The organism is Helicobacter mehlei (assembly GCF_007280785.1).
In the GTDB taxonomy this organism is placed as follows: Bacteria; Campylobacterota; Campylobacteria; order Campylobacterales; family Helicobacteraceae; genus Helicobacter; species Helicobacter mehlei.
Window position 1 is genome coordinate 1 of record NZ_VKGC01000001.1, and the last position, 57,671, is coordinate 57,671.

At 45.6% G+C, this 57,671-nt stretch carries 59 protein-coding genes, 1 tRNA gene and 1 pseudogene (1 of these 61 running past the window's edge); 27 read left to right on the plus strand and 34 right to left on the minus strand.

Annotation, left to right across the window (positions count from 1 at the left end; translation table 11 throughout):
• The 10 genes and pseudogenes from FNE76_RS08455 to mraY all read right to left on the minus strand — a co-directional run.
• Nucleotides 1-322 (minus strand): annotated as a pseudogene (locus FNE76_RS08455) (lecithin retinol acyltransferase family protein); the annotation flags it as partial.
• A gap of 13 nt (nt 323-335) precedes the next feature.
• Nucleotides 336-1,166, minus strand: a complete 831-nt coding sequence (locus FNE76_RS00010) for a hypothetical protein (protein ID WP_120948146.1) — start codon at nt 1,164-1,166, stop codon at nt 336-338.
• The gene (locus tag FNE76_RS00015; protein ID WP_120948147.1) at nt 1,163-1,573 is read right to left on the minus strand and encodes a hypothetical protein; all 411 of its coding nucleotides are present in this window, start codon (nt 1,571-1,573) and stop codon (nt 1,163-1,165) included. Before FNE76_RS00015 ends, FNE76_RS00010 begins: the two co-directional genes overlap by 4 nt.
• The gene (locus FNE76_RS00020) at nt 1,570-2,190 is read right to left on the minus strand and encodes a hypothetical protein (RefSeq protein WP_120948148.1); all 621 of its coding nucleotides are present in this window, start codon (nt 2,188-2,190) and stop codon (nt 1,570-1,572) included. Before FNE76_RS00020 ends, FNE76_RS00015 begins: the two co-directional genes overlap by 4 nt.
• A 145-nt stretch (nt 2,191-2,335) precedes the next feature.
• The gene (locus tag FNE76_RS00025; protein ID WP_120948149.1) at nt 2,336-3,337 is read right to left on the minus strand and encodes a DNA adenine methylase; all 1,002 of its coding nucleotides are present in this window, start codon (nt 3,335-3,337) and stop codon (nt 2,336-2,338) included.
• Entirely contained in the window at nt 3,334-3,972 is a 639-nt protein-coding gene (locus tag FNE76_RS00030; protein WP_120948150.1) for a restriction endonuclease, read from the minus strand. Before FNE76_RS00030 ends, FNE76_RS00025 begins: the two co-directional genes overlap by 4 nt.
• Nucleotides 3,973-3,998: 26 nt before the next feature.
• Entirely contained in the window at nt 3,999-4,409 is a 411-nt protein-coding gene (locus tag FNE76_RS08760; RefSeq protein WP_407925300.1) for a methyl-accepting chemotaxis protein, read from the minus strand.
• A 1,669-nt stretch (nt 4,410-6,078) separates the two neighbouring features.
• Nucleotides 6,079-7,953, minus strand: a complete 1,875-nt coding sequence (locus FNE76_RS00040; protein ID WP_185962937.1) for a mechanosensitive ion channel family protein — start codon at nt 7,951-7,953, stop codon at nt 6,079-6,081.
• Entirely contained in the window at nt 7,953-9,227 is a 1,275-nt protein-coding gene (gene murD, locus FNE76_RS00045) for a UDP-N-acetylmuramoyl-L-alanine--D-glutamate ligase (protein WP_120948152.1), read from the minus strand. The genes FNE76_RS00040 and murD overlap by 1 nt, the downstream gene beginning before the upstream one ends.
• A 59-nt stretch (nt 9,228-9,286) precedes the next feature.
• Nucleotides 9,287-10,348 carry a phospho-N-acetylmuramoyl-pentapeptide-transferase gene (gene mraY / locus FNE76_RS00050; RefSeq protein WP_120948153.1) on the minus strand — a complete coding sequence of 354 codons (1,062 nt, stop codon included), beginning with the start codon at nt 10,346-10,348 and terminating at the stop codon, nt 9,287-9,289.
• Between the two features lie 141 nt (nt 10,349-10,489).
• Here mraY and FNE76_RS00055 point away from each other — a divergent pair, with 141 nt between their 5' ends.
• Genes FNE76_RS00055 through tmk form a run of 12 tightly spaced genes read left to right on the plus strand, consistent with a single transcriptional unit; the run spans nt 10,490 to nt 21,787 of the window.
• Nucleotides 10,490-11,134 carry an META domain-containing protein gene (locus FNE76_RS00055; protein WP_235852238.1) on the plus strand — a complete coding sequence of 215 codons (645 nt, stop codon included), beginning with the start codon at nt 10,490-10,492 and terminating at the stop codon, nt 11,132-11,134.
• Between the two features lie 8 nt (nt 11,135-11,142).
• Nucleotides 11,143-11,688: a YigZ family protein gene (locus FNE76_RS00060; RefSeq protein WP_143928315.1), complete on the plus strand. Its 546-nt coding sequence runs from the start codon at nt 11,143-11,145 to the stop codon at nt 11,686-11,688.
• Complete coding sequence (gene hemJ / locus FNE76_RS00065; protein ID WP_120955765.1) at nt 11,689-12,129, plus strand: protoporphyrinogen oxidase HemJ; 441 nt, start codon at nt 11,689-11,691, stop codon at nt 12,127-12,129.
• The gene (locus tag FNE76_RS00070; RefSeq protein ID WP_185962938.1) at nt 12,129-12,887 is read left to right on the plus strand and encodes a ubiquinone/menaquinone biosynthesis methyltransferase; all 759 of its coding nucleotides are present in this window, start codon (nt 12,129-12,131) and stop codon (nt 12,885-12,887) included. Before hemJ ends, FNE76_RS00070 begins: the two co-directional genes overlap by 1 nt.
• Nucleotides 12,887-13,702: a carbon-nitrogen hydrolase family protein gene (locus FNE76_RS00075; protein ID WP_120948156.1), complete on the plus strand. Its 816-nt coding sequence runs from the start codon at nt 12,887-12,889 to the stop codon at nt 13,700-13,702. The genes FNE76_RS00070 and FNE76_RS00075 overlap by 1 nt, the downstream gene beginning before the upstream one ends.
• Nucleotides 13,695-14,945: a serine--tRNA ligase gene (serS, locus tag FNE76_RS00080; RefSeq protein WP_120948157.1), complete on the plus strand. Its 1,251-nt coding sequence runs from the start codon at nt 13,695-13,697 to the stop codon at nt 14,943-14,945. The genes FNE76_RS00075 and serS overlap by 8 nt, the downstream gene beginning before the upstream one ends.
• 9 nt (nt 14,946-14,954) lie before the next feature.
• On the plus strand, nt 14,955-17,450 hold the full coding sequence (locus FNE76_RS00085) for a tetratricopeptide repeat protein (RefSeq protein ID WP_120948158.1): 2,496 nt from the start codon (nt 14,955-14,957) through the stop codon (nt 17,448-17,450).
• Nucleotides 17,447-19,504, plus strand: coding sequence for an ATP-dependent helicase (locus FNE76_RS00090; protein WP_143928316.1), 2,058 nt, complete (start codon nt 17,447-17,449; stop codon nt 19,502-19,504). Before FNE76_RS00085 ends, FNE76_RS00090 begins: the two co-directional genes overlap by 4 nt.
• Complete coding sequence (gene flgA, locus FNE76_RS00095) at nt 19,497-20,165, plus strand: flagellar basal body P-ring formation chaperone FlgA (RefSeq protein ID WP_143928317.1); 669 nt, start codon at nt 19,497-19,499, stop codon at nt 20,163-20,165. Before FNE76_RS00090 ends, flgA begins: the two co-directional genes overlap by 8 nt.
• On the plus strand, nt 20,162-20,722 hold the full coding sequence (locus FNE76_RS00100) for a UbiX family flavin prenyltransferase (protein WP_120948161.1): 561 nt from the start codon (nt 20,162-20,164) through the stop codon (nt 20,720-20,722). The genes flgA and FNE76_RS00100 overlap by 4 nt, the downstream gene beginning before the upstream one ends.
• Entirely contained in the window at nt 20,719-21,207 is a 489-nt protein-coding gene (gene coaD / locus FNE76_RS00105) for a pantetheine-phosphate adenylyltransferase (protein WP_120948162.1), read from the plus strand. Before FNE76_RS00100 ends, coaD begins: the two co-directional genes overlap by 4 nt.
• Complete coding sequence (gene tmk, locus FNE76_RS00110) at nt 21,191-21,787, plus strand: dTMP kinase (protein WP_120948163.1); 597 nt, start codon at nt 21,191-21,193, stop codon at nt 21,785-21,787. The genes coaD and tmk overlap by 17 nt, the downstream gene beginning before the upstream one ends.
• Here the strand turns inward: tmk and FNE76_RS00115 are convergent.
• The 8 genes from FNE76_RS00115 to FNE76_RS00150 form a co-directional block, all read right to left on the minus strand.
• Nucleotides 21,746-23,134 (minus strand): L-serine ammonia-lyase, encoded by a 1,389-nt coding sequence (locus tag FNE76_RS00115; RefSeq protein WP_185962946.1) that lies wholly within the window; start codon nt 23,132-23,134, stop codon nt 21,746-21,748. The genes tmk and FNE76_RS00115 overlap by 42 nt on opposite strands.
• A 58-nt stretch (nt 23,135-23,192) precedes the next feature.
• Entirely contained in the window at nt 23,193-24,431 is a 1,239-nt protein-coding gene (locus tag FNE76_RS00120; protein ID WP_120948165.1) for an aromatic amino acid transport family protein, read from the minus strand.
• A 123-nt stretch (nt 24,432-24,554) separates the two neighbouring features.
• Nucleotides 24,555-25,694, minus strand: coding sequence for a dihydropteroate synthase (gene folP / locus FNE76_RS00125; protein ID WP_120948166.1), 1,140 nt, complete (start codon nt 25,692-25,694; stop codon nt 24,555-24,557).
• Nucleotides 25,685-26,323 carry a DNA polymerase III subunit delta' gene (locus FNE76_RS00130; RefSeq protein ID WP_120948167.1) on the minus strand — a complete coding sequence of 213 codons (639 nt, stop codon included), beginning with the start codon at nt 26,321-26,323 and terminating at the stop codon, nt 25,685-25,687. The genes folP and FNE76_RS00130 overlap by 10 nt, the downstream gene beginning before the upstream one ends.
• Nucleotides 26,320-26,847 (minus strand): HobA family DNA replication regulator, encoded by a 528-nt coding sequence (locus FNE76_RS00135; protein ID WP_120948168.1) that lies wholly within the window; start codon nt 26,845-26,847, stop codon nt 26,320-26,322. The genes FNE76_RS00130 and FNE76_RS00135 overlap by 4 nt, the downstream gene beginning before the upstream one ends.
• On the minus strand, nt 26,844-28,046 hold the full coding sequence (locus tag FNE76_RS00140; RefSeq protein WP_120948169.1) for an aspartate kinase: 1,203 nt from the start codon (nt 28,044-28,046) through the stop codon (nt 26,844-26,846). The genes FNE76_RS00135 and FNE76_RS00140 overlap by 4 nt, the downstream gene beginning before the upstream one ends.
• Entirely contained in the window at nt 28,047-28,517 is a 471-nt protein-coding gene (locus FNE76_RS00145; RefSeq protein WP_120948170.1) for an RNA pyrophosphohydrolase, read from the minus strand.
• Nucleotides 28,518-28,603: 86 nt separating this feature from the next.
• On the minus strand, nt 28,604-28,906 hold the full coding sequence (locus FNE76_RS00150) for a c-type cytochrome (RefSeq protein ID WP_120948171.1): 303 nt from the start codon (nt 28,904-28,906) through the stop codon (nt 28,604-28,606).
• Nucleotides 28,907-28,970: 64 nt separating this feature from the next.
• On the opposite strand from FNE76_RS00150, the gene hemW reads away from it, so the two are divergent.
• Entirely contained in the window at nt 28,971-30,041 is a 1,071-nt protein-coding gene (gene hemW, locus FNE76_RS00155) for a radical SAM family heme chaperone HemW (RefSeq protein ID WP_143928318.1), read from the plus strand.
• Here the strand turns inward: hemW and FNE76_RS00160 are convergent.
• The 6 genes from FNE76_RS00160 to rpsU form a co-directional block, all read right to left on the minus strand.
• Complete coding sequence (locus FNE76_RS00160) at nt 30,033-31,574, minus strand: flagellin A (RefSeq protein ID WP_120948173.1); 1,542 nt, start codon at nt 31,572-31,574, stop codon at nt 30,033-30,035. The two genes, hemW and FNE76_RS00160, sit on opposite strands and share 9 nt — an antisense overlap.
• Nucleotides 31,575-31,664: 90 nt before the next feature.
• A complete protein-coding gene (accA, locus tag FNE76_RS00165; protein ID WP_120948174.1) occupies nt 31,665-32,588 on the minus strand; it encodes an acetyl-CoA carboxylase carboxyl transferase subunit alpha in 924 nt (307 codons plus the stop codon).
• 10 nt (nt 32,589-32,598) lie between these two features.
• The gene (locus FNE76_RS00170; protein ID WP_120948175.1) at nt 32,599-33,846 is read right to left on the minus strand and encodes a beta-ketoacyl-ACP synthase II; all 1,248 of its coding nucleotides are present in this window, start codon (nt 33,844-33,846) and stop codon (nt 32,599-32,601) included.
• Between the two features lie 50 nt (nt 33,847-33,896).
• Nucleotides 33,897-34,133, minus strand: coding sequence for an acyl carrier protein (gene acpP / locus FNE76_RS00175; protein WP_006018652.1), 237 nt, complete (start codon nt 34,131-34,133; stop codon nt 33,897-33,899).
• A 184-nt stretch (nt 34,134-34,317) separates the two neighbouring features.
• The gene (gene fabG, locus FNE76_RS00180; RefSeq protein WP_143928319.1) at nt 34,318-35,076 is read right to left on the minus strand and encodes a 3-oxoacyl-ACP reductase FabG; all 759 of its coding nucleotides are present in this window, start codon (nt 35,074-35,076) and stop codon (nt 34,318-34,320) included.
• 9 nt (nt 35,077-35,085) lie between these two features.
• The gene (rpsU, locus tag FNE76_RS00185) at nt 35,086-35,298 is read right to left on the minus strand and encodes a 30S ribosomal protein S21 (RefSeq protein ID WP_006018650.1); all 213 of its coding nucleotides are present in this window, start codon (nt 35,296-35,298) and stop codon (nt 35,086-35,088) included.
• A gap of 103 nt (nt 35,299-35,401) precedes the next feature.
• On the opposite strand from rpsU, the gene FNE76_RS00190 reads away from it, so the two are divergent.
• A tRNA-Arg gene (locus tag FNE76_RS00190) sits at nt 35,402-35,478 on the plus strand.
• Here FNE76_RS00190 and gdhA read toward each other — a convergent pair.
• Complete coding sequence (gdhA, locus tag FNE76_RS00195) at nt 35,479-36,825, minus strand: NADP-specific glutamate dehydrogenase (RefSeq protein ID WP_120948177.1); 1,347 nt, start codon at nt 36,823-36,825, stop codon at nt 35,479-35,481.
• Between the two features lie 77 nt (nt 36,826-36,902).
• Here gdhA and prfB point away from each other — a divergent pair, with 77 nt between their 5' ends.
• The 5 genes from prfB to FNE76_RS08460 all read left to right on the plus strand — a co-directional run bounded on the left by prfB (nt 36,903) and on the right by FNE76_RS08460 (nt 43,375).
• Nucleotides 36,903-37,991, plus strand: coding sequence for a peptide chain release factor 2 (gene prfB, locus FNE76_RS00200; RefSeq protein WP_143928320.1), 1,089 nt, complete (start codon nt 36,903-36,905; stop codon nt 37,989-37,991).
• Nucleotides 37,992-38,048: 57 nt separating this feature from the next.
• On the plus strand, nt 38,049-38,783 hold the full coding sequence (cheZ, locus tag FNE76_RS00205) for a protein phosphatase CheZ (RefSeq protein WP_120948179.1): 735 nt from the start codon (nt 38,049-38,051) through the stop codon (nt 38,781-38,783).
• Between the two features lie 12 nt (nt 38,784-38,795).
• A complete protein-coding gene (locus FNE76_RS00210; RefSeq protein ID WP_120955769.1) occupies nt 38,796-40,076 on the plus strand; it encodes a peptidase U32 family protein in 1,281 nt (426 codons plus the stop codon).
• A gap of 94 nt (nt 40,077-40,170) precedes the next feature.
• A complete protein-coding gene (locus FNE76_RS00215; protein ID WP_120948181.1) occupies nt 40,171-40,869 on the plus strand; it encodes a hypothetical protein in 699 nt (232 codons plus the stop codon).
• 19 nt (nt 40,870-40,888) lie between these two features.
• Complete coding sequence (locus tag FNE76_RS08460) at nt 40,889-43,375, plus strand: outer membrane beta-barrel protein (protein ID WP_235895347.1); 2,487 nt, start codon at nt 40,889-40,891, stop codon at nt 43,373-43,375.
• On the opposite strand, the gene FNE76_RS00230 is transcribed toward FNE76_RS08460, so the two are convergent.
• Together FNE76_RS00230 and FNE76_RS00235 are read right to left on the minus strand one after the other, a co-directional pair.
• Nucleotides 43,376-43,573 carry a hypothetical protein gene (locus tag FNE76_RS00230; RefSeq protein ID WP_120948182.1) on the minus strand — a complete coding sequence of 66 codons (198 nt, stop codon included), beginning with the start codon at nt 43,571-43,573 and terminating at the stop codon, nt 43,376-43,378.
• A gap of 54 nt (nt 43,574-43,627) precedes the next feature.
• Nucleotides 43,628-44,203, minus strand: coding sequence for a DedA family protein (locus FNE76_RS00235; RefSeq protein WP_120948183.1), 576 nt, complete (start codon nt 44,201-44,203; stop codon nt 43,628-43,630).
• A gap of 53 nt (nt 44,204-44,256) precedes the next feature.
• Here FNE76_RS00235 and FNE76_RS00240 point away from each other — a divergent pair, with 53 nt between their 5' ends.
• From FNE76_RS00240 to FNE76_RS00250, 3 genes are read left to right on the plus strand one after another with little or no spacing between them, the layout of a single operon-like run.
• Nucleotides 44,257-45,072 (plus strand): flagellar hook-basal body protein, encoded by an 816-nt coding sequence (locus tag FNE76_RS00240; protein ID WP_120948184.1) that lies wholly within the window; start codon nt 44,257-44,259, stop codon nt 45,070-45,072.
• 13 nt (nt 45,073-45,085) lie between these two features.
• Complete coding sequence (locus FNE76_RS00245; RefSeq protein WP_235852368.1) at nt 45,086-45,769, plus strand: outer membrane protein; 684 nt, start codon at nt 45,086-45,088, stop codon at nt 45,767-45,769.
• A 2-nt stretch (nt 45,770-45,771) separates the two neighbouring features.
• Nucleotides 45,772-46,278 (plus strand): DUF4149 domain-containing protein, encoded by a 507-nt coding sequence (locus FNE76_RS00250; protein ID WP_143928321.1) that lies wholly within the window; start codon nt 45,772-45,774, stop codon nt 46,276-46,278.
• Here FNE76_RS00250 and fliP read toward each other — a convergent pair.
• Nucleotides 46,262-46,993: a flagellar type III secretion system pore protein FliP gene (fliP, locus tag FNE76_RS00255; RefSeq protein WP_185962947.1), complete on the minus strand. Its 732-nt coding sequence runs from the start codon at nt 46,991-46,993 to the stop codon at nt 46,262-46,264. The genes FNE76_RS00250 and fliP overlap by 17 nt on opposite strands.
• 105 nt (nt 46,994-47,098) lie before the next feature.
• On the opposite strand from fliP, the gene glmU reads away from it, so the two are divergent.
• The 5 genes from glmU (at nt 47,099) to FNE76_RS00280 (ending at nt 51,625) form a co-directional block, all read left to right on the plus strand.
• The gene (gene glmU, locus FNE76_RS00260) at nt 47,099-48,415 is read left to right on the plus strand and encodes a bifunctional UDP-N-acetylglucosamine diphosphorylase/glucosamine-1-phosphate N-acetyltransferase GlmU (protein ID WP_120948186.1); all 1,317 of its coding nucleotides are present in this window, start codon (nt 47,099-47,101) and stop codon (nt 48,413-48,415) included.
• A complete protein-coding gene (lpxB, locus tag FNE76_RS00265; protein ID WP_120948187.1) occupies nt 48,412-49,476 on the plus strand; it encodes a lipid-A-disaccharide synthase in 1,065 nt (354 codons plus the stop codon). The genes glmU and lpxB overlap by 4 nt, the downstream gene beginning before the upstream one ends.
• Nucleotides 49,469-50,338 carry an outer membrane protein gene (locus FNE76_RS00270; protein WP_235895348.1) on the plus strand — a complete coding sequence of 290 codons (870 nt, stop codon included), beginning with the start codon at nt 49,469-49,471 and terminating at the stop codon, nt 50,336-50,338. The genes lpxB and FNE76_RS00270 overlap by 8 nt, the downstream gene beginning before the upstream one ends.
• 20 nt (nt 50,339-50,358) lie before the next feature.
• On the plus strand, nt 50,359-50,613 hold the full coding sequence (locus FNE76_RS08195; protein ID WP_185962939.1) for a hypothetical protein: 255 nt from the start codon (nt 50,359-50,361) through the stop codon (nt 50,611-50,613).
• Nucleotides 50,614-50,758: 145 nt separating this feature from the next.
• The gene (locus FNE76_RS00280) at nt 50,759-51,625 is read left to right on the plus strand and encodes a glycosyltransferase family 4 protein (RefSeq protein ID WP_120948189.1); all 867 of its coding nucleotides are present in this window, start codon (nt 50,759-50,761) and stop codon (nt 51,623-51,625) included.
• Between the two features lie 317 nt (nt 51,626-51,942).
• Here the strand turns inward: FNE76_RS00280 and FNE76_RS00285 are convergent, their stop codons facing one another.
• From FNE76_RS00285 to trpA, 6 genes are all read right to left on the minus strand, one after another.
• Nucleotides 51,943-52,695, minus strand: coding sequence for a tetratricopeptide repeat protein (locus tag FNE76_RS00285; RefSeq protein WP_162983076.1), 753 nt, complete (start codon nt 52,693-52,695; stop codon nt 51,943-51,945).
• A gap of 82 nt (nt 52,696-52,777) precedes the next feature.
• Nucleotides 52,778-53,311, minus strand: a complete 534-nt coding sequence (locus tag FNE76_RS00290; protein ID WP_120948191.1) for a tetratricopeptide repeat protein — start codon at nt 53,309-53,311, stop codon at nt 52,778-52,780.
• Entirely contained in the window at nt 53,305-53,901 is a 597-nt protein-coding gene (locus FNE76_RS00295; protein ID WP_162983077.1) for an SEL1-like repeat protein, read from the minus strand. Before FNE76_RS00295 ends, FNE76_RS00290 begins: the two co-directional genes overlap by 7 nt.
• Nucleotides 53,902-53,962: 61 nt before the next feature.
• Nucleotides 53,963-55,024 (minus strand): restriction endonuclease, encoded by a 1,062-nt coding sequence (locus FNE76_RS00300; protein WP_120948193.1) that lies wholly within the window; start codon nt 55,022-55,024, stop codon nt 53,963-53,965.
• A gap of 366 nt (nt 55,025-55,390) precedes the next feature.
• Nucleotides 55,391-57,022, minus strand: coding sequence for an alpha-keto acid decarboxylase family protein (locus FNE76_RS00305; RefSeq protein ID WP_120948194.1), 1,632 nt, complete (start codon nt 57,020-57,022; stop codon nt 55,391-55,393).
• A 26-nt stretch (nt 57,023-57,048) separates the two neighbouring features.
• Nucleotides 57,049-57,671, minus strand: the 3' portion of a protein-coding gene (gene trpA, locus FNE76_RS00310; RefSeq protein WP_120948195.1) for a tryptophan synthase subunit alpha. The gene runs 172 nt beyond the window's last position; only the last 623 of its 795 coding nucleotides appear in the window; its start codon lies beyond the right edge, outside the window; its stop codon occupies nt 57,049-57,051.

Consider the following 57,671-nt stretch of genomic DNA (forward strand, 5'->3'; position numbering starts at 1 on the left):
TCCCATTAAATTTGCCGGTCAAATGCACAATCTGCCCCCCACCCACATAGATTCCCGTGTGTGAAAACGCATTGGCAAGATCGTGCCATAATACACTGCCTATCTCTGGCTCGCTCACTCCATCGCCTTCCCGATAAACCGGAAAAGTTTCTAAAAATTCCTCGTAAAAATTTTGGGCGATCTGTTTTGTGGCCAATAGAGTATCTACACGCTTGCGGATTGTATCTGGCAATGCGTCCTTGATGATAACCCCCGCTGTGGATAAGACAGATTCTATATCTAGACTCCCTCTTGCGTTTCCCTCTGGGGCATTCTTTGGCATCTTCTCTTCTTGTCTAAAACTTGACTGCATAAAATAGGGCGTATTTTTCATAGCGTTTGCACTGGCTTTTAGAATCCACCGACCCGCCCGCCTGCACGCCTAAATCTAGCCTAGCGATTTTATTTAAAAACCCCTTGGCAAAAAAGTTTTGTAAGCCTTTCTTTGTACCAATCTGGGTGTGAAAATCCACCTGTGCGTGGCTAGCTTCTTCAAAAATCTTTTCCATTTCGTAATGCTCCTCTAAATGCCCGCCTTCTTTGATTTCTCCATTCCTCAAAAAGGTATCTACAAGTTCAGCCACGCCTAGTTTTTCTAGGGCTTGGTGGTTGATCCCTCTTTGTTCCAACCAATCTTGTAGTTCCTTAGGCGTGCATTTTCCCCCAAAATCGCCAGATTTACGCGTGAATGTGGATTGTTGCTGTGTTCTAGTTTGTTGTATATTTTGCGATTCTGTCTGCATGGTGGCTCCAGCAACAACAGTCCCTATACCACCCCCTGTGCGCATTTGTTCTTCCATTTTCTGAAATTCCTCTTGGCTTCTAACAACTCTAAAATCAAAATACGCTTTGCCCATTTTGCTAAAGAGCATGCCCAAGAAATGCGCTAAGTCTTTGTGGTAATCCTCTTGATAGGACTCAAGTTTATAGAAATGCCCGGGCAAGATGTCCGATTCAGCCACCACCAACGCACCCTCTTTAGAGGGTTCGATCGTTTGTGTGGCACACACTAACGCGCCCTCTTTAGTTTCATAGCCTTGAAAAGCCTGCATCTCTTTTGGAAAAAGTTCTTTAGCTTCTTCAAATTCCTGCGCCTGAGTTTTGTCTAGTAAAATCACTTTTTTCATTTTTGTCCTTTTCTTTTCAATGTATTTAATAAGTCTCTTAACCACGCCCAGAATTGGTATAGCGTGCATGATAACCATTTGAATTTTCTAGGGATTTTTGCAGACTCAAAGCCCAATGCTTGCGCGCTTGGAGCGATCACATGCGGGTTCTCATTGTTATCGTAGATCAAAATGGCGTAACACACCCGCCCAACGTGATTCGACTTAGAGTGTTTTAAATGCGCCAAACGCTTGCCCCCACATATCATAAAAGTCTCTTTTGCAAGTTTTGTCTTGTCTAAGAGTGTTAAAAGAGTTTGGTTGATGAACTCTAGGGCTCGTGCTTGATCCTCTCCCTCCAATATTTTACCATCTTGCACCACTACGAGTTTTTGCTCTGCATTTTGCATGTAGGCATAGACACTCATGAAATCTCTAAGAATGTTTCAATCTCTGTATAGGGCTTGTCCTTGAGCTCAAAGATACGCATAGGGGCTAAACCTTGTAAATCTTGGATAATGCGGCTATGCTCACTAGAGCTAGGCACATAATTAGGATATTGCTTATTGGGGCTATGCGCGCTATGCGTGCCGAGGACGAACACCTTGTGTGCGTTTAAATCGTCCGCCATTTTTGTGCAGGCTCCAATTTGGACTTTTATTTTTGTGGCAATCTCTTGTTCTTTGAGATACGCCACTGCGCTAAACACATAGACAAGAATGTGTTCATCATAGTCTGTAGCCTTTGTTTTGAAAAAGTCATTATTGAGACGGGGGTTGCTCCCTGTGCAATCTGTCAGGGCAAAATTTTCCCCCTTGTATATGTTGGGGTGGTCTGTTGCCTCATAACCACCACCCTTGAAACTATGATCAATTAAAACACGGCATAACTCCGTTTTACCTGCCCCGCTCAAGCCATAGAGCAGGTAGATTTTTTTCTTGGGTGGAGGTGGGTCTTTTTTGGGCGGATCCTCTTTATCAAAATATTCTTTGTAAATCCACATAGCTCCAACGGCAAGACCGCCAATAATCCATGGCCAAGGCATGTCAAACTCCTTTTTGTGAGGCAAAAGCCAACACACACGCTAAGAGATGGGCTGGGTTAATCTTTTCTTTGAGGGGAGGGGGGTGAAATTAAACATATAACTCCTTGGAAGGGGTCTAACACAGCTTCCCTTAAATTGCACCACACTAAAATTTTTCCAAAACATGCAAATATTCGGTGGTTTTGGTGTGCTGTTGGGGGTTGGAGTTGGCTTTAAAGCGGGTGTATGGGTGGCTTTTGAGGCTATACTTGCCATGTTGCTTGAAAATCTGGGCGATCTGCTTGAGGCTTAGTAAGCCTTCGTTGTTGTAACTCATAAAAATAAATTTGGCTTGTGCGTTTTTTAAGATCGCCTCCAAAGCCCCCGCCACACTATTTTTTTTGCACCAAAGCGATTTTTGGTAATCCCTCAAGCCTGTTTTACCTTGTGGGGTGAAGTCATCATAAAGGGCAATGGAGTTTAAAAGGTGGTAGTTGGCACCATATTCTCTAGCATTATAGGGGGGGTCTAGGTAGAGAATATCAGCGGGGGTGTGTGCGATAAGCTCTTGAGCGTCCTGTTGGTGGGCATAGTGGGGGTTGGGGCTTAAATCAAAGTGGGCGGGGGATAAAAGTAGAGTTTTTTGCGCGCTTTTTTTGAGGGTTTTTAAAAATGCGCCATAGACACAGGCGGTGTTGGCGACCTTGTCGCTTGATTCGAGCAAGGAGGCGAGCAAAAAGTAAAATTCGCTGGGGCTGATGTGCTTTTGTTCTAACCAGTGTGCCAACTGGGAGCGCACCGCATCAATGCGCATGGCATTTTCATCGCTAAAATACTGGCGGCAATGCCCTCCCCCTAAGGCGTAATGGGTGTAGATTTTCCCCTTTAAGGGGGGGAGATTTTGGAGTTGCTCTAAAAGTTTAGAGGCGCGCTTAAGCGGGGTGGTGTTTTCGATGTAGTTTTTAGCCAACACATAGCTATAAAACTCGCAATCATTGCTAATCACCTGTTTGACGCGGTTTTTAAATAACCGCCCCACTGCACACGATCCGGCAAAAGCGTCTATCAAAATGCAATCTTGCAAATCGACCCCTCTGTGTTGCAAACTCTCTTGGATATGGTGCAATAAAAAGGGGGCTAGAGAAAGCTTAGAGCCAATGTAATTCACTTTGCTTTGTTTAAACCCTCTGTAGCGATCCTTTTGGCGCATTCCTGGCGGTAGGCTACCGGGTCATACTGGTAACAACCCACACAACCAAGTTTCTCTGTATAATGCGCATCACCCTTATAAAAAGAGTAGAGATGCCCCGAGATTTGTTCAGCATTCCATCTTTGACCTGTCTCTTTGCATTTTTTGCAAATCTGCCTTTTGGCATCGTTATCAGCCTTACACAAGGGCTGGAAATCCTCTAGTCTCTGACTCTTAATATCCGCTACCCTAAGATCGTTCTTCCTGCCATCTTTATGGTCAATTTCAATTTTAGTATTCTCGCTATTGCCACGAATACCACACATCACGCAGGGTTTATTTTTTAAAGCATCTACAATGTCTTTTCTAATGGCTTGGTTAAATTGGGGTTTTGTATTGAATCCTACAAGTCTAATACGATCTATGGAGTTCCCGCTACTTTGGCTTTTATCAACCTCTATTTTGTATTTTTTAGCTAGAGAGCTACTAGGGCGAAGCCAGCTACCCCCATTGCCTAACTGGAGTTCTTGATATTTTCCGCTAAACTCGCTCACAGACACCCAGCGCGAAAAGCCATCTGTATTAGGCTGTGCAAGCTCTAAAAACAAATCCATTTTGGTCTTTTTTCACATTTTCCATCTTAAAACTTTTTCTTGCTGGTGTCCTCTAAAATATCATTAGCGATGTGCTCGATGTCTTGGCTAATGCCCAAGCATTCCTTGGCGATGTCTAAATTGTGCCCTAGTTGGGTATCAAAGGCACTCATGGCTTTATTGATGTCTTGCACCGCATTGGCTTGGTTTTTAATGGCAGTGGAGTTATCTGCGATGCTTTGCACCAAGACATTGATGTTGGTTTCAATCTCGCTCAAGGATTTTTGCGTGCGTTCGGCTAGTTTTCTGACCTCATCGGCTACCACGGCAAAGCCACGCCCATGCTCGCCCGCTCGGGCAGCTTCAATGGCAGCATTGAGGGCTAATAAATTGGTTTGCTCGGCAATGTCTCGAATGATCTCCACCACGCTTTTAATGTCTTGGCTTTGTGCAATCATCTCATCGCTTTTCAAGCTCACATCGCTAATATTTTGCGTGATCACTTCAATATTTTGCGTGGTCTCTTTGATCCCTTGGGATTGGTTGGCAGAACTCTCTGAGAGTTTATCCATGCTCGCTTTCAAATTCAAGGCTTTTGTGCTTAACATATTGGCAAACTCAGAGGAAGTGGTGAGCATTTTGGTGATCTCTGTGCCCAATTGGTTGATGGAAAGTTCCACATCGCCTTTAGCCCCTTGGATTTGGGGTGTGAAGTCAAGCTTTTGGTAGGCATGCACCACCGCTAAAATTTTATTAAGATCAGAACCAATCTTGTTTTCCAAACTCTCCACCATCGCATGCACGACCTTGATGAGTTCGGCAAGTTTGGGGGTGTTAGCACTGGCGTGCTCTTTGTTTGCGACAATAATCCCTTTTTGTACATTAGAAGTTAGCTGGGTGACTTCTACAACCGCATCGTTATCATGACGGAAGGTTTTTTGTATCTTGGCAATATTGGAATTGATGCCATCTAACATCCAGCCAATCTCATCATTTTGGGTGGATTTGTAAATTTGGACCTCTACATTTTCCTCGTGGTTAAGCAATCTAAAAAAGCCTGTTAAGGTCTGCACCACCCGATTAACCCGCCACACAATTTGTCTTTGGATGTAAAAGTGCATGGCAATGATGGCGATTAAAAGCGCGCTCAAACCAATAGCGATGATCACCATTTGGGTGTGGCGCACATAACCATAAACCTTGGCTTTGGAAATCACCGATCCGATCACCCAGTTATGCCCCATTTTAGGGTCTTTAAAGGGTCTAAAGGTGTGCAAAGCCAAAATAATCTCCTCATTTAACACATTGGAATAAAAAGAGGTGATGAGAGTCTGATCTGCCTCCGCCTTTTCTCTGAAAGCAACCACCTTTTTGGCCTCTTGATCTAACATGACATCTGTAAAGGCTTTTCCTTGCAAGCTGTGATCTTTGTTGATCGCAAAAATACGATTTCTAGAACCCATTAAAAACCCATTCTCTCCCGTGTCGGTGGGGAAGTATTTATCCTGAATGTATCCAAAGCTCACATAGAGACCAGCCACTGCCACAAGATTATTGTGGCTATCAAAGATGGGGGCAGCAATGGTAAAGCCAAAGCTACTCACACCTTCCATCAGATCGTGTTTATCAGTGAGGGTTCTAGCCATCGATCGCGTGCTGATGACTTGCTGGAGCAAATTAGAATGCAGGATGAGGGGGTTATTGACATTGGATGCAAACTCCCCATTACTCTTTTGCACGGAGTCATAACTTGTGGCAGGCTTACCTCCATGCATGATCACCAAAAAGGCTTGATAGACAAACGCATTGTTTTCACAGAGCTTACGCACATTGTCCTCAAGCTCTTTGGCCGTGGAGTTCTGGATAAAAGCGTAACCATCTTGTGAAAAATAATTGGCGTAATTGACGAGGGTGCGGTGCACATCGTTAAGTTCCAAGGCGATATTTTTAGATCGGCCCTCGGCCAAAAACCGCACAGATTGGTTAGCCCTGTCCACTAAGATTTTGCTCGCCTCACTGACATAGTAAAAGCCTAGGGCAACAAAGGAGACTACTAGAATGACTGAGGTGGTTAAAGCGGTCTTGACCCCTAACTTGAGATTTTTGAAAAACATGCATCACCTCACTCTAAGATAGACTTGACTTGTCTTTTGGCAGGCTCTCCACATAAATACTCTGAGAAGGGAAAGCAAAACTCAATCCACATTCTTCTACGATTTTCATGATTTTCAAAATAACATCTTCTTTAACAGCCAGCCATTCGCCCCAAATCACGGTCTTAGAAAAACAATAGATGAAAATATTGATGGAACTATCCCCAAAACTATCTAAATAGACAAACAAATTAGATTTATACCCCATCAAGTCATTCACCGAAACGATGTCTTGACGGCCCATGATTAAGGCATGGTGATCATCATGGAGGCGTTGCTCAGAGGTGCTATCCATGTCACCGGCTTTAGCGATGTGGGGGTGTTGCTCTAACATGGTGCGAATCCCCAACACGCATTTTTGCAAGGCTTCCCTAGAGGAGCTATAGGTTAGCCCAATGGTCATTTTAATGCGCCGCCCGACTTTGCGCCGATTCCAGTTGCGAATCGATTTACCGGCTAATTCCGAATTGGGCACAAAGAACAGGGCATTATCAAAGCCCCTAACAGTTGTGCGTCTAAGCCCCATCTCCACCACCGTGCCTTCTACATCTCCACATACAATCCAATCCCCCTGACCAAAGGAGTTATCCAAGAGCAAGATCACGGAGGCAAAGAAGTTAGCCAAGACATCTTTAACCGCTAAGGCCACCGCCAAACCACCGATTCCTAGTGAGGCGATGATGGTCGAGATGTCAAAGCCGAGTTGCTTGAGCACCCATAAGATCGTGATCACAAAGATAAAAAAGTAGGCGATTTTTAAAATGAGGTTGATCACCTCTTTTCTAAGCCCATTGCTCTTGGAGGCCAAATTAGCTAATAGGGCTGCTCCATAAGCCTTAAAAAGCGCAATGAAAAGCCAAGCAAATAAGAGGATATAAACCACCCCCAAATACATGGCAAACTTGGGTGGGGTCGGGTGGGGGTAGTAGAGAATGTCAATAGAAACATCAAAGCTGTAGATGAATAGAAAAGTAGAGATGGGGGCGATGATGCTGTTGCGGATTTTTTGTTGTACGGCAACATTTTTGCGGGTGAAACGCACGACATAGTCTAGGGCTTTGACAAAAAGGGCGGTAATGAGTTGTCTTAGGGCTAGTAAAAAAACTAGGAGCACGAGGGATAAAACAATCTTGGCACTTTGTAAGCCGTTGGCTTTGGGGAAAACTTGGGTGATAAGGCGGGAGATGCGCTCTAAAATCCATTTGAGATTAATGCTCAAGATCACATTTTTAGAGAGCACTTGGCTGGGGTGCTTTTGGATGTAATGGAGCACTTCAGTATAGGTTTTAAGCTTGATTTGGTAGTTGTCTAGGACCTCTTGGAAGTTGTGTTGCTTGAAATCATCTAAATTAGAGGGGGCAACATAAGTTTTAGTAGCATACCCTTCAAGTTTTAATAAATAGGAGGTGCTGATGCTCTTTACATCTTTTTCTTGGCTAAAAAAGTCTAGGGAGGTGCGCAATTTTTCTAAAAAATAATACATGTCGGCATCTAGTTCTAAATTCTTGAGGTGGAGAGTGTCTAGGACATAGGTATAAATGTCCTTGTCGCTATTTTTGAATAAAGCCTCTTTGAGCTTTTTTTGTTGCTTGAGGTTGTCTTTGATGTTAAAGCCGATGTGTTCTTGATTATTTAGTAACTTGAGCGTGAAGGTGTGGATGAGATCGTTTTTTTGATCACTATAAAGTGAGATTTCAGAGCGTTTGTTAGGGTCTGCTTGGTAGCGTTTGATGACTTGGTTAATCTGGTTGATTTGCTTTAAGAGTAAGTGCAAGTCGATTAAATCCGCATCATCATCGGCACGCAAGACTACAAACAAACTTAAAAACAGCCAGAGAGTAAAGCGCATCATGATCCTAGCACATATTCTTTAAAGGCATTGCCCCGATGTTTGTAAGAGACAAATTGATCCAAACTAGCTGCACTGGGGGAGAGTAGGGCGATCTGCCCAGTTTGGAGATTGTCTTTAATGTTCTGCACGGCCATTTTAAGCTCTTGGCATAAAAGGGCGCGGATATGGTATTGCTTAGCCATTTGCATGATCACCGGCGCGCTCACGCCGATAACATAGATAGTTACTTGCAAGGTGGCTAGAGTCTTAAAAAGGGGGGTTAGATCAATTCCTTTAGTGTCCCCGCCCAAGATCAAATGGACATAGCGATCTTGGAAACGCTCCAAGGCTTTTAGGGTGGCATCTACATTGGTCGCCTTGCTGTCATTAACCCAAATATGACCTTGATCGTCTGTAAAAACCTCAATGCGGTGGGGTTGGATCGCATAGGAGTTAATCAATTCATAATTAGCCACGCCACTGTAAAGTTTAGCCGCACTCAAAGCCAAAAGCGCATCAAGTAAAAAAGGCTCTTCAAAACGCACACAGGAGAGATCGAGCCCCATGAGCTGGGCTAAATGGGCGGAGTTTTCATAAAAGAGGAGCTGGGGGGGATTTCTTAAATCTTTGATATAAGGGTGATCTTGCAGATCGGCGTGCAAAAGGGCAACCGCCTTGGGGCTCATCAATTCTAAAGGTTTGAGTTTGGCATGCACATAGTGCTCGTAACTCCCATGCCAGCTTAGATGATCGGGAGCTAGGGGCAAGAGAATATAAAAATGGGGTGCAAAACGCTGGGTGTAGTGCAAACTAAAAGAGCTGGTTTCTAACACCCACACAAAGGGGGGTTTGTGTTGCTCTGTTTTAATTTGGGTGTAAAGATCGATGAGGGGCACGCCAATATTCCCGCCTACTTGAGCATTATGGGATTTTAGGAGCAAGCCTAGCATGCGTGCGGTGGTGGTCTTGCCATTGGTTCCGCTGATAAAAAAAGTGGTGGGGAAATCTAGGCTAGAACGATTGGTTTGCCAAAGGGTGTAAATGTAGTCGTATTCGCTCACTAGGTGTTTGCTAGCCATTACGAGGGGGTGATCAAAGGGGATACCCGGGCTGACAATCTCTAAGCGGGATTCATAGGGGTTAAACATCTTGGAGGGGAGTAGCTGTTTGTGGTGGGTATCTAAAGAAGGGGTTAGAGTCTTGTCGTCGTAGGCGCGATAGGGGATACTCTTTTTGTTAAGGTAGGTTGCAAGAGCTTGGTTAGTCTGCCCATAGCCTAATAACGAGATCATGGCACTCCGTTCTGCTTTTCTAGGATGATAGCATGGCCGAACAATAGCATAGTAAATCCTCAACGCACTTTAAGGCTCAACAACGCCACAATGTTACTTAAGATTGCAATGATCCAAAAGCGTAAAATGATTTTATTTTCTGGCCAGCCTTTGGATTCAAAATGGTGGTGCAAGGGTGCCATGCGGAAAATCTTTTTCTTACGAGTCTTGTAGCTGGTGATTTGCAAGATCACCGAGCCCGTTTCTAGCACAAAGACCAAGCCCATTAAAATTAACAAGATTTCATTATTGGTGATGATCGCCATGTAAGCAATAAAGCCCCCAATAGCTAGACTCCCGCTATCGCCCATGAACACCTCAGCAGGGAAGGCATTAAACCACAAAAAGCCCAAAAGTGAGCCAATCAAAGCAGCCGCAATCACCATCACCTCTCCGCTGTGGCTCACCTTGGGATAAAGTAAATACTTGCTAAATTCGGCATTGCCCACCACATAAATAAAGACGCTTAAGCTTAAAAGCACACAGATACTAGGGACGGTGGCTAAGCCATCTAGCCCATCGGTGATATTCACCGCATTAGAGGTGGCGACAAAAACCAATGACCAAAAGGCGACAAGTAAAACAGGGTAATCATGGAAAGAAAATAAAGCCCGTTTGAAAAAGGGCAAGTAAAAACTTTTATTGTCAAGCAAAAAGTAAAGGGCGGTTGAGATGCACACCGCAATAGCCAGCAACACCGCAAATTTATAGCGCGAAGTAACACCCGCATTGCTCTTGCGGTTAATTTTGGTGTAGTCATCTTGCATGCCCACTGCGCTAAAGGCAAGTAAAGTCAAAAGACCCAACAACACAAAGAGATTATCCAAACGCGCGCTGATGAGTGAGGCGGCCAAGGTCGTGCCTACAAAGATCACCCCACCCATCGTGGGCGTGTCTTTCTTGTTTTGGTGGGGGACATACATGGAAATAGGTTGGCTGGCTTTTTTCCTTTTGGCCCATGTGATGAACTTGGGCATGGCGTAAATGCAAGCGATAAAACTCAAAAAGAAAGCGATCCCGGCACGGAAGGTGAGATATTGGAAAATATTAATCCCAAACCACGGATACAAGTAGTAGAGCATCGTCAAACTTTGCAGCGAAAATAAACCCAATTCTTCTATAAATAGACTTATGAAAGGCTTAATACGGAAGTTTAAAGAAGATCAGATTATAATTTAGCCCATTTAGCTAGTGGGATGTGGCATCTTTTGCATAAATGGGCGATGGTTTTAACAGGTGTGGGTTTGAGCGTGTTATTAGCTGGCTGTGTTGTGGTGCGCTTTTTTGATAAAAGTTTCCGATACAATGACTACCGCATTGTGCGGGTTGTCTTGGGCGGGAACGTTTTTGACTTTAAAGACCTCATTTTAGAAGCCCAAATATCCCATCCCAGTTCAGATGAATCGCCCAATCTAGACGATGTTTATCCTAAAGATCGCCTAGATGTCTTGCAAGAGGAATTGCAAGCCAAAATCAAGGATTTGCATTTGGACTCCATTAAACCCGATGGATCGATGATCCAAACAGATTTAGGGAATTTACAAGCAGATATTAGGAAAAATCGGGCGCATTTGAGGGATACCAAACTCAAAAACACGCCTATGGGGCATGTAGAGTTTGATCAAAAGCAGTTGCGAATCTATGGGATTATTTATTGTAATAAGTATTTTGTGAGTTATAGTTTTCGCGATGATGATCATTTGGTAGTCGAGGATAAGGGCATGACACGCAAGGTGTGTATCAATGAAAAGCTCATGGCTTTTGAGTTAGCTTTTTATCGTAATTTACAAGGAGTGTTTAATCTGACCCGCAATAAAGAAAATTTACTCTTAGAAAATGCCACCATGCAAATCTATTTGCAACACTAGGAGAGTTTTTGCAATATGTAGATGTGGAAATACAATCCAAGCACCAAATTAAGGGCTCGGTATTTTTGGGCTTTTTAGTGCCCTATGCGCTTTTTGAAAGCACCCTAGAAAAGCTCAAAAAGGAGCACCACAAAGCTAGGCATATTGTCTATGCCTACCGCCACTTAGAACAAGGAAGTTTGCAAGAAGCCTTGCATGAAGATCGCGAGCCCAAAAATAGCGCGCGGGGGCTACTAGACATTTTGAGGCGTGGGGATTTAATTGAGAGTGCCATTATTGTAGTGCGTTACTTTGGGGGGGTGCTCTTGGGGGTGGGGGGGCTGATGAAAGCCTATAGCCAGAGTTTGCAACTCTGTTTGCAAAACGCATCTCCCAAGCCCTTTGAGCCCACACAAAGCGTGCGCCAGTGGGTGAGCTACCCTGTTTTGGAGGTTTTGAGCGCGCGGGCCAGAAAACATGGCGTGTTGCTTAAAAAGCAGAGTCTGGACAAAAAAGGGGCTTGGGTGTGTTTGCAGGCTAGCCCAGAACTTTTAGAAAAAGTATTAGGAGATTAGATGGATAACTTGTATGTGTGGCTTAAAATGGTGCATATTATAGGGGTGATCTCATGGATGGCAGCCCTGTTTTACTTACCTAGATTGTTGGTTTATCACCGCGAGTATAGCGATCGCGCTGAATTTGTCGCTGTGGTGCAAATCCAAGAGCAAAAGCTTTACTATTACATTGCCATGCCCGCTATGATTGTGAGCGTGTTGAGTGGGATTGCCCTGATTTGGGCTTTGGGCGGGTTGGCACTCTTTCACCATGGCTGGTTGCATGTCAAATTATTATTTGTGCTGATTTTGTTGCATTTCCATTTTATGTGTAAAAAGTTCATGCGTGAGTTGGGGCGTGATGGGCAGTATAAAAGCCCTAAATTTTTTCGGCTGATTAATGAAGTGCCCACTTTGTGCATGATTGTGATTGTCTTTTGCGTGGTGGGGAAATTCTTTTAATGTCTAGGATTGAAGAAAAACAACAAAAAATCATCTATATGTTTGATGCCATTGCCAAAACCTACGATACCACCAATCGGATTGTGAGTTTCAAGCAGGATCAACGCTGGCGTTTAGATGGAATCAGACGGGCTTTAAAATACATCCATGCCTTTAAGGGGGATTTACAAGATTTGAGGGTCGCCGATGTAGCTTGTGGGACGGCAGATATGCTCCTGCACATTCTAAAAGAAGTGGCGCGCTTGCAAGGGAGCGTGGCTAGCATTAGGGGGATTGACCCCTCTAGAGAAATGTTAGCCATTGCCAAAAGTAAGATTGAGGGCTTGGGCAAACAGAGGGCAGGAATTTATTTGGATTGCCTAGAGGCTAAGGATTTGAGCACCCTAGAGGATCAAAGCGTGGATTTTTTGAGTATCGCCTATGGCTTGCGCAACATCTTAGAACGTAAACTAGCCCTACAAGAGTTTAGCCGTGTACTCAAAAAAAAGGGGGTGTTGCTGGTTTTGGAGTTTATGCGTCAAGATCGCTCGGGTATTCTAGGATCGCTGGCACGCTTTTACACCGCTAAGATTTTACCCCTACTAGGCATGCTCATTAGCCGTAACTACCGTGCCTATGCCTATTTGCCCTCCTCCATTGATAATTTTATTAGCCCCTCTGAATTAGAGGAAGAATTGAGTTTGGTGGATTTGGAAGTGGTGGAAAAAACCCACTATGTTTATAATAGCGTATCGGGTATTTTGGCGGTGAAATTCTAATGCACTTGGTGATCTTGCAGATGGCGCGCTTTGATTTGGAGTTTGTGGGCAAGACTTTGGCTAAAATGCCCCCCCAAGCCCTAATCTTATTCCCCGAGTATGTGATCACCCCCTTTTTTTTGGAATTATTGGAAAGCGAAGCGCACACCATCCACCAGCATTCTCAAGCGCGCCTAGAACAGCTCCAAGAACTCGCTACCAAGCACCAACAGCACCTGATCGCCCCCTTGATCTTGCAAGAATCCAGCGGGCTTATCAAACAAATGGCATGGGTATCCCCCTCACAAACCCAGTTTTATCCCCAACAAAAACTCATCCATTTTAGCCACTGGGACGAAGAAGCCTTTTTTGCCAACCCCAAGACAAAGGGGCGCGCTCCCTTGATTGTGGAACTTGAAGATCTGCGTATCGCCCCGCTTTTTGGCTATGAGTTGCATTTTGATAGCATTTGGTTGGATATGCACCAAAAAGGCGTAGATATTGTCTTACTCAGCACCGCTAGCACTTTTGAATCCTCTGAGAGATGGCGTATGCTCTGCCAAGCGCGTGCCTTTTGTAATTCCATGCTCATCGCGCGTGCCAATCGGATCGGATCGGTGCGCCAAGGCTACTACCCTAAGCATAGCTCCCAAAAACACAATATCGCTTGGAATTTCTATGGCGATAGCTTTATGGCTCTGCCCAATGGGCAAATTGGGGATAGTTTGCGTGGCGATCTGGGCGTGTTGCACCTAGAGGTATCTAAAGATTACCTAGATGCGTGGGCACAAGAATGGGGTTTTAGAAAACCCAACACCAGGAGAGAACATGATTGATAAAAAATTGTTATTGCAAGACTTTGAGGGTTTGTGTGCCAATTTAACTAAACGCTTTTTAGACCCCCAAATTTTAGAGGATTTAAAAACCCTCTTATTGGCGTACAAGGCCCAAAAACTGACCCTAGAGCAAGCCCAAGAGTTCCAAAACAAGACCTCCAAACTCTTTTTTAGTAAGCAAAAAGAAAATAGCCCCGATTTAGGCACGCTCAAAGCCTCTCTAGAGGATAATAAAAACAAGATCAACACCCTCCAAGAACAAGTCAATGCCCTAGAACAACAACTAGACACTCTCTTACACACCATCCCTAATTTGTTAGACCCCGCAACACCCTTTGGCAAAGATGAAACGCAAAATGTAGAGATCGGAAAAATTTTAACCCCTAAAACCTTTGATTTTGCGCCCAAAGAGCACCACGAGTTAGCCCAAAACAATGGCTGGATTGAGTTTGAACGGGGCGTGAAACTTGCCAAAAGCCGGTTTAGTGTGTTGCGCAAGGAGGGCGCGCGCCTCAATCGGGCTTTAATTAATTTTATGCTCGATTACAACGCTTCCCAAGGTTTTGAGATTGTATCGGTGCCGGTCGTGGTGAATAATACCACCCTTTTTGGCACGGGGCAACTCCCCAAATTTAAAGAGGATTTGTTTAAAATAGAGGGCGAGGAGCTGTATTTGATCCCCACCTCTGAGGTGAGTTTAACCAATCTCTATGCTGATGAGATTTTAGCCGCTGAGGAGTTGCCTATTTTAATGACCACCTACACGCCTTGCTTTAGAAAAGAGGCGGGGAGTGCCTCCAAAGACACGCATGGGATCATCCGCCAGCACCAATTTGATAAAGTCGAATTGGTCGCACTCACCCGCCCCAAAGAGAGCGAGGCTATGCAAGCTAAAATGGTGCAAACGGCTAGCGGGATTTTAAAAGCCCTCGAGTTGCCCCACCGCTTGGTGCAACTTTGTAGTGGGGACATTGGTTTTAGTGCCAGCAACACCATAGACATTGAAGTTTGGTTACCCGGGCAAAATTGCTACCGCGAGATCAGCTCCATTTCTAATACCCGCGATTTTCAAGCGCGCCGTGCCAAAATCCGTTACAAGGAAAACAAAAAGAATGCCTTTGTGCATACCCTAAATGGCTCCTCTTTAGCGGTGGGGCGCACTTTGGTGGCAATCATGGAAAATTACCAAGACCAAGAGGGGCGTATTGCCATCCCCAAAGCCCTCAAACCTTACTTGCAATAAGGCTGGCATATGGATCAAACCCCACCTGAACAAACCCCACCTGAGCCAACTTCTCCTACCAAGCCCGGCCTAGTAGCGCGGCTACAAAATCTCAAGGGTTTATTTAGTTCTAATCCTGTACCCAGATTAAAAGAAGCCTTGCTAGAGAATTGGACAAATCTCAAAAGTCGCCCCAGACTCTACATTTCTGTTTTGGGTGGCATCGGGTTTTTGTTTTTGCTCATCATGGCACTTGTGGCGTTCAGTGTTATCCACCACAGAAACGAGCGTGCTGAAAAAATGGAGGAGGCGAGCAAATCAGCACCCCTAGAGAGATTGACCAAAATCGAACAAAATGAAGATTTTGTGTTAGAAAATCTCCCCACCCCCAAGGCAAGTGCCTCCAGAATCCCTTTGAGCAATGAAGAAAAGATCAATGAGCTGATTAAAAAGGCGGACTTGCTCTACAATCAAGGGCAAGTAGAGGAATCCTTGCAAATCTTCCACTACATCGCCCAAATGTCCTCCAGTATTGCCAACCACAACTTGGGCGTAATCCAAATGCGCCAGCAAAATTATACAGAGGCTTTACGCTCCTTTGATCGTGCCATTGCAGCCAAAAAAAATACCAGTGTGAGTTCCATTGATGCGATGGTGGCTGCTTTTTATCTGAACAACATGGACCTTTATACCCGCTATCTCAAACTCACCATGCAAAATCTCCACCAGCTAGAAAAACAACCCATCTACTCCTATGTTTATGCGCTAGGGCTTTACTATGGTGGGCACTACTTTGAAGCCCTAAGTGCACTAACTAACCCCAATTCGGATTTATTTAGAGATGCTAGAGAACGGCTAAGTGCCAAGATGTTTTTACTCTTTGGCGATGCAGATCGCGCCATCTATCATTTAGAGCCCATTGCCAATGCCAAAGACTTTAAATCTTTGGGGTTGCTCTATGCACGCACGGGGAATTACTCCCAAGCCCTAGAGTATTTGCACCGCTATAATAGTAATTACCCCCAAGATATGGAAGCCTTGTTGGCCATGCAGATCATTGCGCTTAAAATTGGGGATTTACCTGTAGCCAGTAGCATGTTAGATTTGTTGCTCCATGGAATCAAAAAAGACAGGCAAAAAGAAAAAATCTTGAGTGATACCTACCCCATAGAGCCTATTTTGAACCCACATTTTTTTGACATCAACATGATTAGACGCGACTTTTGGCAGACTAATTTTAGGGGGAGTATTGGTTTGCCCGTGGTGCATATTTTGTTTTACTATGCGCCCTTCAAGCTAGTCGAATCCAAAAAGGCTTTGGGATCGATTCAAGAGGGAGTCTTTTTTGTGGATACCACAGGCAAGCAAGATTTTGATAAGGCGATTACACTATTGCAAAAGGGCAAGAATATTGGGATAGCCGATCAACACACCATCAATGGTCTTAGAAACTTGAGTAAATGGCATTTGCGCGCCGCTCTTCATGATTTTAAACAAGCCTTAGAAGCCAATCCTAATAGTGCCACTAGTCACTACAATATTGGGCTTATCTACGCCCAACTAGAAGATTATCATAATGCGAGCTTCCACTTTAAAAAAGCCTATTACCTAGATAATGCTAATGTCTTGGGGGGGATTTTTGCCGTCTTGGCAGCCAAGCTTGCCTATGAAGATCCAGCTGTCTTTTTGCAACAACTCACCAAAGACTTCCAAACCCTCAATTTTCACGACTCGATCCAACACGATTTTTTAAGCTCCTTTATTGGGTATTTAAATGGGGTGAATAACGATGATCTCTCTTGGATCAGCAAGGCGCATAAGCCCATGCCCATTTACTATGCGCTCAACATTGCTTATGCCAACAAGGCACAAGACAAGCAACGCCTAGTGGATAGTTTTGTAGCCCTTAAAAAAATGTACCCTAATAATATGCTCACCAATATTTTTTATGAAATGATGCTCAAATACCGCGCAGATATCAAACAAATGTTAGGGGTCTATGCTTTCTTAACAAGCAAAAAAGTCAATTTAGAAGAACTCTTCCATGGCCCTTTATTGGCGCGCAAAATGTTTATTTACATGGGCTTTATCACGGGGCTTTTAAGCTATGAGGAGGATTTATTGACTGCCCGCTTGAGCGTCTCTCAAGATCAGAATTTGAGCATAGATTTGATGCGCATGTTAGCCCTGACGAGTATTTTCCAAAAGAAATACCAAAAGGCAGCTAGTATTTTGAATTATTTAATCGATAGTCTGGATGAAAAGAGCGTAGAACCCCTAGCTTTAGCCAGCTTGGCAAATATGGCTTTGGGGCGTTTTGGCGATGCCGCGCTGTATTTGGAGCTTGCCAAAACCAAGTATCCCGGGAATTATGATGTGCGCTATGGTTTGGGCTTGCTCTACCAGCGCGCCGGGAATTTAGAAGCCAGTTTGAATAGCTTTAGAGGCATTAAAAGCCCCAATTTCCACTCTCTCTATTTTGATTTCCAAATCAAAGCCCCCACCAATCAAGAGGATTTCCCATGAGTATTAAAAACTTGCTAGCCGATTTGAACCCCGAGCAAAAAAAAGCGGTGTTGCATGTGGAGGGTCCACTCTTAGTGCTAGCTGGTGCAGGTAGTGGCAAGACCAAAACCTTGACCACGCGCCTAACTTATTTGTTAGCCAAAGTGGGGATTCCCGCACAAAATACACTCACTTTAACCTTCACCAATAAAGCCGCACGGGAGATGTATCAACGGGCGATGTCCATGTTGCAAACCTGCCAGATCAAAACCTCTCAGCCCATGCTTTGCACTTTCCATCGGTTTGGACTCTTGTTTTTAAAACAGCACATGCACTTGTTAAATCGCGAGGCTAATTTTAAGATCATCAAACCTGAAGAGGCTCTTAGCTTGGTTAGACCCCAATTTTTACAGCTTAAAGGCAACTCTAAATTAGAGGATCGTGCCTTTTTGGGGCATTTGCTTAAAATGATCTTCCAGATCAAAAACCACCTCATTGCTTTGCAGGATTGCTACTCGCATGTCCAATCTGCCTTTGAGATTTATACACAGACCCTAGAAAAAGAAAATTGGGTCGATTTTGATGACCTACTAGCCCTGCCCTATGCCATCTTGCAACACACGCCCAGTCTAGCTTATGAAGTGAGCCAGCACTACCAACATCTCATGGTAGATGAATACCAAGACACCAATCCCCTACAATTTAAGTTACTCCAGTTACTCTGCAGTGCGCACGATAATTTATGTGTGGTGGGCGATGATGATCAAAGCATCTATGGCTTTAGAGGGGCAGATATTAGCAATATCTTAAACTTCCCCGATCACTTTAAGAGCGCACGCGTGATCAAGCTAGAGCAAAATTACCGCTCCTCTAAAAGCATTCTAGCCTGTGCTAATGAGCTCATCGGGCATAACCAGCACCGGCATGGCAAGACTCTTTTTAGCCACAAGCGCAAGAACAAACACCAGCATTTAGAAGTCCTGTGTTTTAGCGATGCTAGCAAAGAAAATGATTTTATCACGCAAAAAGTGCTGGAGTGTCTCCAAAGGGGCGTGCCCCATAGCGAGATTGCCATTCTCTACCGCCTCAACTATTTAGCCAAGAGTGTTGAAGAGGGTTTAAAGTTTGCCCGTATCCCTTACCAGATTATTGGCACTACGGGCTTTTATGAGTGCGCTGAGATTAAAGACATACTGGCTTACTTGCGCGCCATTGCCAATCCCCATGACGATGCCAGCGTGTTGCGAATCATCAATAAGCCTGCTAGAGGGATCAGCAAGGATAGTGTGGAGATATTGATTGGCACCACCAAACCACAGAGTCTATCCATCTACCAAGCCCTAGAACAAGGGTTTTTAGTCCATGCCCTCTCTAGCAAGGTGCTTAAAGCCGTGAAAAACTTCTACCAGTTGCTCCTGGATTTAAAGACCCAAGTTCAGAGCATCCAAACCTATGCAGATGCCCAAGTATTTGCCACCACCCTTTTTAAACGCACCCAAATTCAAAGCACTTTAAAAGACAATATAGAGGAACGCCTAGAAAATCTAGAGGAATTTAAGGGCATGTTACTCTCTTACTTCCAAGATGATCCCAAGCCCAGTTTGCAAGATTTTTTAGATCAAAGCATTTTGGAAGCCCCCACCCCCACCAACCAAGAGGCAATCAAGTGCATGAGCGTGCATGCCTCTAAGGGCCTGGAGTTCCGTGTCGTCTTTATTGTGGGCTTTGAGGAAAGGTTTTTCCCCTATGCTAATGCCAACTTAGAAGAGGAGCGGCGTTTAGGCTATGTGGCGATTACACGCGCTAAAGAGGAGCTGTATATTTGTTGCGTGCAGGAGCGTGTGTATTTTGGGCAGATACACGAATACCTCAAACCCTCTTGTTTCTTACAAGAGGCTAAGTTACTAACATCCCCACAATGGCAAGTGGGCGATCGGGTCTTCCACCCGCATTTTGGGGTGGGGTCTATCCAAGAAATCGTACGCGAGCAAGAACAAGTTTTGGTGCGCTTTGGTTCTAAAGACTATTGGTTGGTGCTCTCTATCTTAGAAAAAGCCGAGGATGACCATGTTTAAAAAATTTTTTGCGTTTCTTTATTTGGTTACTATTCTTGGCGCGCAAGAAAACCCTCTAGAGGCTATCAAACAAGAGATCAGCCAAGCTTACAGCCAGTTTTACCACAATTACACCTTTAGCGTGCGGGGCGTGGAGGCGCAAATAGCAGGTGGGAATATCGCCGATCTTACAAATCCAGAACCCGTAATCAACTGGCGTAACCAGCAATTTTTGCGTAAAGATGGCTTGGTGAGCGTGGGGCAGAGGGGGCATCAGGTGTGGATCAAATACCAAGTTTTAGCCGACATCCAAGTCTATAAGAGCAAAACCATGCTCAAAAAAGATCAAAACCTAGATGCAACTAACACTTACGCTAAAAGCGTGCCTTTTGAATATTTTAATGCCCTGCCCATTGATCGCTCTTATATTGGTAATGCTAGTGCGCGTAGTTTTTTAGGGGCTAATACCACGTTGAGCGTGGATAAAGTGGGACCACGCATTTTAATCTACAAACATGAAATCTTTAGCGCGACCCTCAAAGAGGGACCCATTTCCTTAGAAACCTCCTTGCAAGCCCTAGAAAATGGTGTGTTAAATCAAGTGATCCAAGCCTTGAATATCCGCAGTAAAAGAGTGGTGCAGGTTAAGATTACGGGCTTATTAAAAGGAGAAGTGTTGTGAAGTTGGCTGTGGGTATTAGTGGGGCTAGCGGGGTAGAATTGGCTCTGCGTTTTATGGAGAATCTACCCGCTTGCATAGAAGTTTTTGTGATTTTAAGCCCCCATGCCAAACAGGTCGCGCGCCAAGAAATGGGCTTGGATTTAAAGCAAGCCCTTTTGGACTTGCCAAGAGTGCCTCGTATTTTCCAGCACCACCAAATTGACGCGCCCCTAGCCTCAGGCAGTTTTGGCTTGCATGCTTTAGCCATTATCCCGGCTAGTTTGAATATCATTGCCAAGATCGCGCATGGCATTTGTGATGACCTACTAAGCCGTTGTGCGGCTGTGGTGCTCAAGGAGCAACAAAAACTTTTGTTAGCCCCTAGGGAATTGCCTCTAAATAGCATCGCTCTTAATAATTTATTGATCCTAGCCAAAGAGCGCGCCATCATCGCCCCACCCATGCTGACCTACTATACCAAGCCCAAGGATTTAAAAAGCATGGAGTTGTTTTTGGTGGGTAAGTGGCTCGATGCGCTGGGCATTGCCAACGATCTTTATAGCAGGTGGGGCGGGTGAAGTTAGCCATTTATCCGGGCACCTTTGATCCGATCACTAACGGGCACTTAGACATTATCCAAAGGAGTAGCGATCTTTTTGAGCGCGTGATCGTAGCGGTGGCTAAGTCGCGTGCCAAAAACCCCATGTTTGCGCTAGCCGATCGCTTGCAAATGGTGCAACTAGCCACCATGCCTTTAAAAAACGTGGCATGTGTGGCTTTTGAGGGGCTCTTGGCTAATTTGGCTAAAGAGCATGGCTGTAAATTTATCATCAGGGGGCTTAGGGCGCTGAGTGATTTTGAATTTGAATTCCAAATGGGCTATGCCAACAAGTCTTTAAACCCCAATTTGGAGACTCTCTATTTTATGCCGGCTTTGCAAAATGCCTTTATTAGTTCCTCTGTGGTGCGCAGTATCCTAACCCACCATGGACAAATCCAGCACCTCGTGCCCCCCAGCGTGCTTGGTTTTATTTTGGAAAAATGCCATGTTGATTGCACTTGAAGGCGTGGATGCTAGCGGAAAAAGCACGCAAATAGCACTCCTCAAGCAACAATTCCCAAGTGCCCTTTTTACCAAAGAGCCGGGAGGAACGCCCTTAGGGCAGGCTCTAAGAGAAATGCTTTTGCACCAAGCTCTCCCGCCACAAACCCAATTCCTATTATTTTTAGCCGATCGGGCTTTGCATGTGGAACAAGTGCTCAAACCAAACGCCCACCAGCTCATTTTTAGCGATCGCTCTCTCATCTCAGGACTAGCTTATGCCCCCTATAGCTTAGAACACGCCCTAGAGTTGCACCGCCAACACGGGTTATTAGAGATTGTGCCCGACATGGTTTTTTTCTTGCGCTTGGATCACGCCACTCTAGAGCAGAGATGGCAAGCTAAAATGCAGAACATGGATACAATCGAAGCCTTGGGGGTGGAATTTTTAGAGCGCACCCAAGATCGCTTGGAGAGGGCATGCCAAATCTTGGGGTTAAAAACCCATGTCATTGATGGGGCACAGAGCCCCCAGCACATCTCTAGCCAAATATCAAAATTAACATCTAGGGATATGCACATTCAACGCCAAACCTCCTAAGGAAGTTTCGCGGTATTTGACATCAATGGATTTGCCCACTTGATACATGGTTAAGATCACCTCATCTAGGCTGACCTTAGCTTGGTAGCCATCCTCAAGAGCTAGGCGCGCGGATGCGACTGCTTTGATGGAGCCCACCACATTACGCTCAATACAAGGGATTTGTACCAATCCCCCCACCGGATCACAGGTCAAGCCCAAATGGTGTTCCATAGCAATCTCGGCTGCGCTTAAAACTTGGCGCACACTGCCACCCAGCACAAAGGCAAACCCGGCAGCTGCCATTGAAGAAGCCGCCCCCACCTCTGCTTGGCACCCTGCCTCTGCCCCACTGATCGACCCATTTTTTTTATATAAATAACCAATGGCACTGCATGTGAGCAAGAAATCCACGATTGCCTCTGGGCTTAGGGGCTTGATATGGTTTTGGCAATAGAGCAACACGGCTGGGACAACCCCACAAGCCCCATTGGTGGGTGCGGTTACAACCTTGTTTCCGCTGGCATTCTCTTCGCTCACCGCACGCGCATATAGGGTGATGTAATCCACTAAAGCTAGCGGGTCTTTGCCCTCTTGAGGGTTTTTGGCCAAGCGTTCTTGGATGGAGGGGGCGAGGCGATCCATGCCAATACAGCCCGGCAGGCGTTTCTCTTGGGCTTGGATGCCATGTTTGTAGCACGCCAACATTGCTTGATAAACTTCCAAGCAATACGAATCAGCATACCCCTCTCCAAATAGCGCATTTTCATGTTGGCGCACAATGTTAGCGATCGAGGTTTGTTGCTCTTGGCACATTTGAGCCAACTCTTTGGCACTATCAAAATCAAAGGGGGTGTACTTGCTGGGCGTGGTGCTGGATTTCTTGGCTTGTAATTCTTCTTGGGTGTAGATGAACCCCCCACCGGTAGAATAATAAACCTCTTGAATCAAAATCTCGTCTTGATGATCCCATGCCTGCACCACCATGCCATTTTCATGCAAATTTAGTGCTTGCGAATCAAAGATAATATCTTGTTGCAAGTCAAAGGGTAATTCCTTGGTTTGGGCAAATAAAATGCGTTTTTCTTGGATTACTTTTTGGATAATCGCCTGCCTTTGCTCTACGCTCACTTCCCTAGCACTAATCCCACTCAAACCCACCACGCATGCTAAATCTGTCAAATGCCCCTTACCCGTTAGGGCTAAAGAGCCATGCAAGATCACACACACCCGCGCCATTTGTTCCAAGAGCCCTTGATGATAAACAAGCCCACAAAAACGCACACAGGCATCCATAGGACCGATGGTGTGCGAGGAACTAGGTCCAATGCCAATTTTAAAAATCGCACTCATAGATTGGCTATAAATTTCTTGTTGGGTTTTAGGAATTTGTGTCATTAGTTTTCCTTGCTCATTTTGATCGATCTTACAAAAACCCTACAATAGCATTCAAAACGGTGAGCACACCGGTTAAGAAAATAAACCCATCTGCCCAAGGGCTCCTAAACTCTTTCATGGAGGGCAATAAATACATCGCCACAATGGGCAAAATAAAAGTGATCGTGGCTAGAGCTGGTCCGCCCAAACTTTCAATAAAGCCCAAGATACTTGGGTTGTAATAGGAGACAGCGATGATGCTGATCCACAAAAAGAGCGTGATCCAAACATCAATTTGTTTATGCCTCTTGGTGTTGAGCTTATCCTTAGTGAAAATTTGCACCACCAAGCCCTTTAAGCCTTCTTTAGCCCCATAATAATGCCCAAAAAAGGAGGTGGTGATCGCTAAAAAAGCTACAAGGGGACCGGCGTAGCCAATAATGGGGCTACCTAGAGTGTTAGCAAAATAGCTTAAGATGGGGATATTTTGTTCTCTAGCCTTATCAAAGTCGCTAGGCTCTAGGCACAAAATACAAGAAAAAACAAAAAACATCACGAAAAAGAGGAGCAAAGAAGTGTTGAGCAATTCGATTTGGTTGGTTTTAAAATGTTTGAGCGCGCCATAACGCTTTTCGATGGCTTGGGCAAATGTGGAGATGATCGCGCTATGGTTAAAAGAAAAAACGAGCACGGGCAAGGTGAACCAAAGTGCGGCAAAGAAACCCGCAAAAGTGGGGATTTCTGTAATCATAGCGGTCTTCCAGTAAGGAATCAAATAAAGTGAAAAGACTAGTAAGATCAAGGCTAGAGGATAGACCAAAGCATTAGCGATTCGCGTAACCACCGTGGTGTTAAAGATCATCACAAAAATCATGCCCGTAATCAAATGTTCAGCCAAAAAAAAGCGGTTGTGTTCAAAATAATGCAAGCCTAATTGGTGCACAAAAAAGGACTCGGCGGTGTTGGTGATCCCCACACCATAAGCCAGGCAAATGGGGTAGAGCGCAAACACATACATGAGGGTGATCACAAAGCCCGCCTTTCTGCCCAAGCGGGTAGCAGCATGGGTGATATCCTCATTGCCTATCGCATTCACAAAGCGCGCCAACGCCCGATGGCTAAGCCAAGTCATTGGAAAGCTCAAGATTGCCATCACCACCACAGGCCAAAAGCCATGTGTGCCCGCTTTAATGGGTAGAAACAAAATCCCCGCTCCAATGGCGGTGCCAAACATCGACCACATCCAGCGGATGTCAAAGAGATTGAGCTTGTGGTGCTGGTGTTCCATAACAAGATTCCTTTAAAAAATGAAAGAGACTCTTGTATGCTAACTAAAATTATTTAATTACTTTGTGAATTGCTCTTTGGACTGGAGAATCGGGGCTTGGATGTTTAGTATTGTAACTGAAGTTTAGGGCACTTGGGCTAGGGCTTGGTGGATTTTTATCATGTCTTGGTGGGGGGCAATGTCATGCACACGCAAAATGCTAGCCCCATGCTGGAGAGCAACAAGGTGCAGGGCTAGAGTGCCGGCTAGGCGATCTTCAACCTCCCGCCCACACACCTCCCCAATGCATTTTTTACGGCTAGCCCCAATGAGCAAGGGATAGCCAAAGTGTAAAAAATGCTCCAAATGCTGGATGAGGGCGAGATTTTCTGGAGTGTTTTTATGAAAGCCCAAGCCCACATCTAAGATAATATCCTCTATGCCATGTTCTAGCAAAAGAGCGATTTGGGTTTCAAAAAAAACTTCTATCTCAGCGATTAGATGGGTGTTTTGATCAAAGCGTGCCATGTCCATCGGCACGCCTTGAGAGTGCATGATAATGGCTCGGGCCTTGTAGGTTTGTGCTAACTTACGCATTTCTTGATCTCTAAAGCCATTGACATCATTGAGCACGCTAAAGCCATGTTCGAGCGCAAAGGCAGCACTTTGGGGGTTATAAGTGTCAATGCTAAATTTAGCTTGTGGGTAAAGCTTTTGATTTTTGATCTCTAGGCACACCTCTTTTAAACGCGCGATTTCCTCTTGAGAATCAATGCGTGCACTAAAGGGTCTAGAACTAGCTGCCCCAATGTCAATGTATTCTACGCCTTGCTCCAAATACAGCTGGATTTTTTCTAGGGCTTGCTTGGTGTTGTGGCGGCTATGGGGGTAAAAACTATCAGGGGTGAGATTGATCACGCCCATCAGTGTCGGTTTGGGGCGGGTGGGGTGTAGGTGGCTTTGTAAATTCTTGGCTAGTTTTTTAAGCCCAAAATCTTGGGTTTGGCACTTTTGGCATAATTTTTGGAGCTGATCCAAAGTGCCGACCAACAAACAATCATAGGTTTTGGCACGGGCCAAAATGCAATCTTTGGGGGTGGCAAGCTCTGCACCCACACGCAAAGCCTCTTGTTTTAAAATGAGTGTTGCGCTTAAAGGGAGGGCGGTGATTTTAAAGGCTAAAAGTTGCGCCTTTTTTGCCATGATTTTTTGCCCGGCTGGGTGGGGGGCGATGCGCTCTAGGGCTAGGGGAAAACTTGTGGGGTGGATGCGTTCTAAAAACATGGATTGTCTCTAGCTTGGAGCACCATTAATAATAGAGGCAAGAGATTATGACTAGGGCGCATGTAGAGCAAGTTAGCTTGCATAGCTTGCTGGAAATGATCTAACATAGATGCCTCTAGGGGGATTTTTGCCTCTTGCAGAGCATATAAAAGAGATTGGATTAATTGTGCGCCTTGCTCAATACTTAGGCTTCGCCCCTCTAACTCTTTGAGGTAGGCATAAATATCTTGGAGCGTGCAAGTGGCTAGGTTGAGCTTAAAGGGTTCTTTGGTAATCTGTGTGCGCTTATCTTGACAGATTAAGCGCGAGAGCATGGTGGGCAACAGCGCATGTTTGTGCTTGGCGATCACAATAAAACGGGTGTTGGCTGGGGGTTCCTCTAAGATTTTGAGCAGGGCATTTTGGGCAAAGATATTAAAATGGTGTGCAGCGATGATAAAGATTTTGGGTCCAGCATAACTTAAAACACAGCGATTCTTGATTTCTTGGGCATGCTCTATTTTAAGCTCCTCTTCTGCCACCATATCAATCAGAGGGCGCATGCCTTGTAATTCCTCTTGTAGTCTCTCTTGGCAGTGCAGGGCCTCTTGGTGGGGTGTGTGGCTTAAAATCAGCATGCTAGTCTTCAAAGTTCTAGCCTCCCGAGTAAAACATCAAATAAGAGGTTTTCGAAAATTTGGTAGAGTTGGAGCAATTTGAAATCCAGCATGGGATCAAGGGAGTGCAAACTGATGGCTTCTTTATGGGGGGTGTCTAAAATCCACAAAAAGTGCTGATCTAGACTTAAGGCGAGCTGGGCTAGGGGCGTGTGGGCTAGACCCACATACCAGAGGGCGCAACTTTGGTAGCTCAAATTGAGCATGTGGGCGATAAGAGCTAGAGAGGAATCGTCCTTGGTGTTTAAAAAGCCCTCAAAAGCACTGGGGGTATCAAAAATGGGGACAAGGGGGCGCAATTTGTGGCGGTTAAGATGGCTTAACACATAAATTTTAAACCATGTGCGCTCCAAGTCCGCACCGATGAGCAAACACCCCCCCTGTGCTAAGTGCTGGGTTGTAGCAACAAAGCGGGTCCAATCTACACGCTCCAACCAGTCCAGCGGATAGCTAAGATCGTTTTTAGTTTTTTGGAGCCACTTGGCAAACGCAATCACAATTCTAATTTGAAAGCGGCATGCAAGGTTTTAAGCGCGAGTTCAGCCAACCCAACATCCACCACCACTGAGATTTTGATCTCGCTGGTGCTGATCATCAAAATATTGATATTTTCTCTAGCGAGGGCTTTAAACGCTGCACTGGCAATACCAGAATGGGAGCGCATGCCCACCCCTACCACAGAAACCTTAGCCACTTGGCGATCGCACTCCACTGAGCCAATATCACGCACATTTTTGAGCACCTGCTGGCAAACTTCTAAATCCTCTTCAGGGAGCGTAAAATTGATATTGGTTTTACCATTTTTGCCAATGGTTTGCACGATCATATCAATGTTGAGGTTAGCCTCTGCCAAGAGTCCAAAAATTTCGCCGGCTATGCCCGGATAATCGCATGCATCAATGATATTCACGCGGGCTTGGTTTTTATCTAGGGCAATGCCACTCACAATGGGTTTTTCCAAAATTTGCTCCTCAGAAGTGATGCGCGTGCCTTCATTGTGGCTAAAAGAGTTACGCGTAATCAGGGGGATATTGTATTTTTTAGCCAACTCCACAGAGCGGTTAAAAAGCACCTTAGCCCCCATAGAGGCTAACTCTAGCATTTCATCGTAACTAATTTCATCAATTTTTCTAGCCTCTGGCACCAAGCGTGGGTCGGTGGTGTAAATCCCATCCACATCGGTATAAATCTCGCACAAATGTGCCCGCAAGGCCCCAGCCAACGCCACCGCACTCAAATCGCTCCCCCCACGCCCCAAAGTGGTGATTTCTCCATTGGCACTCACCCCTTGAAACCCCGCAACAACCACCACAAAATTTTGTGCCAAGAGGTCTTTAATCTTGGTCGGGTCGATTTGTAAGATTTGCGCGCGGGTGTAGTGGGCGTCTGTTACAATCCCCGCTTCTCTCCCGCTTAAAGAGCATGCTTTTTGCCCCAAGGATTCTAGGGCGATGGCTAGCAAAGCACTAGCGATACTCTCGCCACTACTGAGCAAGCGATCCAACTCGCGTCGATTGGGCTTGTTAGAAAAATGGTGCGCTAAATCTAAAAACTCATCGGTACTATCCCCCATCGCTGAGACCACAACGACCATATCCTCAAAGATTTTTTTACTCTCTATGATACGTTGAGCCACCGCTTGAATGCGCACACACCCCCCCATGCTTGTCCCCCCAAATTTTTGCACGACCAGCACCTATAAATACCCCTCTCTTCTAAAATAGCCGATTACCTGCTTATAGACTTGGCGTTTGAAATGCACCACTTTGTGGAACAATTCATGAGGATTGACAAACTCATAGCGATCAAACTCGGGGACAGCTGTTTCAATATTAATGAGGGTATTATTTTTTAAACGCACCAAAAAATATTTCTGCTTTTGCCCATCAAAGGGATAAAGTTTCTTGGGCATGGTGGGCGGGAAGTCATAGGTGATCCATTTAGGATACTCGGCAATCACTTCCACCGCATCCGTGCCAATCTCCTCCAACAATTCCCGATACAGAGCCCTCAAGGGCGTTTCCCCTTGATCGATCCCGCCTTGTGGGAACTGCCATGCCCCTTGAATATCAATGCGCTGGGCAATAAAAAACTCACAATCCCTAGGATAGTGAGACGAAAGCACGACAGCGGCAACATTAGGGCGGTAACTTTTCTTAGTCTCCATGCGCTATCCTTTCTCTTTTGATAAGAGATTATTATAACACACGCAACTAAAACACGCTTAAAACCCCCCTCCACCCAATCCATCACCTACTTTTTAAGAGTGGGGATGTATTTAGCCAAAGCCTCAATGTCTGCATCGCTCAAATTTTTAGCTTGCCCGTGCATCACGCCACCCATGCCATAGCGGTTGAGCGAACCTGCTTTGTATGCCATTAGATCTTCTTTAATGGTGGCACTATCTAGGGTATTGACCACATGCCCTTTACCAAAGGCTTTTTTATCCATCGCAGGTCCGTGACACCCCGCACATTTCTTGACCAACATAGCTGGATCGGCTGCACTCAAAAGTCCCATACCAGCCACAACACCCAATAAAACAATCTTTTTCATCACGCATCCTTTATCTGTTCTTATCAAAAAAACGCTAAAATGCTACTATTTGAAGGATTAATACATGCTTAAATCGGGCGTATCTAGTCTGTATATCCACATTCCTTTCTGCACCAGCAAGTGCGGATACTGCGCTTTTAACTCTTTCAGCGGCTTGGAGGATTTAAAAGACGATTATGTCTGCGCTTTAATCCAAGATATTCAAGAGAGTCTAGAGGGTACGCCCACACTCCAAACGATCTTTGTGGGCGGTGGTACGCCCAACACCCTAGAGGTAAAACACTATGAGGTGATTTTTAAGACCATCACCACCTATGCACACCTAGACCCCGATATTGAAATCACCCTTGAGGCTAACCCCGATCTCTTGGATAGGGCTTGGTGTGGTGGCCTCAAAGAACTGGGCGCAACCCGTCTATCCATCGGCGTGCAGAGTTTTTTTAAAGACAAACTAGAATTTTTGCAACGCACGCACAATGACCAAGAGATTCGGCAAGCTCTAGACACCGCTTATAAAAGTGGGTTTGAAAATTTGAGCATTGATCTCATTTACAACACTCCCCTAGACACTAAAGAGCGTCTCATGCAAGAAATCCAGCAGGCCAGTAAACTCCCCATTAACCATTTATCTGCCTACAGCCTAACCTTAGAAGAAAACACCAAGTTATCTAAGAGTGTGCGCTCTCAAGATTTGTTCCAATTTGATGGCTTTTTAAAAACCCAGCTAGAAACGTATGGTTTTAGGCACTACGAAGTGTCCAATTATACCAAAAATTATCCATGTCGGCACAATCTAGCCTATTGGCGGGGCTTGGAATATTTGGGCTGTGGGGCGGGATCTGTAGGGCGTATCCACAACCAACGCTTTTTTAAGAGCAAGGATATTAAAGCCTATATGGCTAAACCTAGTGGGGTTAAGATTGAGGTGCTAAGTCCTCAAGATTTATGGTTTGAGCGTGTTTTTTTGGGATTGCGTTGCGCGGTGGGAGTGGATTGCCAAATATTAAAACCCGCCCAAGTGCAAACTCTCCTAGAGGAGCAGATTTGCGACCTACACGGGGGGCAACTCACCGCCAAAGACTTTTTTTTGGCTGATGAGATCGCTTTGTGGCTAGAGCCACCCGCCCTAAGTTAAGAGCCTTAAGATGTTTTGTTGGATCGTGTTGGCCTGACTCATCGCATAACTGCCAGATTGTGCCAAGATGTTGTTCTTGCTGAAATTCGCACTCTCTTGAGCAAAATCTACATCGCGGATTTGAGACTCAGCGGCTTTCACATTCACTTGTGTGATGGTGATGTTATTGACCGTGCTCACCATTTGGTTTTGTACAGAGCCCAAATCAGAGCGGATTTTATCCAACATTTTTTGAGCAGATTCGGCAATATCCATGACAACCATCGCCCCACGCAAGGTAGTAACCCCAGAGCCTAGAGTGAGGTTTTCATCTGCTAGGGTTTTGTTATAGTTAGCCCCAGAAGCGGAACGCACCGCTTGGTTAAATTCGCCCAAGACATCCCGTAAATTGACGGTTGTGCTGGCTGCCTTGCCTTTTTCAAAACCAATGGCTTTATAGCCTGCCATGGCATCTTGATTGTTGCCAGAGACCACCAAAATATCCCGAGCGTCTTGGCGGACCAAGGATAGACGACCAAAATTGACAGACCCCTTGCTGATTTTCTGTCCACCATTCAAGGCATCTACAGCAACCTTATCGCCGTTGTCATTTTTGTCATCTGCCTTGATGCTGATTCCGCGTCCATCTAAACTCCTTAGGTTCAAACGCCCATTAGAATCTGTATAGGCCTCAACACCTGTTTGAGCCGTTATGGCATTGATAGCCGCAAGCAAGCGCCCATCGCTGTCGTTTTTCTTAATGCCCACGACATTGCCCAACTTGATCCCATTGATGGTTAGGTCACTCAAGCTTCCTGATTGGATCGCCTTGTCTGAGGTGGAGATCACCGTAGCATTAGCCCGCACACCTGTAGCATTAGAGTTTTTATTGATCACCTCTGCTAAAACCCCAAGCCCTGTGCCCGCTGAAGTGGAGATTTTCACACTTTCTAAATGCACATCATGCACGCCATCGACTTGCTTGAAGGTCAAGGTAACTTCACCAGAAGCCGTGATAGATTTACCTGTAACAATCTTAACTTGCCCGATCTTATCGGAGGTGGCTGAACCAATGCTAGCCTTGATGGTTTCATTGGAATAAGCCCCTACTTGGAACTCTTTGTTAGAGAACGCACCTGACAAGAGGGCTTGCCCGTTATAGGAGGTGGTGGTCCCGATATTGTCCAAACTTTGGATCAAGCGGATCACATCGGCTTGTAGAGCCTTCCTAGACTGGGTGTTTTGCCCATCTTGAGCGGCTTGGGTCGCTTTAACCTTGATGGTATCTAGGATTTTGATTTGCTCATCCATTGCTTTGTCGGCGATTTGGATGATCCCAATCCCATCATTAGTATTGGCGATTGCCTGCCCCAAACTTTTGGCTTGCGAGCGTAAAGAATCGGCAATGGTCATACCCGATGCGTCATCGGCCGCCTTGTTGATTCGCAAACCAGAACTCAAGCGTTCCAACGACTCGCGCAAATTACGCTGTGTTACTAGCCCGACCGCGTGGGCATTTAACGCATTGATGTTCGTATTGATCTGAAATGCCATAATAACTCCTTGTTAAATATCCTAAAGCTTCCTTGCTTTGGCTCTGTTATATCGTCTAAAAATGGATTTAATGAAGAAATTTGTTAGAAATTATTCAAAAGCCCCGCAGGCCATGAGTTTTGCATAGCGCAAATTTAAAAAGTCGCTACTTTGGATCAAGGGGAGTTGTTCTAAAAAGTAACGCTTAATGGCTAAACTGGCTTCGACTTTGTCGCGGTGTGCCCCTCTTTTGGGCTCTAAGATGATGTCATCGATGAGATTGGCTTTTTTCAAGTCTGTCGGGGTGATCTTCATAGCCTTAACCGCGACTTCTACCTTACCCGGGTCGTTCCACAAAATGGCAGCGCACCCTTCAGGAGAAATCACGCTAAAAATAGAGTATTCTAGCATTGCTAATCTGTCTGCTACAGCAATGGCTAGAGCCCCCCCACTCCCGCCCTCACCGATGATGATCGAGATGGTGGGCACTCTCAATGCCACAAATTCTTGCAAATTCTTAGCGATAGCCTCGCTCTGCCCACGCTCTTCAGCCCCAATGCCCGGATAAGCCCCAGCCGTATCGACCAACATTAAAAGTGGGAGATTAAATTTTTCGGCAAACTTAGCCACCCTCAAGGCTTTGCGGTAGCCTTCAGGGTTGGGCATGCCAAAATTGCGTTGGAGTTTATTTTTCGTGCCTCGCCCTTTTTCCTCAGCGATCACCACCACACTAACCCCCTCGATCTTGCCAATAAAGCTCACAATCGCTTTATCATCGTTAAAATGTCGATCCCCAAAAATTTCGTAGCGATCTTGCAAAATGAGCTCGATATAGTCCATCGCATAAGGTCTATCGGGGTGGCGCGCCAGTTGGAGGCGTTGGTAATCACTGAGATTAGAATAAATGCTATCCGTCTCCTTAGCTAGCCGTTTTTCCAAGATTTCTTTAGCGTCCAAGTCCCCTCTAATGGTCGCCATTTCAATTTCATCTTGAAGACCCTTAATGCGGGTTTCAAAATCTAAATAAATCGCCACTTGCTATACTTTACAATGCCTTGAAGATCACCACTCCATTGGTTCCACCAAAACCAAAGGAATTACTCATCACGGCCTCTAGCTTGGCACCCCTTGCCTCATTGGGGATATAGTCTAAATCGCACCCCGGATCGGGGACTTCTTGATTAATTGTGGGGGGCATCACGCCTTCTTGCATCGCCATTAAAGACACCACTGCCTCAATTGCCCCTGCTGCGCCCAAGCAATGTCCGATCTGCCCCTTTGTGGAGCTCACGGGGGGGACATTCTCCTTACCACCAAAGACATTTTTAAGCGCAATGGTCTCGTAAAGATCGTTGTAGCTGGTGCTAGTCCCATGTGCATTGATATAACCAACATTTTTCACGCCATGTTTGCTAGCCATTTGTAGGGCATATTTCATCGCCCGATAAGCCCCCTCGCCATTGGGTGCAGGGGCGGTGATATGGCTAGCATCCCCACTTTCCCCATAGCCCACCAACTCGGCGACAATCTGCGCTCCTCTAGATTTGGCACTTTCATATTCCTCTAAAATCAAGGCCCCCGCGCCCTCGCCCATCACAAAGCCATTGCGCTCTTTATCAAAGGGGCGGGAAGCCTTCAAGGGCTCGTCATTGCGATTAGAGAGAGCGCGGATGGAGGCAAAGCCCCCAATCCCTACCGGGCAGATGGTCGATTCTGCCCCCACAACTAACATGCGATCCGCACCCTCCAACAAAATCGTTTTGTAGGCTTCAATGATGGCATGCGTGCCCGCCGCACAAGCAGTTACACTGGAAACATTGGGTCCCTTAATGCCGTATTCTATGGAGGCAAACCCGCCAATCATATTCACCAAAGCCGAAGTGATAAAAAAAGGATTGACCTTCCTAGGACCTTTGTCATAACAATAAATCGAGTTGGCCTCGATGTTGCCCAAACCTCCAATCCCAGAAGCAGAGCTCACCCCCATGCGTTCTGCCCACTGCTCCGGGCATTTACTATCTTGCAAAATGCCACAATCTTGCATCGCTTCTTTGATGGCCAGCAGGGCTAGCTGGATAAAGCGACCCGCTTTCTTAACATCCTTGAGATTCATCACAGAAGCGGGATCAAAATTGGTGATTTCTGCTGCAATTTGCACAGGAAAACCAGTGGTGTCAAAACTTGTGATCTGTTTCACCCCACATTCCCCGCGCACAATGGCATCAAAAGCACTTTTTCTATCCAGTCCTAAGGCATTCACCATGCCCATGCCCGTTACCACAACCCTACGCAAAAAAACTCCTTCTAGCTAGCCAAATACCTTAAAAATGGGCCCTCACAAAACTAGGCTAATTTATTGTCTTGAATGAAACGAACCGCATCCCCCACGGTTTTAATTTTCTCTGCTTGCTCATCAGGAATCTCGATTCCAAACTTCTCCTCAAGAGCCATGATAAGCTCCACCACATCCAACGAATCGGCGTTGAGATCCTTGATAAAATCCGCCTCTTCTGTAACCTGTGTTGCACTTACATTCAACTGCTCAACAATCACCGCTTGCACATCTTCAAATAATGCCATAACAACTCCTAATTATCCTAAATGTAATCTTAAAATTCTAACTCAAAACCGCTTGAAAAACCTTAAACCCTGCTCTACTTGCGTTCCAACACATCTACAATGCGGTATAAAAAGTAGATGATCACCAACAACAAAATCAAAAACAAAAATTGCATCGTTTCTCCTTATAGAATTTCCTCAACTCTCACATATACAAGCCACCATTGACTTTCAAGGTCTCTCCCGTAATGTAGCTAGATAGATCACTGAGCAAAAACGCCACCGCCCCCGCTACTTCTGCTGGTTGCCCTAATCTGGCTAGGGGGATGTTTTTTAAGTAGGATTCTTTCACATCCTCGCCAAGAGCTGTCATGTCCGTATCGATAAATCCGGGAGTGATGCAATTAAAGCGGACATTACGCAAAGCCCCCTCATAGGCAAAGGATTTGCTCATCGCAACCATACCCCCCTTGCTAGCCGCATAGTTGGTCTGCCCCATATTGCCCCGCTCGGCGATCACAGAAGCGATATTCACCACGCTCCCAAACCTTTGCTTGCTCATCACTTTCAAAGCCTCACGGCAACCTACAAAAACCGATGTCAAATTGGTTTCTAGCACATGCCTAAATTCCTCAGTTTTCATGCGCACCGCTAATTTGTCTAACACAATCCCGGCATTATTGACCAAATAGCTTAAGCCTCCATCGCTAGCAACAATGGTTTTGATGCCCTCGACAAATTGCTCCTCAGAGGTAACATCAAACTTGATCAGAGCCACCCTCCCGCCTAGCTTCTCAATTTCAACCTTGAGTGCATCGGCCTCCTCATGCCTGTTGCGGTAGTTGATCCAAACCTTGAGTCGCTGACCCCCTTTGTGGCTATAGCCTGCCAGCAAAAGGGCAATAGCACGCCCGATGCCCCGATTAGCCCCCGTAACCAAAACACTCTCGCCACTAAACTCCATGATTCCTCACTACAGCTTAGACTCATAACGCCTGAGCATATATAGCCGCTTTAGGATTTTCTTCTTGGCGTTGATCTTTTGCTTTTTACGCTTCTCTGTCTTGGACTCAAAGAAACGCCGCGCACGGCACTCTGTTACAACCAAATTGCGATCAGTCTGTTTTTTAAAGCGCCTATAAGCTTCATCAAAGCTATCGCTCTCTCTGACCTTGATTCCGGGCATGCCATCACCTACTTTCTTCGATTAGATGGGCGTATTTTAACGAAATTTTGTAAATTTAACCTAAAATTAGCCAAAATTACGCTATAATGCGGTTTGTTTTTGGGTGCTCATAGCTCAGCTGAATAGAGCAACAGGTTGCGGTCCTGTAGGTCGGGGGTTTGAATCCCTCTGAGCACACCACTAATATCCTTGTGCGATCAGCGCGTCAGCCACTTTTCTAAAGCCTGCGATGTTAGCCCCTAAAACCAAGTTAGTCGGATCTTTAAACTCTTGAGCCGTGTGAAAAGCGTCTTCAAAAATATCCCTCATGATCGTGCGCAATTTAGCATCAACCACCTCAAAACTCCAAGGGTGCATGCTCGCATTTTGTGCCATTTCAAGCCCGCTCACCGCCACACCCCCGGCATTAGCTGCCTTACCCGGTCCATAGCAAATTTGGGCTTTTAAAAACGCTTGGGCTGCTTGGGTGCTAGAGGGCATGTTAGCCCCCTCCACCACGCATTGGCAACCATTGTTTAATAGAGTTTGTGCATCTGCAAGGCTAAGTTCGTTCTGCGTAGCGCTGGGGAAGGCTGCAAAACAAGGTACGCTCCAAACCCCATTAGTCCCCGGGGCATAATCTTTTGTAGCGGTGTATTGCGCGCTTTTTTTATGCTTGGCATACTCCTCAATGCGCCCCCCCTTGACCTCCTTAATCTCTTTGAGCAAGGCTAGATCAATCCCCTCTGAATCGTAGATCATACCCTTCGAATCACTAGCAGTTACCGGGATTGCGCCCACTTCATAGAGTTTTTCAATGGTGTAAATCGCCACATTCCCACTCCCAGATACACTACACACCTTGCCTTCCAAACCTTCTTTTCTAGCCCCTAACATTTCTTGGGCAAAATAGACACAGCCATACCCAGTCGCCTCTTTTCTAACCAAGCTCCCGCCCCAATCTAAACCTTTGCCTGTCAGCACGCCATCAAAGCGATTGACCAATTTCTTATAACGCCCAAACAAATAGCCAATTTCGCGCGTGCCCACGCCAATATCCCCAGCGGGCACATCGGTTAGCGCACCCACATGGCGGTAAAGCTCGTCCATAAAGGCTTGGCAAAAACGCATGATCTCTGCATCACTCTTGCCCTTGGGGTCAAAATCACTCCCCCCCTTAGCTCCGCCCATGTTAAGAGTGGTGAGGGCGTTTTTAAAAATCTGTTCAAAACCCAAAAACTTAATGATGCTAGCATTCACACTGGGGTGGAATCGCAATCCTCCCTTATAAGGCCCAATCGCGGCATTAAATTGGATACGGCAACCCCGATTGACTTGGACTTTGCCCGCATCATCTAGCCACACCACACGGAAGAAAACCTGCCGATCGGGTTCGATCAAGCGTTCTAAAATGGCATGTTTTTCATACTGGGGCTCTTTTTTCAAAAGAGGGGCCAGAGAATGTAGCATTTCGGCTACGGCTTGTTGGAACTCTTTCTGGTGGGGGTAAGTTCCCCCAATATGTTTTAAAACCCTTTGGATATACATGTTTGATCCTCTCTTTGATCTGCTTGATCGAATAGACAATGGTGTATAATAGCACAAAAAAACCAAATGGAACACGCATGGATGCCTACCAATACAGCGAGTTACTCAAGGAGCTACAGGGCAAATGTAGCAACATCGCCCAAATCATCAAACCCAAGAATTTACAAGAAAAACTTGCCACTCTCATTGCCCAGCAAGCTGATCCCCTCTTTTGGCAAGACAAGGCTTTAGCCGCCCAAAAGAATAAAGAAAAAGCCCGTTTAGAGAGGCTCTTAGAAAGTTATGTGCTCACCCAAAACGCCTTGCAAGAAGCCACCGAGCTTTTTGAGATCACCCAAGATGATGAATTAGCCCTCCAACAACTTTTTGAGGAAGCCCCTAAACTCTCAGCGCGGGTGCAAAGCATGGAGGTGGGCGTGATGCTCTCTAATGAACATGACAGCATGGATGCGTTGGTGAGTATCCAGCCCGGGGCGGGGGGGACAGAGAGTCAGGACTGGGGGAGCATGCTTTATCGCATGTATTTGCGTTGGGCAGAACGCAAGGGTTTTAAGGTGGAATTGTTGGATTACCAAGAGGGCGAAGAGGCGGGCATTAAGGGCGTGGCGTTCATCATTAGGGGGGTGAATGTCTATGGTTACATGAAAAATGAAAATGGGGTGCATCGCCTTGTGCGCATGTCCCCCTTTAATGCCAATGGCAAAAGACACACCAGTTTTGCTAGCGTACAAGTCAGCCCAGAAGTGGATGATGACATTGATATTGTGATTGAGGATAAGGATATTAGAATTGACACCTATCGTGCCAGCGGAGCGGGCGGGCAACATGTGAATAAGACCGAATCGGCTGTGCGCATCACGCATTTTGCTACCGGAATCGTGGTGCAATGCCAAAATGATCGTAGCCAACACAAGAACAGGGCGACCGCTTTAAAAATGCTCAAATCCAAACTCTATGAGCTAGAACTCCAAAAGCAACGCGATCAAGGTAACACCGAAGAAAAAAGCGAGATTGGTTGGGGGCATCAAATTAGAAGCTATGTTTTAGCCCCCTACCAGCAGATTAAAGACGCGCGTAGCGAGATCGCTTATAGCAATGTGGAGGCAATTTTAGATGGGGATTTAGATGCGATGATGGAGGCTGTCCTAGTCTCTAAGGCGCAATGATTTAAAGCACACACAAGTAAAAACGACTATAATAGCACGATTATTTAAGGAGCATGGATGACTCAAGAAGAACTAGATGCCTTGATGAGCGGGGGGGGTTTGGAAGCGATCGAGCCTTTGGACAAAGAAGCAGAGGGCGATCAGGGCATGAATGGTGCCCCAAAGGAGGGCACAAACGCCGAAAAATACTCACATTATATGAAAGTGGACAAGAAGTTGGCTGAAAAATACGGCAAGGTGGATTCTGAGGAGTGGCCACCCCCACCCCCTACCGAAGAACATAAGGTCGTCCATCAGCTTGATGATGTAACTAGGGACTCGGAGGTTAAGGCTACCCAGATTTTCGATCAGCTCGATTACATTAATATGAGTTCTGAGGGTATCATCAAGACTCTCAAGGCGATCAAGACCCCCATGCAAAAACACTTGGAGATTTTTGAAACTCTATCAGAGGCTTTTCCGCTGATCCAAACATTCCAAACTTCTTTAGCCCAGACACAAGAGATTTTGGCGGGCATAGATGCCATTAAGGAGATGGCAGAGGGGTGTGTGGATAGTTCCATGCAGGCGATGGATATTATGCAATTCCAAGACATCCACCGCCAAAAGATCGAACGGGTGATCAATGTCATGCGTGCCTTAACCCAGTATATGAACTCCTTATTTGAAGGTAATATCGAAGATTCCAAACGAGTCAGTTCAGCTTCTTATATCATTGGCGATGATGATGAAAATGCTGCCAGTGAAAGCGATATTGAAGCCTTGATCGCCGCCTTTGGTAAAAAGCAATAATTTTAACACCTAGTGGCTCTTTTTAATCCCCAAGCACGCCCGGAGCTTTTGGCCCCAGCGGGCAATCTAGCCAAGCTTAAAATCGCCCTAGGTTATGGTGCCGACGCGGTCTATGCGGGCTTGGGGCAGTTTTCGCTGAGGAATCGTGCCTCTAAGAACTTTGATTTGGAGAGTTTTAAAGAGGGCGTGCGTTACACCCACGCTCAGGGCAAGAAATTTTACGCTACACTAAACGCCTTCCCTTTCAACTCCCAAATCAAACTTTTAGAGGAGCATTTAGCCAAGCTAGCTGATTGCAAGGTCGATGCGCTCATCATCGCTACTATTGGCGTTTTAAAATTAGCCCAAAAGCTCACCCCCCATATCCCGATTCATCTATCCACACAAGCCAATGTGATGAATGTTTTAGACGCACACGCCTTCTATGAAATGGGGGTTAAGCGGATCGTGGTTGCTAGAGAGATGAGCTTAAATGATGTGGTGGCGATCAAAAAAGAATTACCCGATTTGGAATTAGAGGTTTTTGTGCACGGGAGCATGTGTTTTGCCTTTTCGGGGCGTTGCCTCATCTCAGCCCTGCAACATGGGCGCGTGCCCAATCGGGGGAGTTGTGCCAATGATTGCCGTTTTGACTATGAATACTACATCAAAAACCCCGATACAGGCGTGATGATGCGTTTAGAAGAGGAGGAGGGTATAGGCACACACATTTTAAATGCCAAAGATTTAAACTTGGCTAACCACATCGCCACGATTTTAGACAGCCAAGCGGTGAGTGCCTTAAAAATTGAAGGCCGCACCAAGTCTAGCTACTATGCTGCCATCACCACCAAAACCTACCGTACCGCTATCGAGGATTATTATAACAACCAACACCGCCCCACCCTCTACCAAGCCGAATTAGCCACGCTTAAAAACCGCGGTTTTACTGAGGGCTATTTGATCCAACGCCCCCACCAACGCCTAGACACCCAAAATTTTAAATCTGCCATCAGCGAGGGAGATTTTCAGGTCAATGGGGAGGTGCTTGAAAATGGGGCGTATTTTTTGTGCAAATTCACCACCCGCCCCCATGAGGTCTATGAAGTGGTCTTGCCTTATGGTGCACCTTTTGAGCCAATCACCAATGAGATTGGCAAGCTTTATAGCTTTGAGGGCAAATACTACCTCTGTTTGTTTAAAATTATCCTCTTAGATGGGCGGGAATTGGAGAGTATCCATAGCGGGAACACCAATCCGGTAAAACTCCCAGCAAAACTGCCCGCTTTTAGTTTTTTGCGCACACGGGCATAACCGCTTGCTAATCACCAGAACGACTATAAGGCGTATTATGCTATAATCCACAGTTTGAGCGGAGCCCGCTTTTGGTCGTGGTTATGGAGTTCTTATGGCAATCAAAAAAATAACTTTTTCAGTATGTTTTTTTTCTCTCTGTTTGCATGCCCACCCCTATTCCTATCTGAATGGGCCACTTTTGAGCGTGGGGATGGGCGTGGGACTGGGGAGTGTTTTAGAAAGCAGAGGTACTTTTTCCAAACCCTCCAATGACATCATTTTACAATCTCACTCTTTACAACTGGGTTTGCAAATACAAGGAGGCGATCAAAAATACTTCACCCCCTTTATTGGGGTAGCTTACTATGGTTATTTTGGTTACCGCTATTTTTACATGGATGAATTTGTCCGCAGTTTAGAGAGTGCTACTAGCATGAATCGTTATAGCTTAGGAATAGGAGCTAATCTCTTGATCAATGTTTATAGCAAATTCCGCAAGGATAGGCGGGGGCGTGTTAAAGTCTATGCCTACGGGCTTTTTGGGGGCTTGCTAGGGGTGGTCAATATTTGGAGCGCGCGTTTTGGCGGGGCAAATCCTTCCTATGTGCGCAACAACGCCAACATTGATGCGGTCTTTGGGATTAGCATGCGTTTTGATAAATTCAAATGGAGTTTGGGAATCCACATGCCCATAGCTAGCCAAGAAAGATTGATCAGAGTCCCCAGCAACACCGGAGCCCTTAAAACTTTAACAATCCTTGATAACTACAAGAGTGCCAATCTTTTTATGAATTTTACGAAAGTGTTTTAAACAAAATGTTGGGTTGGTGATGAAAAAAACTCTCTTAACAAGGGCGTTTATTGGGGCATTCCTATTTTGGCTATGCGCTTTACCACTCCTTGCCCACCCCTTTGCCTCTTATTTAGACGGGGCTTTTGTGTCCTTTGGCTTGGATACGGGGCTGGGAGATGTGATGGAGAGTGTGAGCAACACTTCTACCAATACCACAGCAGAACAGATTTATAAAGCTAAGTTGAGTGCTTTTGATCAAGCCCTTGCTAATCTCAAAAATAATAGAGAACAAACCATTAAAGCTCTGCAAAATCTCGCCCAACAACTCTTAAATGCCAACCCCGCTTCGCCCACCCTTAACCAGCTTATTGCCCAAATCAACGCCCTAGCCCAAAATCCTGGTGCCAAAGATTTAGTGGCCAATCTCGATAGTAGCTTGAGCACCTACCAGCAATACTTAGATGGCATCATCAACTCCTATCAAAGCGCAAACGAGCAACTCCTCAAACAAGCACAAAACCAACTCGCCCAGTATAAAGCCCAAGTGGGACCATACATAGCTGCAAACCAAAAAATCCTTGAAAATGCCGTCAAATACTTCAATAATTTTAACACCAAGATTGGGGCAACAGCCAAGAATTTAGGCATCACTTATACCCCCCTAACCCTCCCCGCCCCTTTGAATAAAATCAGTGCCTCTGCCACTCCCGCCCAAATCGCCAAGGATGTTGCCAATCTCACGCCCCAACAAACCACAATAGCTTTGCAAGCCCTAGGTGATGAAATCAATAAGATCATCAGCATAACCAATGGGGATATACAAGGACTTAGCAATGCCAACCAAAAAATCGCCATTGAAAATGCGAACAAACTCTCTAATCTCATCGATGCCAAAAATACGGCAATCACGCAAGCACTCGATCAAATCACCGGTCTAACAGAAATTGTGGGGCGGGCTTTCCATAACCAGTGGATGCGTTATGCCGATGGCCACACTTTTTTTTTAAAAAATGGCACGACAGGCAAACAATACATCAATGCAGGGGATACTTGCGTATTCCAAATCATCATCCATAATAATACAGATGCTGTAAATCATTGCGGTTATGAAGGGGGTAGTGAAGGTGCCCTCCAATCTTTCCAAAAATCAGCAGCTAAGTATGGTTTAACCCCCCAACAAATTTGGAATACCCTTTTTAATGTCGCTGAGCTCCAAAAAAATATCTACATCGGCCCTTCTAATTGCTCTAGAGGAGATTGTAGTGGTGTAAACCCCCAAACAGCCATAGCGGGCATGCAAAGTTTTTTTAACTTTATGAACGGCTATATTGGCATGGGCAACCCCGGTTTTGTGGGCAATTTTGCCAACACTGCAAGCAACCCCTCCAGCCTTTATAGCAAGTTGAGTAATGCCCTCAGTGGTGGTGATTTCACCACCGCAACCAACTTAGTCAATGCCTACGTCAATACTTTTGTGCCCGACATGCTCCAAACCTTTGTGCTCAACCCGGTGTGGTTGATGAGTCTGGTGCCCGGGGCACACACATACAATGGCCCTCCTGCCACCCCCTCAGCTTCTAATAAAAGTCAAGTCATTGCAAAATGGAACAGCCCCAATGTGAAATATTGCTATGATTCACCAGCCATTGGCTTGAATTTTTCACAGGGCTATGCGGTGTGTGGGTATAACTGGTGGGCACAGGCGATGTTTATGGGCTATTTTGGCTATTTAAGCAACCAAACCGGCACGCTCATCAGTGTCTTGCAAGCCGAGCTTACCACCAACACACAAACCGCAATCAACAACGCCCAAACAGCCACCAATAACTATAATCATCCCAATCCCCCCTACAAAAATACCTACACCGTCCCTAATATCCCTCCCTATGCCACAGGTCCCCTCCCCACACCCCCCCAAGTCCCCACCATAAGCACCAGCCCCACCCCCCTCCCCCAAGTTAAACCCCCCCAAGTCCCCTTGCTCTCCTTTTCAAGCAACCATTTTCTTTCCAACTCTTTGAGGCTGGGCGTGCAATTACAGGGGGGTTATCAAAAATACTTCACCCCCTTTTTTGGCATTTCCTACTACGGCTATTTTGGATACCGCTACCTCTACATGCAACACTACAACCAATCCAACCTCATGGACACCAACCGCTACAGCTTGGGCTTTGGCGTGAATGTCCTTTCTAACTTTTACAGCAAGATTCGCAAAGCCCCCAATGGACGGGTTAAAATCCAAGCCTATGGAGTCTTTGGGGGACTGCTCACCACTTTTAATATTTGGAGTGCGCATTTTTTGCAAAATCAAGCCCAAATCCGCACCGATGCCAATATCAACGCCGTCATGGGCTTGAGCGTGCGGGTCAATCAATTTAAATGGAGTTTGGGGGTGCGTCTCCCCTTGATTGAGAGAAGACAAAACCTAGACATCCGCAATAAGGACGGGCAAGAAGGGGTATTAACTTTTATTGATAGCTACAAAAACCCGCAAATCTTTTTGGATTTCACACGGATTTTTTAACTACTCAACTTGTTTGGGTTCTCCATTGTCGGGGCATTCCTCTTGAGGCTGGGGGTTGGGGTTGGTGAGTGTTTTGGGTTTTTGTTTGGCGGGGCTAGCACATTGTGATGATTTTTGGGCTTGGGCTTGGGGGCTTGTAGAAGGGGTGCCACAGCCAACTAAAACCATCAAAGCAGATAGCAAGAATACTTTTTTCATGGACTCTCCTTGTCAAAACTAGACTTATTCTACCCCGCTAGAATCAATTCTTGCCTAATGGCGTTTGCGACTCAACCTAGCAATCCAAACATACAATGCAACAATGAGGAGCACAAAACCAAGGGGCACCAAATAAGAATACCCGCTCATGCGATCCATTAAAGCCCCAATCCAAGCACTGGCATAAAAAGCCAACAAGCCTAAAACAAGTGCCCAAAGTACACAGGCAAGGGCATTGAGCCACAAGAACTTTTTAAGGCTATATTTACTAAAGCCGATGGCTAGGGGGACAATGGTTTTCACCCCATAAAGGTACTTATTAAAAAAGATGAGCCACAGCCCGTATTTGTAAATCCACACATACACCAGAGCAAATTTACGGCGGTGTTTGACCAAATAGGCGCGCAATTCTTTTTTTTGGTAACGCCCTAAGAGCATCAGCAAGCTAGTCCCCACCGCATTCCCCAATCCCGCCACAACCATACTCTTAGCCAAATCCATATGCCCCATCGAGCTTAAAATAGCCGCCACCACAATCCCCACATACCCACTCCCTAGCGAATAAAAGAACAACAACAAGTAACCCCAAGTGTTAAAGAGGGTTTGGAAATGTTGGATGGTCTCTTGCAAACTTATCCTTCTTTTTAGGCTATAATAGCACAATTAAAAGAATAGGAGTTTGCATGACAAATGGTTACTATGCCGCAACGGGGGGCATGGTTAGTGAGTTTAACCGCTTAGATCAAATCTCTAACAACTTAGCCAATCTCAACACCGCTGGGTTTAAACGCGATGATGTGGTGGTGGGCGACTTTTTGCGTTTGTACCAAAATTACCGCGACAAGTTGCCCCTAGAAAATCAAACCACCCAAGCCGCGCAGTATTTGAATCGCAATTTAAACCGCGTGCCCATCATTGTGGAGAGCTACACAGATTACAGCTTAGGGCCTATGGCTAAAACAGATAACCCGTTAGACTTTGCCCTAAGCGATCCTAATGCCTATTTTGCCGTGCAAACCCCCCAAGGGGTCGCTTATACCCGTGATGGGAGTTTCACCATCGACTCACAAGGCTTTTTGAGCACCAAAGAGGGCTATCATGTGCTGAGTAGGGGTGGGCTTGAGAGTGGCACAGGGATTCAAATGCTCCCAGGAGCGGGCTTTAGTGTCGGGCCTGCTGGGGATGTTTATTTTAGAGATGGGAATGAAGAGGTGCCCGGGGGGGCGTTGGCCGTGGTGGGCTTCCAGAGCCAAAAACTCTTAAAAAAAGTGGGCAATAATCTTTATACCTACCCCCAAGAGCGCACTGCTGAACGGGTAGAGCTCAACGCGCCCGTCGTGCACCAGAATTTTTTGGAAAAAAGCAATGTTAATGCGGTTATTGAGATGACTCGCTTGATTGAGGCGAATCGCTTGGTGGATATGTATTCTAAGGTGTTGCGCACGCACATGGATGACATGCACGCTGAGGCGATTGGTAAATTGGCTGTTAGGGCTTAAAAAGAGGTTAAAATTGTCCGATTTGCAAAAAAAATTGGGGTTTTACATGCACTCTAAGCGTTTTTTAAATTGGATCTTAGGAATGGGGGCTTTGGTGGGTGGTTTGCAAGCCGAGCAGAGTGCGGCTTTTGTGGGCGCGATGTATGAGGTGGGGGCATCTACCCTTAAAGCCCGCTTGCATGGTCAGAATGTGTCCAGCGGTCCAAATCGCAGTGCAATCACACAAGGCGTGGGAATCCATGTGGGTTACAACCAACTTTTTGGACAAAAGGGTTGGATTGGCTTGCGCTATTATGGTTTTTATAACTGGGGGCTTACCAATTTTGGCACTTTTGTTTCTAACAATAATATCAATTTTGGCAAGAACACTTTTAACCTCTCAGGTTACGGTGTGGGGCTTGATTTGCTCCTTAATTTATTTACCGGGGATAATTATAATCTGGGTGTCTTTGGGGGCTTGGCTGTGGGGGGCAATACTTGGACAGCCAGCCAAGTTAATAAAACCCAATTCCAATGGATGGTCAATGCGGGCGTGCGTTTGGTGATCGCACGGCATAGTGCCATCCAATTTGGGGTGAAAATCCCCATGATGCGTGCTTCCTATACCTCGCATCCCAATGGCACAGAGTTTTATAACACCGATATTTATCTCAAGCGCGACTGGGCTTTCACCGCCGCTTACTATTTTCTCTTTTAGCCATGCTAGTGCGTCTGTGGGGGATTTTCTTCCTGTTGTTGCTGGGCGTGGGCGTTGGGATTGTGGCTTTTTCGGGTATGGGTGTGGCTCCAGTGGTTTTTAAATCCCCCACAATCTTATCTTATCTAGCCATGACCCCCTATGATGCTGGTTTATTAATGGGGCGTATCTTTGTCAAAGCCAACATGTTTTTAAACTTGCTCGCCGGTGCGCTTTTCTTGGATATGTTAGTGCTCTTTGCGACCAAGAGACTTAAATCAGTGCCCCTTGTGTTGGTCTTAGCCCACATTTTGAATATTGCCTTTATCTTTTTATTCAGTCTATACTATACACCTGCCATTCTCAAAGCCCAAGCTCGAGGGCGTTTTTACACCACGACCAAAGAGTTTATGGAGCTACACGCCCAAAGCGAGTTGCTTTTTAAAGCCTTGTTTGTGATGCTCTGCTTTTCATTTCTTTACCGTGCTTTTACTCTCATCCCCAAACCCCGCCCTAAGAGATATGTTTAAAACTAGCCACCAAGTTTTCTACCAACAAGTTAAACCCATCAACCAAAATAAACACCAAGATTTTAAAGGGCAAAGAGATCATCACGGGGGGTAACATCATCATCCCCATCGCCATTAAAATAGAACTGACCACCATGTCAATCACCAAAAAAGGCAGATAGAGCAAAAAGCCAATTTGAAACGCCGTTTTAAGCTCGCTGATCATAAAGGCAGGCACGAGCACGCTTAAGGGGACCGCACTGGGGGTTTTGGGATTTTCTAAGTGGCGGATGCGGAAAAAGAGGGCTAAATCTTTTTCACGAGTATTTTTGAGCATGAACTCTTTAAAGGGCACAATGCCAATTTCAAAGGCTTGGGTGTAGGAAATCTTTTGGGCTAAATAGGGCTTAATGGCGGTATCATAACTCTTTTTGGCAGCAGGTTCCATGATAAAAAAGGTCAAAATCAAGGCTAGAGAGACCAAAATTTGCGTGGGGGGGGTTTGTTGCGTGCCTAGTGCCGTGCGCAAAAAAGAAAACACCACCAAAATGCGGATAAAGCTAGTCATCACCAAGATCAGGGAGGGAGCGAGCACCAAGAGGGTCAGCACCAGCACGACATTTAAAGTCGTTACTAACTGATCTGGGGTGTGTGGTGCGCTTAAAGAGAGGTTGATCGTGGGGATAATGGGGTCCTTAGGGAGGGCAGGTTCAGCCCCTAACAACAAAGAAAACACAGCCCAACAGAAAATCAGCCTAAACAACGCCAAACCTTTAAAGGGGTGGGATCAAAAACTTTTAAGTATAATAGCACAGATGTTAAAAACGCCTAAAGGGAGAAAATGGCTCTGTCAGTTGTGATTTTGGCCGCCGGGGAGGGCAAACGCATGCGCTCCAGCTTGCCCAAAGTGTTACACAAAATTTGCGGGCAGGAGATGTTAGCCCATGTGATTGAGAGTGCCTTGCAAGTGAGCGACGATTTGCACATCATCTTATACCACCAACATGATCGTATTGCCCAGATGATTAAGGAGCGTTTTGGGGCTAACTTAGATCAAATCCATATCCATTTGCAAGATCACGCCCGCTACCCGGGCACGGGGGGTGCGCTTTTAGATCATGGTAAGCCCTTAGCCACCACCCATCCCCGCTTACTTATTCTCAATGCCGACATGCCCTTGATTAGCAAACAAGCCCTAGAGCCTTTTTTAGAAAGTAGCGCGGACAATGCGATTGGGGTTTTTAGTTTGCCTAATAAAGAGGGTTACGGGCGGGTTGTGATTGCAGATCAGCAAGTCAAAGCCATTATTGAACAAAAAGATGCCAGTGCACAAGAATTGGCTCTAGATACCTTGAATGCTGGCGTGTATCTCTTTAGCCAAGAGTTTTTGCAAGAGTTTTTGCCCAAGCTAGATTGCCACAACGCCCAGAAGGAATACTACCTAACCCAGCTCATCACGCTGGGTGGTCGCGATCATGTTATCACGCCCATTTTTGTCAATCCTAAAGCCTTTTTGGGAGTTAATTCCCAACAAGAACTCGCCCACGCTCAAGATCAGATGTTGGAAAGGTTGCGTCAAGAGGCAATGGCTATGGGCGTTCAAATGCAAATGCCCCACACGATCTATCTAGAAAAACAGGTGCACTTTGAGGGTCTTTGTATCTTGGAGCAGGGCGTGCGCTTGGTGGGGAATTGTGTCCTTAAAAGTGCCCATATCAAAGCCCATAGCGTGATTGAAGAAAGCTACATTGAAAAGAGCGATATTGGTCCGTTAGCGCATGTGCGCCCTAAATGCCAGATTGTCAATAGCCATATTGGGAATTTTGTCGAGATCAAAAATGCGCGTCTAAGGGGCGTGAAAGCCGGACACCTAAGTTATTTGGGCGATTGTGAAATTGATACGGGAAGTAACATTGGTGCGGGTGTGATCACTTGCAATTATGATGGTAAAGCCAAGCATAAAACTAGTATCGGGAAAAATGTTTTTATCGGCAGTGATACCCAGCTCATCGCCCCTCTAAGCATCCCCGATCATGTGATCATTGGTGCGGGGAGCACCGTTAGCCAACCCGTCCAAGAGGGCGATTTGGTTTTGAGTCGCCCCCCCCAAACCAACAAAGCTGGCGGGTATTACCGCTTTTTTGGAGAAAAGCGGTGAAAATCCTTGTGGGTGCCCTAGAAGTGAGCTCCAATGTCCATTTGCAAGCTTTGCGCACACATTTAAGCGGTGTGGAGTGGCTAGGCATTTATGAGCCCCTAGAACCCCAAGACAAGCCCCTATTTAGCCCCAAATCTTTTAGTGTGATGGGCTTTAAAGAGGTTTTTAGCCGTTTGTTGTTTTTTTACAAAGCCCTTAAGGCGATGGTGGAACTCTCCAAGCAAGCCGATTTGATCTTGCTCATGGATTCAAGCTCTTTTAACATCCCCCTAGCCAAGCGCATTAAAAAAATCACGCCCAACAAACCCATTATTTACTACATTCTCCCCCAAGTGTGGGCGTGGAAGGCTTACCGCGCGCCCATTATCGAAGCTAATTGCGATAAATTAGCGGCTATCTTGCCCTTTGAGCTCCAATTTTACAAGAGCAAAGCCACCTTTGTAGGGCATCCGCTGTTAGATGAGATCGCTTATTGCAAAGATAGCCCGCATGGGGAGGGCGTGGTCTTTATGCCCGGGAGTCGCAAACAAGAAATCCACGCGATGTTTCCCATTTTTGTAGAGGTCGCCAAACAAATCCCCCAGAGGCATGTTTTGGTCGTGCCCAAGAGTTTGCAGGGGGAGAATTTAAGGGCGTTGTATGGAGATGATTTAGACATGTTTGAAATCTCCTATGACACCCATAAAAGCCTGTATGAAAGCTCCTTTGCTTTTATTTGTAGTGGGACAGCTACCCTAGAGGCAACTTTGATTGGCACGCCCTTTGTGTTAGGTTACAAGGCAAGACCCCTAGATTTTTTCATTGCTAAAAATTTGGTCAAACTCACTTGTATTGGGCTAGCCAATATCTTTTATAATGCCCTGCACAATGAACGGCCCGGGCGGGGGAAAACCATGCTCCATACCGAGCTGGTCCAAGAGAGTTTAAACGCAACTAACTTGCTAGAGATTTACCACACGATGGATCGGCAACGCTTTTTTGAGCAATCCCAAAAAATCCGTGCTTACCTAGCGCATGGGAGTGCCTCTATGGTGGCTGATTGGATTAAGGCTTATGCGTAGGCTAGGCTTAATGTTGGTGGCGGGGGTTATGTTTTTAGATGCCGAGAAAAACGGGGCTTTTGTGGGTGGGGGGTTTGAGTATTCTTATTTTAACAGCACTCATAAACAAAATGTAACGGGCTTTTTGATCCAAGATTTACGCTACCACATTTCTTTTAGCATGCCCGGCAGGAGTTACCCCACCCAGATTTACAAGGGCAATCTTTACGGGGGCAATTTACAAGCAGGCTACAAACAATTTTTTGGCTACAAAAAACGATTTGGCTTGCGCTACTATGGCTTTTTGAGCGCACAAGGAGGGGATTATGCCTACAGGGCACAAATTGGTTTTAATGCCCGCACCCAAAAACCCATTTATGCCCCAGCCACCCAACCCGCAATCAATCTTTTTTACGGTGCGGGGGTGGATTTCCTATATAACTTCTATGAAAAAGGGCATTGGGGTTATGGGCTTTTTGCCGGGGTCATGATTGGGGGGAGTAGCTGGCTGATGGATAAAAGCTATGCCAAAAATAGATGCCAATATTTAGCCCTAGATGCTGATTTGAGGCCTATTGAGTGCATCAGCATGGAGGATTTTTACCAAAATGCTTATAAAAAATCCAAAAACCCCAAAGAGGGTTACAGCGCGCATTTTAACCCCACTTATGTACAGGTGATTGTGAATATGGGCTTTAGGTTTCACTTTAAACACCAAGGCTTTGAGCTAGGCGTGCGCATCCCCACCATCAACGACCCCTACTTCCAAGCCACCAATACAAAAGTTAATGGCTATCTCAAGATCGCTGGTACGGGCTCCCAAGAGAGCTATACCCCAAGACGGATGGTGAGTTTTTATGTTAATTATGTCTATGGATTTTAAACTGCACATTTGGAGGTTTTTTGAAAAAGATTGTTGTTAATGCCTCGATTCTTTTATATGATTTGACAGGTCTTGGGTATTACACGCTGACCTTGATTAAAGCCCTAGAAAAACACTTTGAGAATAGGGACGATGTCAGCATACAGCTGGTTGTCAAGGATGGGCTTTATCATCTCAATTTGTTTAACAACCCAACACTATGGCGTGCCCCGATGCTCTTTGATAATTTGGAGGATTTGGAAAAATTCCGCTCTCTCTCTCTCTCTCTCTGCTAAGCCATCTGAACAACCACTAACGCAACACACCAAAACGCCTGCCCGGACTGGGTTTTCCCGCTTTTTCAAAAACTTTTTAAGAACATTGCGGGACCTATTGCCACAAAAATTTTATCTATTTCTAAGATACAAGCTGGTGTGGAATATGTTATTTAGGTGCAACAAAGCTCCTTGTAACCAAATCTTTGATCTCTACATTGAACCGGGTTTTATGGCTCTTCCCCTTAGGGCTAGAAAAATCTTGGGCACTATCCATGACCTGCCTTTGTGCGATCCAAAGGCATGGTGCTTGTCTGATGAAGATCGGGCGCGGTGGACATACTATGTTTATCCGCGGATGTCTGCTTACACAGAGGTGATCACCATTAGCCAATCCACCAAATCAGATATCCTTAAAGCCTTTGGATTTCCAGAATCTAGGGTGCATGTGATCTACCATGGGGTGCGGGAATACAAGGGTAGTTACGCAAATTTGCCCCCTAACTTGGGAGAATTTATTTTGGTCGTGGGGGCTGGATCACCACGCAAGAATGCTAAAAACTTGATCACAGCGTTTAAACTCTTGCCCCAAGCGTTACAACAGCGTTTTAAGGTGGTGTTGGCAGGACCTGGTATTAACACCGATTATTTAGGAATCAAGCCAGAGGACTTTTTGATCAACCTAGGCCACATCTCCGATGCGCTATTGCAAACCCTCTATGCCAACGCCCGACTTTTATGGTTTGGGAGTTGGGCGGAGGGTTTTGGTTTGCCCATGGTAGAGGCCATGCAGGCTAAATGTGTCATCTTGACCAGCCATGTCTCATGCATGCCAGAAATCTTAGGCGATGCAGGATTTTATTGTAATCCTTACGATGTCCAAGACATCGCTAGACAATTGGAAGTTGCCCTGATGGATGAAACCTTGAGGAAACAATGTGTAGAAAAGGGCTTGGAGCGGATTAAAAAGTTTGATCTGGAGGAGAGCATGGAAAAACATATGGCGATTATAGAAAAAATGTTAGGAGACTAACAGGCTAGAAACCTGCGATTTGCCCCTCCTAGATTCCAATTTTGCCACCCTAATCACATATGGATTATCCACCAAACTAGCGTGCCGGTTGCAAGAGATGATGCGGCTATTGTGATGAGGACAAGAATAAAATCCAACGGTTGGAGCAAGAGACGACGCAAGAAGTGCATTTTTTCACGCTCATTAGCCTGATTTCTGACACCATTGTCTCCAAAAGCAGTCCCATCAACTTGACTGCTGGATGTATTTTAACACCAAACATGCTTCACTCCTGCCATGTTGAAAATCCCCCCCCCACGCTTGCCAAGAAATGCCCATCACTCATAGGTGTAGGTAACATTGCCCAAATGGGTTTTAATTTCCACAGAGAGGATTTTATAGGGCAAACACGCCACCCCAATCATATAGCCTTGGGAGTATTTCAAAATATACCCTCTCTTATTCCCCCGAGCCGGACGGCCATCCGCCATAATTTGACTCCAGTCATTGCAAGAATTGCCCTCATTGATCACAATCCCCTCTAAACGCACGGGGTCTCTGTTTTTAGAGGTGATCTCAATTAAAGTCCCCAGCCCCTCCCCAAAGAGATCAAACTCTTTTTTTTGAATATCAAAATTGAGTTTGTAGGCGACATGTTTAGGGGCTAGGGCTTTAAGATTGTTGCAACCTACTTGATGCCCCAAATCACAAGCTTTTTTATAATACCGCCGTGCGGCTTCTGTGTCCTGCCCCACACCCTCGCCCCTGTCATACATCACCCCCAAATTGTTATAAGCAGCAGCATATCCCATATCTGCGGCTTTTTGGTAGTATTGAATGGCTTTAGCATCATCTTTCACAACCCCATGCCCGTAGTCATACATATATCCCATCCCATTATACCCCCTCGCATCCCCCATCTCTATGAGCTTTTTCCAATAAAAAACAGATTTGCCATAGTCTTTGCTATCATGGTAAGACTTTGCCAGTTTATAGTACTCATCTGCTTGGCTGTTGGCATAACAAACCCCTAAAGCCATTGCCCACAACAAGACCACTTGCCACACACGCTTTTTCAACACAACTAACATTTTTGCTCTTTGCAAGATTTTATTTTGAAATCCACTTTTGACACTTGGCATCATGAAGTTTTAAACTTCATGATTTAAGGGGCTAGGGCTTTAAATTGTTACAACCTTGTTGATATCCCAAATCACAAGCCTTTTTAAAATACTGGTCTGCCATTTCTTTATCTTGACCCACACCATAGCCTTTTTTATACATCACTCCCAAATTGTAATAAGAGAAAGCATTCCCCATCTCTGCAGCTTTTTGGTAGTATTGCAGAGCTTTAGAGTAGTCTTGCTCAACCCCTTTGCCAATGTTATACATTAACCCCAAACTGTTATAAGCATCAGCACTCCCCATCTCTGCGGCTTTTTGGAAGTATTGCACAGCTTTGAAGTAGGCTTTCTCAACCTTTTCGCCTTGCGTATACAACACTCCCAAAGTGTAATAAGCCCTAGCATCCCCCATATCTGCAGCTTTTTGCAAGTATTGCAGGGCTTTTGCGTAGTCTTTATTCTCATCGTAAGACTTTGCCATTTTGTAATACTCCTCTGCCTGACTATTGGCATAACAAACCCCTAAAGCCATTGCCAATAACAAGACCACTTGCCACACACGCTTTTTCAACACAACTAACATTTTTGCTCCTTGCAAGATTTAGATTTGAGATTTAGTTTTTTTGGGGTTTGGTGCAACCAGACCCCAAGTTCTTTTAGCTTTTCTTGGGCTGTTTTATTGCCCAATTCTGCGGCTTTTTTAAAAAAGGCCTTTGCCCTTTGTGGATCTAACTCTGTTCTTGAACCCACCATACAACTCCATGAGCTTTCATAAAAACAACCTAGTTGTAATAGGGCATCGCCTAATGCACCATGCACCCATCCGTGGCTAGGATAATCTTTTGGCATAATAGCTTCGAGGTTAATTTCTCCTGTTTGCTTGCTTAAATCTAAAACAGCACTGCGCAATATCTGAGAGATTTTTTGATCCAAAGACCGTTTTTCATACTCATACAGAGTAACGAGGATTTTTTCGGCATGCAATACCTTTTTGCTCTCATCACTAGCTCCCTGTATGTTCCCCATACGGATAGCCTTTTGGCAATAGTTGATGGCTTTTTCAGGGGATTGCTTGAGCGATCCACTGCCAGTTGCATACCCTTCGCACAACTTCAATGCATCATCAAGACTTTCAGATTTACTACTTTTACAACCATAAAAGCTAGTAGCCATAAAACCCATCATTGCAAACGCAATAAAACCAATCCGTATTAATTTGTTACCCCTAGTCAATCTAAAAATCATTTTTCCTCCTGATCTCACACTTACTCACCTTGTCCATGTTGGCTGAGGGTTCTAGCACCTCATAAAACACCCGCTCATGCTCTTTTTTATCCCTTTGGCTCTTAATGAACTCAAAGGCATCGGGGGCAAGCAACTTAGGGCTATTGATCACCACGATATTTTTAAAGAAACATTGTTTGTAATGCTCAAAATCATCGCGGTATAAATGGCTTTGGTATCCATGGCAATCCTCCAAGAACTTCTCTAAATACTTGGCATCCATCTTGTGTTCTCCCTCTGGATTCCAGTTTCTACACTGTGCAAAGATAATTTGTTTGTCTTTGCGCAAAATCAAATCGATGCGGGTGAATGCTAAATGTTTCTCTGGATGGCTTTTGCTCTCATCGTATCGTTTGACATTAAAGCCTTGAGCTGCATAATGCCCGGCGACCAAATCCCTGTATTTTTTGGCGTAATCCATACTAACTCCTTCTTTGTGTTCTATGATTTTAAAATCCACCCGCAGGTCTTGGGTGTGTTCCTTGATAAATTGCCACGCCTCTTTTTCCAGCACAGGGCTAGAGAGTATGAGAAGTCTTTGGCAGTTTTTGCCCGCATATTCTGTTTTTTCCTTAGCATCGCAACTGTGCAAAAATGCTTTGACACCGTCCAAACCAACACGATGACCCGTTTTTTCATTCCAGTTTTTACACTGGATAAAAATCACTGCATTATCCCTCTCTAAGATGAGATCAATTTTTTGATCTTGTTTGCCTAGATCGCGATGAAAAATAAGCTCATAGCCTTGTTGGGCATATTTTTGGGCGATAAAATTTTCGTATTCCTGACCCTTTTTCATGTTCTCATCCACCTTTTTAGTGTTTTGATCAAAAAATCCATGGGGGTTCTCTCTTTCAAACAAGTGTAAATCACTTGGTGCGGGGTTGGGCGCGCTGGGTTGTTTAGGGGGTGGTTTTTGGAGAGTTGGGCTAGGGGTATGGGGTGGTGCTTTGAAGCGTTGGATTACAACAACACAAACGAGGGCGATTCCTGCAAGGATGAGCCAAGTCATAGGCACCCCACAGAGGCTAAAACAATAGAAAAATGAAACTTAGGGTGAGAACTTAACTTATTGGGGGGGGGGGGTGATAAGTTTAATGAAAGGCAAGGAAAACTCCCTATGGATTTAAAAAGAGAATTATAACACAAAAAATCAAATATAAATCCCCCCTATCTAGTGTCTGCTAGAGACCAATCCAAGGCAATACCCATCATGATTCTATGGTCTTGCCATGCGCCATCCAACTCCCTAGCGTTTTTTGATGTTCCTTTGAAGACTCAATCTCATTTTTAAGATTGCTAATGACTTGACTCAAGTTCTTTGCTGGCGGTCGCCTAAAAAATCGCAACTTTTTACTTAATATTTTCTTAATCAAAACTATATCTGGGCTCCAAACAACGCCCCCAATTTTTTTAGCAAAATGGGTGCATCATCCTTGTCCATGCATGCTTCAATCAGGGCGAGCTTAGAACTCTGCTGGGCAACACAGAGTGCCTCTCTTAGCCCAGCCACACTGGAAACCTGAAAGCTCACCACCTCTCTAGCCAAATGGACATCAAAAAAACTTGCCAGCTTGGAATAATGCCACATGTTGATGTGGTTGTATTGGCGTGTGGGTCCATGGATACAACGCTCCACCGTGTAGCCATCATTATTGATCACAATAATAGTGGGCGTGATATTCTCTCTGAGCATGGTGGAGAGTTCTTGAGCGACCAGCTGGAAGGACCCATCGCCAATGAGCAAGATATGCCGCCGATCAGGGCTGGCTAAAGCAGTGCCCAGCAACGCCCCAAAAGTATAGCCAATCGATCCCCACAGAGGCTGGCCAATAAAACTCACCCCACTGGGCAAAACCATAGAGATTGCGCCAAAAAATGAAGTCCCTTGTTCGGCAATCAACACATCATGGGGGCGTAAGTATTCTTGAATGATTTTAAAAAACTTATCTTGGGTGAGCTTGCCATTTAAATGGGGAGTCTTGGGGTGTGTCTCTTTAGGGAAACTGGCTTGGAACTTGAGCCGGGCTAGGGCTTTGAGGACATCTTGCATTAAAATATCATCGTAGGTTTTTTCCCCAATTTGGCTATAAAAGGGGTGGATTTGGATAGAAAGGTGGTGCTCACGGATATAATGAAAGCCCGCTGTGAGCGAGTCGGTCAGCTTGACCCCAATCAAAAGAGCGCAATCTGCATGTCTCATCAAAGAACAGACCCTAGCATCGCTTAGAATGCCATTATAAACACCAATAAAATTAGGGTGGGTTTCATCAAAGACCCCCTTACCCATCGCCAATGAAACGAGGGGCAAATTCACCGCCTCGATAAAGTGTTTGAGTTCTTGGTTGAGGTGGTAGCGATTGACCTCATAATCGGCCATCACAACTTGGGATTTGGATTTGCGCAATAATTCTTGAGCGTCCTCTAAAAAGGCGTTTAAAATCTTAGGATCGCTCCTCGTAACAAGGGGAGAGGAGGTGTAGGTTTCAATGGGGATATGTGTCACATCTACAGGTAGACCAATATAAACGGGTTTTTTGTGCAAAAAGCACTCTCCCAAAACCCGATCGATCTCACTTTGGGCATTTTGCTTGTTTAAAATTGTTTGGGCAACGCTCACCTCTGCATACATATTATAGAACTTCAAAAACTCCCCATCGCCCAAAGTGTGGTGCACCAGCTTACGGCTATGGACAACCCCCCTAGAGGGCATCCCCACGATTTTCACCACCGGCACGCTTTCAGCATAAGAACCCGCAATGCCATTAATGGCACTGAGTTCCCCCACCCCAAAGGTTGTGAGCAATGCCCCCATTGATTTTAGACGCGCATAGCCATCGGCAGCATAGGAGGCATTGAGCTCGTTACAATTCCCCACCCACTGCAAATGGGGGTCATCTTCTACCAAGTCCAAAAACGCCAAATTATAATCCCCGGGGACTCCAAAGAGATGTTGGACTCCATAACTTTTCAGACGATCTAAGAGGTATTGCCCGATTGTGGTTTGCATGTCGATCCTTTGGCAAGAAACTAAAACTAACTCTCCCCCATCATCTGCGCTACAAACTCGCTTAGGCGTGCCAGCATGCTAGGGGGGTGGTCCAAATTTTGCGCGATGATCTGCACAATGGCTGAACCACAGATCACCCCATCAGCCCCCATGCTTAAAGCACTTTTTACATGGGATGGTTGCGAAATCCCAAAGCCCAATAAACAAGGGGTGGGGCTGATCTTTTTAAGCGTGTGTAAAATGTGCTGGGGGGTGGTGGCTAGGTGCTCTTGTGTGCCTGTTACCCCCGCACGGGCAAGGACATAAATAAAGGCAGGGCAATTCTTGGCGATGTGCTCTAAATGCTTTGGGCTGGCATTGGGGGTAGCCAAAAAAACCGGGGCGACGGCGTTTTGGTGTGCTACTTTGACAAATTCTGCACTCTCACACAAGGGCACATCCGCAACCAGAACGCTATCCACCCCACTTTGAGCACATGCGGCATAAAAGCGATCCACCCCAAAGCGCATGATCAAATTAGCATAGACTAACAAGCCTATCGGGATATCGGGCGCAAGCCTGCGCACCTGTGCCAAGAGTTTAAAGTTGCCCTCCATGCTAGCACAGCGCAACGCCCTCAAATTGCCCTCTTGGATCACAGGTCCATCGG

What these genes read in the sequence shown, in the direction of transcription:
- FNE76_RS00090 (WP_143928316.1), top strand. Translation starts at nt 17,447, where the DNA reads ATGAGTATTAAAAACTTGCTAGCCGATTTGAACCCCGAGCAAAAAAAA.
- acpP (WP_006018652.1), bottom strand. Translation starts at nt 34,133, where the DNA reads ATGGCATTATTTGAAGATGTGCAAGCGGTGATTGTTGAGCAGTTGAAT.
- mraY (WP_120948153.1), bottom strand. Translation starts at nt 10,348, where the DNA reads ATGCTCTACTACTTGTATCCGTGGTTTGGGATTAATATTTTCCAATAT.
- FNE76_RS00280 (WP_120948189.1), top strand. Translation starts at nt 50,759, where the DNA reads ATGTTATTTAGGTGCAACAAAGCTCCTTGTAACCAAATCTTTGATCTC.
- FNE76_RS00295 (WP_162983077.1), bottom strand. Translation starts at nt 53,901, where the DNA reads ATGGCTACTAGCTTTTATGGTTGTAAAAGTAGTAAATCTGAAAGTCTT.
- gdhA (WP_120948177.1), bottom strand. Translation starts at nt 36,825, where the DNA reads ATGTATATCCAAAGGGTTTTAAAACATATTGGGGGAACTTACCCCCAC.
- FNE76_RS00040 (WP_185962937.1), bottom strand. Translation starts at nt 7,953, where the DNA reads ATGCGCTTTACTCTCTGGCTGTTTTTAAGTTTGTTTGTAGTCTTGCGT.
- FNE76_RS08460 (WP_235895347.1), top strand. Translation starts at nt 40,889, where the DNA reads ATGAAAAAAACTCTCTTAACAAGGGCGTTTATTGGGGCATTCCTATTT.
- FNE76_RS00270 (WP_235895348.1), top strand. Translation starts at nt 49,469, where the DNA reads ATGCGTAGGCTAGGCTTAATGTTGGTGGCGGGGGTTATGTTTTTAGAT.
- prfB (WP_143928320.1), top strand. Translation starts at nt 36,903, where the DNA reads ATGGATGCCTACCAATACAGCGAGTTACTCAAGGAGCTACAGGGCAAA.
- cheZ (WP_120948179.1), top strand. Translation starts at nt 38,049, where the DNA reads ATGACTCAAGAAGAACTAGATGCCTTGATGAGCGGGGGGGGTTTGGAA.
- FNE76_RS00150 (WP_120948171.1), bottom strand. Translation starts at nt 28,906, where the DNA reads ATGAAAAAGATTGTTTTATTGGGTGTTGTGGCTGGTATGGGACTTTTG.
- folP (WP_120948166.1), bottom strand. Translation starts at nt 25,694, where the DNA reads ATGTTTTTAGAACGCATCCACCCCACAAGTTTTCCCCTAGCCCTAGAG.
- tmk (WP_120948163.1), top strand. Translation starts at nt 21,191, where the DNA reads ATGTTGATTGCACTTGAAGGCGTGGATGCTAGCGGAAAAAGCACGCAA.
- FNE76_RS00120 (WP_120948165.1), bottom strand. Translation starts at nt 24,431, where the DNA reads ATGGAACACCAGCACCACAAGCTCAATCTCTTTGACATCCGCTGGATG.
- hemJ (WP_120955765.1), top strand. Translation starts at nt 11,689, where the DNA reads ATGGATAACTTGTATGTGTGGCTTAAAATGGTGCATATTATAGGGGTG.
- FNE76_RS00015 (WP_120948147.1), bottom strand. Translation starts at nt 1,573, where the DNA reads ATGAGTGTCTATGCCTACATGCAAAATGCAGAGCAAAAACTCGTAGTG.
- FNE76_RS00300 (WP_120948193.1), bottom strand. Translation starts at nt 55,024, where the DNA reads ATGACTTGGCTCATCCTTGCAGGAATCGCCCTCGTTTGTGTTGTTGTA.
- FNE76_RS00290 (WP_120948191.1), bottom strand. Translation starts at nt 53,311, where the DNA reads ATGTTAGTTGTGTTGAAAAAGCGTGTGTGGCAAGTGGTCTTGTTATTG.
- FNE76_RS00075 (WP_120948156.1), top strand. Translation starts at nt 12,887, where the DNA reads ATGCACTTGGTGATCTTGCAGATGGCGCGCTTTGATTTGGAGTTTGTG.
- rpsU (WP_006018650.1), bottom strand. Translation starts at nt 35,298, where the DNA reads ATGCCCGGAATCAAGGTCAGAGAGAGCGATAGCTTTGATGAAGCTTAT.
- FNE76_RS00215 (WP_120948181.1), top strand. Translation starts at nt 40,171, where the DNA reads ATGGCAATCAAAAAAATAACTTTTTCAGTATGTTTTTTTTCTCTCTGT.
- murD (WP_120948152.1), bottom strand. Translation starts at nt 9,227, where the DNA reads ATGATCTCGTTATTAGGCTATGGGCAGACTAACCAAGCTCTTGCAACC.
- glmU (WP_120948186.1), top strand. Translation starts at nt 47,099, where the DNA reads ATGGCTCTGTCAGTTGTGATTTTGGCCGCCGGGGAGGGCAAACGCATG.
- FNE76_RS00240 (WP_120948184.1), top strand. Translation starts at nt 44,257, where the DNA reads ATGACAAATGGTTACTATGCCGCAACGGGGGGCATGGTTAGTGAGTTT.
- FNE76_RS00085 (WP_120948158.1), top strand. Translation starts at nt 14,955, where the DNA reads ATGGATCAAACCCCACCTGAACAAACCCCACCTGAGCCAACTTCTCCT.
- hemW (WP_143928318.1), top strand. Translation starts at nt 28,971, where the DNA reads ATGCTTAAATCGGGCGTATCTAGTCTGTATATCCACATTCCTTTCTGC.
- FNE76_RS08760 (WP_407925300.1), bottom strand. Translation starts at nt 4,409, where the DNA reads ATGATTGCACAAAGCCAAGACATTAAAAGCGTGGTGGAGATCATTCGA.
- FNE76_RS00030 (WP_120948150.1), bottom strand. Translation starts at nt 3,972, where the DNA reads ATGGATTTGTTTTTAGAGCTTGCACAGCCTAATACAGATGGCTTTTCG.
- FNE76_RS00145 (WP_120948170.1), bottom strand. Translation starts at nt 28,517, where the DNA reads ATGGAGACTAAGAAAAGTTACCGCCCTAATGTTGCCGCTGTCGTGCTT.
- serS (WP_120948157.1), top strand. Translation starts at nt 13,695, where the DNA reads ATGATTGATAAAAAATTGTTATTGCAAGACTTTGAGGGTTTGTGTGCC.
- flgA (WP_143928317.1), top strand. Translation starts at nt 19,497, where the DNA reads ATGTTTAAAAAATTTTTTGCGTTTCTTTATTTGGTTACTATTCTTGGC.
- FNE76_RS00070 (WP_185962938.1), top strand. Translation starts at nt 12,129, where the DNA reads ATGTCTAGGATTGAAGAAAAACAACAAAAAATCATCTATATGTTTGAT.
- FNE76_RS00250 (WP_143928321.1), top strand. Translation starts at nt 45,772, where the DNA reads ATGCTAGTGCGTCTGTGGGGGATTTTCTTCCTGTTGTTGCTGGGCGTG.
- fabG (WP_143928319.1), bottom strand. Translation starts at nt 35,076, where the DNA reads ATGGAGTTTAGTGGCGAGAGTGTTTTGGTTACGGGGGCTAATCGGGGC.
- FNE76_RS00055 (WP_235852238.1), top strand. Translation starts at nt 10,490, where the DNA reads ATGGTTTTAACAGGTGTGGGTTTGAGCGTGTTATTAGCTGGCTGTGTT.
- FNE76_RS00160 (WP_120948173.1), bottom strand. Translation starts at nt 31,574, where the DNA reads ATGGCATTTCAGATCAATACGAACATCAATGCGTTAAATGCCCACGCG.
- FNE76_RS00230 (WP_120948182.1), bottom strand. Translation starts at nt 43,573, where the DNA reads ATGAAAAAAGTATTCTTGCTATCTGCTTTGATGGTTTTAGTTGGCTGT.
- FNE76_RS00305 (WP_120948194.1), bottom strand. Translation starts at nt 57,022, where the DNA reads ATGCAAACCACAATCGGGCAATACCTCTTAGATCGTCTGAAAAGTTAT.
- FNE76_RS00020 (WP_120948148.1), bottom strand. Translation starts at nt 2,190, where the DNA reads ATGCCTTGGCCATGGATTATTGGCGGTCTTGCCGTTGGAGCTATGTGG.
- FNE76_RS00285 (WP_162983076.1), bottom strand. Translation starts at nt 52,695, where the DNA reads ATGTTAGTTGTGTTGAAAAAGCGTGTGTGGCAAGTGGTCTTGTTGTGG.
- FNE76_RS00010 (WP_120948146.1), bottom strand. Translation starts at nt 1,166, where the DNA reads ATGAAAAAAGTGATTTTACTAGACAAAACTCAGGCGCAGGAATTTGAA.